Source organism: Curtobacterium flaccumfaciens (genome assembly GCF_004361695.1).
Lineage (GTDB): Bacteria > Actinomycetota > Actinomycetes > Actinomycetales > Microbacteriaceae > Curtobacterium > Curtobacterium flaccumfaciens_B.
On record NZ_SNVW01000009.1, the window covers coordinates 112,883 to 163,248 of the forward strand.

At 71.1% G+C, this 50,366-nt stretch carries 37 protein-coding genes and 1 other RNA gene (1 of these 38 cut by a window edge); 22 read left to right on the top strand and 16 right to left on the bottom strand.

Annotation, left to right across the window (positions count from 1 at the left end; all coding sequences use genetic code 11):
- The 3 genes from rnpB to map form a co-directional block, all read right to left on the bottom strand.
- Nucleotides 1–285: RNase P RNA component class A (gene rnpB / locus EDF64_RS13205), an RNA gene on the bottom strand (it extends 76 nt beyond the left edge of the window).
- Nucleotides 286–484: 199 nt separating this feature from the next.
- The gene (ppgK, locus tag EDF64_RS13210; protein ID WP_133520442.1) at nt 485–1,234 is read right to left on the bottom strand and encodes a polyphosphate--glucose phosphotransferase; all 750 of its coding nucleotides are present in this window, start codon (nt 1,232–1,234) and stop codon (nt 485–487) included.
- A 24-nt stretch (nt 1,235–1,258) separates the two neighbouring features.
- The gene (gene map / locus EDF64_RS13215; RefSeq protein WP_133520443.1) at nt 1,259–2,122 is read right to left on the bottom strand and encodes a type I methionyl aminopeptidase; all 864 of its coding nucleotides are present in this window, start codon (nt 2,120–2,122) and stop codon (nt 1,259–1,261) included.
- Nucleotides 2,123–2,316: 194 nt separating this feature from the next.
- Here map and EDF64_RS13220 point away from each other — a divergent pair, with 194 nt between their 5' ends.
- From EDF64_RS13220 to EDF64_RS13245, 6 genes are all read left to right on the top strand, one after another.
- Nucleotides 2,317–2,496 (top strand): SPOR domain-containing protein, encoded by a 180-nt coding sequence (locus EDF64_RS13220; RefSeq protein WP_133520444.1) that lies wholly within the window; start codon nt 2,317–2,319, stop codon nt 2,494–2,496.
- 49 nt (nt 2,497–2,545) lie between these two features.
- Nucleotides 2,546–3,883 (top strand): type I glutamate--ammonia ligase, encoded by a 1,338-nt coding sequence (gene glnA, locus EDF64_RS13225; protein WP_071291909.1) that lies wholly within the window; start codon nt 2,546–2,548, stop codon nt 3,881–3,883.
- Between the two features lie 22 nt (nt 3,884–3,905).
- On the top strand, nt 3,906–6,902 hold the full coding sequence (locus tag EDF64_RS13230) for a bifunctional [glutamine synthetase] adenylyltransferase/[glutamine synthetase]-adenylyl-L-tyrosine phosphorylase (protein WP_133520445.1): 2,997 nt from the start codon (nt 3,906–3,908) through the stop codon (nt 6,900–6,902).
- A gap of 561 nt (nt 6,903–7,463) precedes the next feature.
- Nucleotides 7,464–9,068, top strand: a complete 1,605-nt coding sequence (locus EDF64_RS13235) for a glycosyltransferase family 2 protein (RefSeq protein WP_133520446.1) — start codon at nt 7,464–7,466, stop codon at nt 9,066–9,068.
- The gene (locus tag EDF64_RS13240) at nt 9,061–10,587 is read left to right on the top strand and encodes a glycoside hydrolase family 26 protein (RefSeq protein WP_133520447.1); all 1,527 of its coding nucleotides are present in this window, start codon (nt 9,061–9,063) and stop codon (nt 10,585–10,587) included. The genes EDF64_RS13235 and EDF64_RS13240 overlap by 8 nt, the downstream gene beginning before the upstream one ends.
- Nucleotides 10,584–12,011, top strand: a complete 1,428-nt coding sequence (locus EDF64_RS13245; RefSeq protein ID WP_133520448.1) for a UDP-glucose dehydrogenase family protein — start codon at nt 10,584–10,586, stop codon at nt 12,009–12,011. The genes EDF64_RS13240 and EDF64_RS13245 overlap by 4 nt, the downstream gene beginning before the upstream one ends.
- A gap of 555 nt (nt 12,012–12,566) precedes the next feature.
- Here EDF64_RS13245 and glnA (EDF64_RS13250) read toward each other — a convergent pair.
- On the bottom strand, nt 12,567–13,991 hold the full coding sequence (glnA, locus tag EDF64_RS13250; protein ID WP_071291904.1) for a type I glutamate--ammonia ligase: 1,425 nt from the start codon (nt 13,989–13,991) through the stop codon (nt 12,567–12,569).
- A gap of 262 nt (nt 13,992–14,253) precedes the next feature.
- On the opposite strand from glnA (EDF64_RS13250), the gene EDF64_RS13255 reads away from it, so the two are divergent.
- The gene (locus EDF64_RS13255) at nt 14,254–14,709 is read left to right on the top strand and encodes an RDD family protein (protein ID WP_133520449.1); all 456 of its coding nucleotides are present in this window, start codon (nt 14,254–14,256) and stop codon (nt 14,707–14,709) included.
- A gap of 480 nt (nt 14,710–15,189) precedes the next feature.
- On the opposite strand, the gene EDF64_RS13260 is transcribed toward EDF64_RS13255, so the two are convergent.
- On the bottom strand, nt 15,190–15,918 hold the full coding sequence (locus EDF64_RS13260) for a DUF4191 family protein (protein WP_133520450.1): 729 nt from the start codon (nt 15,916–15,918) through the stop codon (nt 15,190–15,192).
- Nucleotides 15,919–16,045: 127 nt separating this feature from the next.
- Here EDF64_RS13260 and EDF64_RS13265 point away from each other — a divergent pair, with 127 nt between their 5' ends.
- Nucleotides 16,046–17,050: a hypothetical protein gene (locus tag EDF64_RS13265; RefSeq protein ID WP_133520451.1), complete on the top strand. Its 1,005-nt coding sequence runs from the start codon at nt 16,046–16,048 to the stop codon at nt 17,048–17,050.
- 134 nt (nt 17,051–17,184) lie between these two features.
- On the opposite strand, the gene sucB is transcribed toward EDF64_RS13265, so the two are convergent.
- From sucB to EDF64_RS13280, 3 genes are all read right to left on the bottom strand, one after another.
- Nucleotides 17,185–18,702, bottom strand: coding sequence for a 2-oxoglutarate dehydrogenase, E2 component, dihydrolipoamide succinyltransferase (gene sucB / locus EDF64_RS13270; protein WP_133520452.1), 1,518 nt, complete (start codon nt 18,700–18,702; stop codon nt 17,185–17,187).
- A 49-nt stretch (nt 18,703–18,751) separates the two neighbouring features.
- On the bottom strand, nt 18,752–20,125 hold the full coding sequence (lpdA, locus tag EDF64_RS13275; protein WP_133520453.1) for a dihydrolipoyl dehydrogenase: 1,374 nt from the start codon (nt 20,123–20,125) through the stop codon (nt 18,752–18,754).
- 153 nt (nt 20,126–20,278) lie between these two features.
- Nucleotides 20,279–21,757 (bottom strand): leucyl aminopeptidase, encoded by a 1,479-nt coding sequence (locus EDF64_RS13280; RefSeq protein WP_133520454.1) that lies wholly within the window; start codon nt 21,755–21,757, stop codon nt 20,279–20,281.
- A gap of 75 nt (nt 21,758–21,832) precedes the next feature.
- Here EDF64_RS13280 and EDF64_RS13285 point away from each other — a divergent pair, with 75 nt between their 5' ends.
- The 5 genes from EDF64_RS13285 (at nt 21,833) to EDF64_RS13305 (ending at nt 27,766) form a co-directional block, all read left to right on the top strand.
- Complete coding sequence (locus EDF64_RS13285) at nt 21,833–22,765, top strand: proteasome assembly chaperone family protein (protein WP_133520455.1); 933 nt, start codon at nt 21,833–21,835, stop codon at nt 22,763–22,765.
- Nucleotides 22,766–22,927: 162 nt separating this feature from the next.
- Nucleotides 22,928–24,253 (top strand): MFS transporter, encoded by a 1,326-nt coding sequence (locus EDF64_RS13290; protein ID WP_133520456.1) that lies wholly within the window; start codon nt 22,928–22,930, stop codon nt 24,251–24,253.
- A gap of 192 nt (nt 24,254–24,445) precedes the next feature.
- A complete protein-coding gene (locus EDF64_RS13295) occupies nt 24,446–25,732 on the top strand; it encodes an RNA polymerase sigma factor (RefSeq protein WP_133520457.1) in 1,287 nt (428 codons plus the stop codon).
- Nucleotides 25,733–25,736: 4 nt separating this feature from the next.
- Nucleotides 25,737–26,996 carry a MurT ligase domain-containing protein gene (locus EDF64_RS13300; RefSeq protein ID WP_133520458.1) on the top strand — a complete coding sequence of 420 codons (1,260 nt, stop codon included), beginning with the start codon at nt 25,737–25,739 and terminating at the stop codon, nt 26,994–26,996.
- Complete coding sequence (locus EDF64_RS13305) at nt 26,993–27,766, top strand: type 1 glutamine amidotransferase (protein WP_133520459.1); 774 nt, start codon at nt 26,993–26,995, stop codon at nt 27,764–27,766. Before EDF64_RS13300 ends, EDF64_RS13305 begins: the two co-directional genes overlap by 4 nt.
- 106 nt (nt 27,767–27,872) lie before the next feature.
- Here the strand turns inward: EDF64_RS13305 and EDF64_RS13310 are convergent, their stop codons facing one another.
- Complete coding sequence (locus tag EDF64_RS13310) at nt 27,873–28,097, bottom strand: DUF7455 domain-containing protein (RefSeq protein ID WP_071291892.1); 225 nt, start codon at nt 28,095–28,097, stop codon at nt 27,873–27,875.
- A 168-nt stretch (nt 28,098–28,265) separates the two neighbouring features.
- On the opposite strand from EDF64_RS13310, the gene EDF64_RS13315 reads away from it, so the two are divergent.
- Nucleotides 28,266–30,392 (top strand): DNA gyrase/topoisomerase IV subunit B, encoded by a 2,127-nt coding sequence (locus EDF64_RS13315; protein WP_133520460.1) that lies wholly within the window; start codon nt 28,266–28,268, stop codon nt 30,390–30,392.
- Nucleotides 30,393–30,602: 210 nt separating this feature from the next.
- Here the strand turns inward: EDF64_RS13315 and EDF64_RS13320 are convergent, their stop codons facing one another.
- The gene (locus EDF64_RS13320; protein ID WP_133520461.1) at nt 30,603–33,089 is read right to left on the bottom strand and encodes a DNA gyrase/topoisomerase IV subunit A; all 2,487 of its coding nucleotides are present in this window, start codon (nt 33,087–33,089) and stop codon (nt 30,603–30,605) included.
- A gap of 26 nt (nt 33,090–33,115) precedes the next feature.
- Between EDF64_RS13320 and EDF64_RS13325 the strand changes: the two genes are divergently transcribed.
- A complete protein-coding gene (locus EDF64_RS13325) occupies nt 33,116–34,264 on the top strand; it encodes an alkaline phosphatase family protein (protein ID WP_133520462.1) in 1,149 nt (382 codons plus the stop codon).
- A gap of 21 nt (nt 34,265–34,285) precedes the next feature.
- Here EDF64_RS13325 and sepH read toward each other — a convergent pair whose 3' ends face one another.
- Complete coding sequence (gene sepH / locus EDF64_RS13330; RefSeq protein WP_166645737.1) at nt 34,286–35,302, bottom strand: septation protein SepH; 1,017 nt, start codon at nt 35,300–35,302, stop codon at nt 34,286–34,288.
- 274 nt (nt 35,303–35,576) lie between these two features.
- On the opposite strand from sepH, the gene EDF64_RS13335 reads away from it, so the two are divergent.
- Nucleotides 35,577–35,876: a DUF4193 domain-containing protein gene (locus EDF64_RS13335; RefSeq protein WP_031263038.1), complete on the top strand. Its 300-nt coding sequence runs from the start codon at nt 35,577–35,579 to the stop codon at nt 35,874–35,876.
- Nucleotides 35,877–36,009: 133 nt separating this feature from the next.
- Here EDF64_RS13335 and EDF64_RS13340 read toward each other — a convergent pair whose 3' ends face one another.
- Nucleotides 36,010–36,441: a DUF3093 domain-containing protein gene (locus tag EDF64_RS13340; RefSeq protein ID WP_133520464.1), complete on the bottom strand. Its 432-nt coding sequence runs from the start codon at nt 36,439–36,441 to the stop codon at nt 36,010–36,012.
- Nucleotides 36,442–36,506: 65 nt separating this feature from the next.
- On the opposite strand from EDF64_RS13340, the gene dut reads away from it, so the two are divergent.
- The 5 genes from dut to dxs all read left to right on the top strand — a co-directional run bounded on the left by dut (nt 36,507) and on the right by dxs (nt 43,495).
- The gene (dut, locus tag EDF64_RS13345) at nt 36,507–36,998 is read left to right on the top strand and encodes a dUTP diphosphatase (protein WP_133520465.1); all 492 of its coding nucleotides are present in this window, start codon (nt 36,507–36,509) and stop codon (nt 36,996–36,998) included.
- Complete coding sequence (locus EDF64_RS13350; protein WP_243736386.1) at nt 36,995–37,717, top strand: DUF3710 domain-containing protein; 723 nt, start codon at nt 36,995–36,997, stop codon at nt 37,715–37,717. Before dut ends, EDF64_RS13350 begins: the two co-directional genes overlap by 4 nt.
- Before the next feature lie 13 nt (nt 37,718–37,730).
- Entirely contained in the window at nt 37,731–38,483 is a 753-nt protein-coding gene (locus EDF64_RS13355) for a DUF3159 domain-containing protein (RefSeq protein WP_133520466.1), read from the top strand.
- A 128-nt stretch (nt 38,484–38,611) separates the two neighbouring features.
- On the top strand, nt 38,612–41,428 hold the full coding sequence (acnA, locus tag EDF64_RS13360) for an aconitate hydratase AcnA (RefSeq protein ID WP_133520467.1): 2,817 nt from the start codon (nt 38,612–38,614) through the stop codon (nt 41,426–41,428).
- Between the two features lie 132 nt (nt 41,429–41,560).
- Nucleotides 41,561–43,495: a 1-deoxy-D-xylulose-5-phosphate synthase gene (gene dxs, locus EDF64_RS13365; protein ID WP_133520468.1), complete on the top strand. Its 1,935-nt coding sequence runs from the start codon at nt 41,561–41,563 to the stop codon at nt 43,493–43,495.
- 172 nt (nt 43,496–43,667) lie between these two features.
- On the opposite strand, the gene EDF64_RS13370 is transcribed toward dxs, so the two are convergent.
- The 4 genes from EDF64_RS13370 to EDF64_RS13385 form a co-directional block, all read right to left on the bottom strand.
- On the bottom strand, nt 43,668–45,812 hold the full coding sequence (locus tag EDF64_RS13370; protein ID WP_133520469.1) for a 3-hydroxyacyl-CoA dehydrogenase NAD-binding domain-containing protein: 2,145 nt from the start codon (nt 45,810–45,812) through the stop codon (nt 43,668–43,670).
- Nucleotides 45,809–47,041 carry a thiolase family protein gene (locus tag EDF64_RS13375; protein ID WP_133520470.1) on the bottom strand — a complete coding sequence of 411 codons (1,233 nt, stop codon included), beginning with the start codon at nt 47,039–47,041 and terminating at the stop codon, nt 45,809–45,811. The genes EDF64_RS13370 and EDF64_RS13375 overlap by 4 nt, the downstream gene beginning before the upstream one ends.
- 105 nt (nt 47,042–47,146) lie before the next feature.
- Nucleotides 47,147–48,391, bottom strand: a complete 1,245-nt coding sequence (locus tag EDF64_RS13380) for an HRDC domain-containing protein (RefSeq protein ID WP_133520471.1) — start codon at nt 48,389–48,391, stop codon at nt 47,147–47,149.
- Nucleotides 48,384–48,968, bottom strand: coding sequence for a DUF3000 domain-containing protein (locus EDF64_RS13385; protein ID WP_133520472.1), 585 nt, complete (start codon nt 48,966–48,968; stop codon nt 48,384–48,386). The genes EDF64_RS13380 and EDF64_RS13385 overlap by 8 nt, the downstream gene beginning before the upstream one ends.
- Nucleotides 48,969–48,991: 23 nt before the next feature.
- Here EDF64_RS13385 and EDF64_RS13390 point away from each other — a divergent pair, with 23 nt between their 5' ends.
- Nucleotides 48,992–50,215, top strand: a complete 1,224-nt coding sequence (locus EDF64_RS13390) for an alpha/beta fold hydrolase (protein WP_166645738.1) — start codon at nt 48,992–48,994, stop codon at nt 50,213–50,215.
- Nucleotides 50,216–50,366: the final 151 nt, after the last annotated feature.

The window sequence follows — 50,366 nt, forward strand, 5'->3', positions numbered from 1 at the left end:
TGCCGTCGGCCTCCAGCGGTCTACCCGAGGACTCGGCGAGCAGCCTCAGCGTCCTCTGTCTGACCTTGCTCCGGGCGAGGTTTACCGAGCGGATCCGGTCACCCGGACCCCTGGTGGTCTCTTACACCACCGTTTCACCCTTACCGACGTCGCCGCCGGCGGTCTGCTTTCTGTGGCACTGTCTCGCGGATTGCTCCGGGTGGGTGTTACCCACCGCCCTGCTCTGTGGAGCCCGGACGTTCCTCGGCACTCCCGGGGGAGTGACGCGACCGTCTCACCGACCCATTCGCGTCCCCGAGTCTAGCGGCCGCCGCCGGGCGCCGGGCGCCGGGCGCCGGCGTCGGGTGTCGAGCGCCGGGTGCGGCGCGTCGCGCCGGCCGCGGCCCGGCGGCGAGATCGCACTTCGGCGGGTTCCCTCGCCGGAGATACCCGCCGAAGTGCGATCTCACCGAACTGCACCGCCGCCGAGCGCCGCAGCCCCGCGTCAGGCGCTGCGCGCGGCCAGCGTCGCGGCGCCGATGATCCCGGCGTTGTTGCGGAGCGTCGCGGGGATGATGTCCGCCTGCAGGTCGAGGAGTGGCAGGAACTCGTCGTACTGCTTCGACACCCCGCCACCGACGACGAAGAGCTCCGGGGAGAGCAGCGCCTCGAGCGTCGAGTAGTACTGCTGCAGCCGCTTCGCCCAGTGCTTCCACGACAGGTCGTCGCGTTCCTTCGCCGCGAACGAGGCGCGGGACTCGGCGTCGTGGCCCTCGATCTCGATGTGCCCGAGCTCGGAGTTGACGATGAGCACGCCGTCGTTGATGAGCGCGCTGCCGATCCCGGTGCCCAGGGTCGTGACGATGACGAGCCCGTCCTTGCCCTTCGCAGCGCCGAACTGCTGCTCGGCGAACCCGGCGGCGTCGGCGTCGTTGACGAAGTGGATCGAGCGCCCGAGCTCCTTCTCGAACAGCGCCTCGGCCTCGAAGCCGATCCACTTCTTCGACACGTTCGCGGCCGACATGGTCTTGCCGTCGCGGACGATCGCCGGGAAGCAGACGCCGACGGGGACGTCGTCGGCCGGGGCGAGCTCGCCCACGATCTCCTTGACGACGGCGGTGATGTCGTGCGGCTTCCCGCCCTCGGGGGTGGCCTTCTTGATCCGGTCGGTCGTGAGCTCACCGGTGGTGACGTCGACGATCGCGCCCTTGATGCCCGTACCGCCGATGTCGACGCCGACTGCGAGGGAGGTCATGTGGAGCCTTTCGGTAGGGAGGTGTCAGGAGACGGTGAGGAGTTCGGCGCCGCGTTCGGTGACGACGAGCGTGTGCTCGAACTGTGCGGTCCAGGACTTGTCGCGGGTCGAGACCGTCCAGTCGTCGGACCAGATGTCGGCCTCGATGCCGCCGAGGGTGAGCATCGGCTCGATCGTGAACACCATGCCGGGCTCGATCACGTCGTCGAAGCGCGGTGCGTCGTAGTGGGGGATGATCAGCCCGGAGTGGAACGCCCGACCGACCCCGTGTCCGGTGTAGTCGCGGACCACGCCGTAGCCGAAGCGCTTCGCGTAGGCCTCGATGGCGCGGCCGATCACGTTCACCTGGCGGCCGGGGGCGACTGCGCGGATGCCGCGACGCAGGGCCTCCTCGGTGCGGGTGACGAGGTCCTCGATCTCGGGCGCCGCGTGGCCGACGACGAAGGTCCGGTTCGTGTCCCCGTGCATCCCGTCCTTGTAGGCGGTGATGTCGATGTTGACGAGGTCGCCCTCCTGCAGGACGGTGTCGTCGGGGATGCCGTGGCAGATGACCTCGTTGAGGCTGGAGCAGAGCGACTTGGGGTAGCCGCGGTAGCCGAGCGTCGAGGGGTAGGCGCCGTGGCCGACGATGAACTCGTGGCCGATCCGGTCGAGCTCGTCCGTGGTGACACCGGGGCGGATCGCTTCGCCGACCGCGTCGATCGCCTGCGAGGCGATGCGACCCGCGACGCGGATGCGCTCGATCTCCTCCGGCGTGTAGGTGTCGCCGTGGCCGAGCTCGTCGGGCTCGGCCCGGCCGACGTACTCCGGACGCTCGATGTCCTTCGGGACGGTGCGCTGCGGGGAGATCCGGCCGGCGGTCAGGTGTCCGTGTTCGTCCCGGGGCATGGCGACCACTCTATCCGGGCGCGGCGGCTGCGCGGACGCTCGCGACGGGCTGTGGTGGAGGGTGCGGACGACGGGCAGGCGGCCAGCGGCAGTGGACGCGACCGCCTGGAGGCGCGGCTCCGGTCCGCCGGGCCGGCACCGCGCCTCCAGGCGGTCGCCGCACGCACCCGCACCCACGTGGGTACGGTGGCGGCATGAGCGAAGAACGCATCGAGTCCCAGTGGTGGTTCAACGAGAAGACGCACGCCGTCGAGCAGGGCCCGCAGTCCCCGCAGCGCGACCGCATCGGCCCGTTCGACTCCCGCGAGGACGCGCAACACGCCCTGGACCGGATCAAGGCCAACAACGAGCGGTGGGACGACCAGGACCAATAGGCTGTACGGACGGCCATCGACCGGCCGGAAGCACACGGAAAGGGCGTGCATGGACAAGCAGACGGACTTCGTGCTCCGCACCATCGAGGAGCGGGGCATCAAGTTCATCCGACTCTGGTTCACGGACGTCATCGGGACGCTGAAGTCGGTGGCGATCGCCCCGGCCGAGGTCGAGGGTGCGTTCGCCGAGGGAATCGGGTTCGACGGCTCCGCGATCGAGGGACTCACCCGCTCGTACGAGGCGGACGTCCTGGCGCACCCGGACCCCTCGACGTTCCAGATCCTGCCGTGGCGCGGGGAGATCGACCCCACGGCGCGGATGTTCTGCGACATCACGACCCCGGACGGCCAGCCCGCCGTCGCCGACCCGCGCAACGTGCTCAAGCGCACGCTGGCCCGGGCGAGCGAGCGCGGGTTCACGTTCTACACGCACCCCGAGATCGAGTTCTACCTGCTGAAGAGCCGCGACTGGAAGGACGGCGGCCCGCAGCCCGTCGACCAGGCCGGCTACTTCGACAACGTCCCCGGCGGCAGCGCCCACGACTTCCGTCGGCGGTCGGTCCGCATGCTCGAGGACCTCGGCATCTCGGTGGAGTTCTCCCACCACGAGGCCGGCCCGGGCCAGAACGAGATCGACCTCCGCTACGCCGACGCACTGACGATGGCGGACAACATCATGACGTTCCGCACGGTCGTGAAGGAAGTGGCGATCGAGCAGGGCGTCTACGCGACGTTCATGCCGAAGCCGATCTCCGGCCAGCCCGGGTCCGGCATGCACACCCACGTGTCGCTGTTCGAGGGCGACCAGAACGCCTTCTACGAGGCCGGCGGCCAGTACCAGCTCTCCGAGACCGCGAAGCACTTCATCGCGGGCGTCCTGAAGCACGCGCCGGAGATCACCGCGGTCACGAACCAGTTCGTGAACTCGTACAAGCGGCTCTGGGGTGGTGACGAGGCCCCGTCGTTCGTGACGTGGGGGCACAACAACCGCTCGGCGCTCGTGCGCGTCCCGCTGTACAAGCCGAACAAGGGCCAGTCCTCGCGCATCGAGTACCGCGGCATCGACTCGGCGGCGAACCCGTACCTCGCGTACTCGCTGCTGCTCGCCGCCGGACTCAAGGGCATCGAGGAGGGCTACGAGCTCCCGCCCGAGGCCGAGGACAACGTCTGGAGCCTGACGGACTCCGAGCGCCGTGCCCTGGGCTACAGCCAGCTGCCGGCGAGCCTCGACCACGCCCTGAGCCTCATGGAGGACTCGGAGCTCGTGGCGGAGACACTCGGCGAGCAGGTCTTCAACTTCGTGCTGCTCAACAAGCGGCAGGAGTGGAAGCGCTACCGCGACCAGGTCACGCCGTTCGAGCTCGACACGAACCTCGGCGCGCTCTAGCACCACCGACGAGCACCACGGCATGACGAGCAGGACGACGACGTCGCGTTCCGAGTTGGCCCGGCTGGGCTTCGCGGAGCTGTCGGAGAGCCTGGAACGCATCGCCGACCTGGAGGCACGGTTCGGCCCCGACCTGCGGGTCCCGGTGAGCGCCGCCCCGGCTCTGTGGGAGTCCACGGCCGATCCCGACGGCGCGCTCCGCGCGCTCGAGCGGCTGCTCGAGCGCGCGCCGGACGAACTCCGCCCGGTGCTCGCCGACGAGGCCGCGGCGGAGCGCCTGGTGCGCCTGCTCGGCGCGTCGGTCGGGCTCGGCGAGTTCCTGCACCGTCGGCCGGCCGAGATCGCCCTGCTGCTCGAGCCGGTGACGGCGCCGTGGACGCAGGAGCGGTACACCGAGTCCCTGCTCGCCGCGATCGACGGTGCCACCGACGAGGACGCCCGACTCCGGCTGCGGGTCCGCTACCGCCGGCACCTGGCGCAGATCGCACTGTTCGACGTGCTGAACGTCTCGCCGACCGAGGCGTTCCCCGCCGTCGCCGCGGGGCTGGCCGACCTGGCCGGGGCAGCGCTCGAGGCCGCGGTCGACGTCGCCCGGCGCGAGGTCCCGTTCCCGGCCGCCGACGTCGCCGCGACGCCGCTCGCCGTCATCGCCATGGGCAAGGCGGGCGCCCGCGAGCTCAACTACGTGAGCGACGTCGACGTCATCTTCGTCACCGAGCCGACGCTCGACCCGGACGCGGAGCCCGATGCGGACGGCGGGTCGGCGCACGGCGTCGGCACCGACCGTGCCGTGCTCATCGCGACCCGGCTGGCGATCGCCGCGACGCACGCCATCACCGACCTCGCCGCCGAGCCCGCGCTGTGGGAGGTCGACGCGAACCTCCGACCCGAGGGCAAGGACGGCGCCCTCGTCCGGACGCTCGACTCGCACGTGGCCTACTACGAGCGCTGGGCGAAGGCGTGGGAGTTCCAGGCGCTGCTCAAGGCCCGCCCGATCGCCGGGGCGGCGGACCTGGGGGAGCGCTACGCCGCGGCGGTGGCGCCCTTCGTCTGGACGTCCGCGAAGCGCCCCGGGTTCGTCGAGTCGGTGCAGCGGATGCGCGAGCGCGTCACCGAGCACATCCCGGACGCCGAGGTCGACCGGCAGCTGAAGCTCGGCCCCGGCGGCCTGCGGGACGTCGAGTTCACGGTGCAGCTGCTGCAGCTCGTGCACGGGCGGGACGACGAGTCGGTGCGGGTGCGGTCCACGCTCGAGGCGATGGACGCCCTCGCCGACGCCGGGTACGTCGGGCGACCCGAGGCCGCGCGCTTCGGTCCGGACTACGCCCTGCTGCGCGTGCTCGAGCACCGCATCCAGCTCCGTCGACTGCAGCGCACGCACCTCATGCCCTCGGACGAGGACGAACTCCGCGTGCTCGCGCGGTCGAGCGGGCTCGCGAAGTCCGCGTCGGCGCTCGAGACGCGCTGGCGTGCGGTGAAGCTCGAGGTCCGCGGCCTGCACGAGCGGCTGTTCTACCGTCCGCTGCTGTCCGCGGTGGCCGCGAGCGACGGCGAGATCGTCCTGACGAGCGACCAGGCCGTCGACCGCCTCGGCGCCATCGGCTTCGTCGACCCGGCCGGCGCGCTCAGCCACATCCGGGCGCTGACACAGGGCACGAGTCGTCGCGCGGCGATCCAGCGGAACCTGCTGCCCGTCCTCCTGCGCTGGATGGCCGAGGGACCGGCGCCGGACCGAGCACTCCTGGCGTTCCGCCGCCTGAGCGACACCCTGGGGGAGTCGAGCTGGTTCCTCCGGATGCTCCGCGACTCGTCCGGAGCGGCGCACTCGCTCACGACGGTCCTCTCCGAGTCGGCGTTCCTGTCCGGGCTGCTCGAGCGCTTCCCCGAGGCCGTCGCGTGGCTCGACGAACCCGAGACGCTCCTGCGTCCCCGTCCGATCGAGTCGCTGCTCGCCGAGGTCACCGCCGTCACGGCGCGCCACGGCGACGACGTCGACGGTGCGGCTGCACTCGTCCGGTCCGCGCGGCGTCGCGAGATCCTGCGCCTCGGCATGGCCGCGGTCCTCGGCAACCTCGACGTCGACGCCCTCGGGCCCGCCCTGAGCGACGTGACCGAGGCGACGCTCACCGGTGCCTTCGCCCTGGCACGCCGTGACGCCCCGGCCGGCCTGGAGTTCGGCGTCGTCGCGATGGGACGCTACGGCGGACGGGAACTCGGCTTCGGCTCCGACGCCGACGTCCTCTACGTGTACCGGGCACCGGCGGACCTGCCGTCCGAGCAGGCCTCCCGGTCGGCGCAGACGATCGTGCGGGAGCTCGCCCGGCTGACCGACGACGCGATCCACCCGCTCGACCTCGACATCGACCTGCGACCCGAGGGGAAGAACGGCCCCGTGGTCCGCACCCTCGAGTCGTACGGGGCGTACTACGCGCGGTGGTCCCTGACGTGGGAGGCCCAGGCGCTCCTCCGGGCCCGCGGCGCCGTGGGGGACGAGCAGTTGCTCCGCGACTTCGAGCACCTCGCCGACCGCACCCGGTACCCGGAGCGGATCGACGACCTGCAGGTGCGCGAGGTCCGGCGCATCAAGGCCCGGGTCGAGTCGGAGCGACTGCCGCGCGGCGCCGATCCGGCACGGCACCTCAAGCTCGGTCGCGGGTCCCTCAGCGACGTCGAGTGGTTCGTGCAGCTCCTGCAGCTCCAGCACGCGCTGACGATCCCGGGGCTCCGGACCACCTCGACGCTCGAGGCGCTCGACGCCGCGACCGGGGCCGGGCTGGTCGGCGCCGAGGACGCCGAGCGGCTGGGGGCAGCGTGGCGGTTCGCCTCGCGGACGCGGAGCGCGCTCGTGCTCTGGTCGGGCAAGACGACCGACGTGCTGCCCGTCGACCGCGTCCAGCTCGAGGGGATCGCGCGGTTGATGGAGTACCCGCCGGGGTCGGCGTCGCAGCTCGAGGACGACTACCTCGGGGTCACCCGGCGCGCGCGGCAGGTGTTCGAGCGCGAGTTCTACGGCGCCTGACCGACGCGCACACGCGCGACTGTTCGGGGCGCATGCGCGCGCCGAACCGGTGCGCCAACCTGTGCGTGACACGCCCGGGGTGACGTGTTTCGCACCGGGTTCCCACGTCCGCGCAGGTGAATTCCGCGTGACGGACACCGTCCCCCGTTCGGCGACCGGTGTACCCCGGCCGGTGCCGCACGCGTCGTCGTGACCGGACCGTGACCGACCGCATCCACGACGCTCGACGCGGTGATCGCCCCGCGCCCCGCCGCGCCCGGCGATCACCCCGTGAACTGGACTTTTCTGCCCGCGTGCACCGCGCCTCCAGGCCGACACCGGCCCGTCGTCGACCGGACGGAGCGGTCCACCAGGTCCGCCGGAGTGCTGTCAGCAGCAGTGCGGACAAGCGCGACGCGACGAGAGGGGGACCGCGCTGTACCCCGTAACGTGCCCGTAACGCCCCCGCACGGGGGCCAAGTTGCGCGGGGCATCACGTTTCTGTCTCAATGGCACCACCCGAACCGGCCCTGATTCCCCGATGAAGCGGAATCTCCACCTCGAACGTTGAAGCAGGGATCAGTGTTCACCTTCATTCTGCAGATCAGGCAGATGGTCGAAGGGCACCCCGAGTTCTACCTGTTCGCCGTGTACTCCGCGGTGATCTGGTTGCTCTGGTTGCTCAAGGTCGTCATCTCCGCCCGCTACCGCCCCTTCACCGGCACCTTCGTCGGTACCACCAGTGTCGTCGTCCCCGTCGTGGACGAACCGCTCGACCTGTTCCGCGACGTGATCGGCCGCATGGTCGAGCAGCGTCCCGGCGAGATCATCGTCGTCATCAACGGCGCCCGCAACGAGGCGCTGGAGGAGGTCTGCGACGAGTTCGCCCCGCTCGTCCGCTGGACCCACACGCCCATCCCGGGCAAGCGCAACGCCGTCAAGGTCGGCACCGAGATGTCCACGGGTGACATCACGGTGCTGGTCGACTCGGACACCGTCTGGACCCCCGGCGCGCTCGAGGAGCTCCTCAAGCCGTTCGCCGACGCCTCCGTCGGCGGGGTCACGACGCGTCAGCGCATCCTCGAGCCCGAGCGCAGCTGGATCACCCGCTGGGCGGACTGGCTGGAGAACTCCCGCGCGCTGTACTCGATGCCCGCGCAGAGCGTGCTCGGTCAGATCGGCTGCCTGCCCGGGCGCACGATCGCCTTCCGCCGCGACATCCTCATGCGCGTCATGGACCGCTTCATGCACGAGAAGTTCATGGGTGTGTTCCTCGAGGTCTCCGACGACCGGACGCTCACGAACCTCACGCTCAAGGAGGGGTACCGCACCGTCTACCAGTACACCTCGCTGGTCTACACGGACGCCCCGCTCCAGGTGAAGAAGCTGTTCAAGCAGCAGCTCCGCTGGGCCCGCGGCTCGCAGTACAACACGCTCCGGATGCTGCCGTGGATGCTCGGCCACGCGCCGATCCTCGCGCTGTTCTTCCTCACCGACATCATCCTGCCGTTCATGCTCTTCGGCGTGATCGCGGGCTGGATCTACCGCGCCTTCACCGGCCAGGGGGAGAACCTCTACCAGGGGATCCTGCAGCAGTACGGCTTCTCGACCGGCTTCATCTACGTGGCCGCGCTCATGGTGGTCTCGTCGGTGCTCAGCATGGCGATCCGGCAGATGCGGCACCTCGCCGAGAAGCCGAGCGACTTCTTCCGGCTGCCGATGTTCATCATCGTGTCGACGTTCTTCCTCATGCCGATCCGGCTCATCGGCTTCTTCCGCCTGGCGCACGCGTCCGGGTGGGGGACCCGTGCCGGTGCCTACGCCGGCGGGCCGATGGAGACCGAGCCCGACCAGGCCGACGCCGTGCAGCCGTCCGCCTTCGGCACGCAGACGCCGGTGAGCCCGATCGACGCGGCACCCCGTGCCGGGATCGACGTGGCGCCCCACGCTGGCGATGGTGACCAGCGTGCCGCCGACCGCGCGTTCGACGAGCTCTTCGGCCCGGACGCCACCACCAACTCGACCGCGACGGTCCTCGCCACGCGCCGGTCCGCCGCGCAGGCCTCCGTCGCTCCGGCACCCGCGAAGCAGGCCCCCGCCCGCGCCCGCCGGTACAACCCGTACGCCGCGATCCCGTACTGCATCGGCATCGCGATCTTCGTCCTGGAGGCCTTCCTCATTGTCTGACCTCATCCGCTCCTCCGGTGCCTGGTGGGCCCAGTCCAGCAGGCACGCCCGACTCACCGCGATCGGCACCACCGCGATCGTCCTCGTCCTCGGGCTCATCACCTGGAACGTCTGGGTCTCGCCGGCCGGCTCCGTGTCGACCGCGGTCCACCAGGCCCTCGGCGTCACCCCGCCGAAGAAGAAGGTCTCGGCGGCCGAGCTCCAGGCGAAGCTCACCGCCGCCCAGAAGGAGATCTGGGCCCTGGAGGGCAAGCTCGACTCCTCGACGGCGCAGGCCGGTTCGCGTGGCGACCAGATCGCGCAGCTCAAGGCGCAGCTCGCGTCGCTCCAGTCCCAGCTCGGTTCCGCCAAGAGCGGGTCGGGAGGCGCGTCCTCCTCCGGCGGGTCGGGTACCCGTGTCGACGCGGCCGGTTCCGGCGGCAACGGTTCCGGTGACACCGGCGGCGGCAACGGCAACGGTGGCGGCTCCGGCGGTCCCGCGACGAACCCGAACACCGGGCCGTCGAAGGACCCCGACGGCCCCGACCCGATCACGACGCCGACGAAGCAGCAGGTCCTCGCCCAGCAGTCCCGCTGGTACGGCCTCTACACGGCGCAGGCGCCCTTCAACTGGTCCGAGTACGACCAGGTCTCGAAGGAGGTCGGGAAGGCCACGAACATGGTCGGCTTCTTCCAGGGCTTCGACCAGGACTTCAACCAGAACGCCGTCCAGCGTGCCTGGGCCAACGGTCGCCTGCCGATGATGACGTGGGAGTCCGCCCCGGCGAAGACCGGCAACGACGAGCCGTACGTCGCGGGCTACACGAACCAGGACATCATCTCGGGCAAGTTCGACGCCTACCTGACGAAGTACGCCCAGGCGCTCAAGTCGAACGGGATGCCGCTCGTGATCCGTCTCGACCACGAGATGAACGGCCAGTGGTACAACTGGTCCGAGGGCACGAAGCAGCAGAACGCGAACAAGTCCTACGTGGCGATGTGGCAGCACGTCTGGAACGTCTTCCAGGCCAACGGCGCGAACCAGTACGCCATCTGGGACTGGTCCCCGTCGCGCATCGACAAGCTCGGCAACGCGAAGTACCAGACGCTCGACTACATGGCCAACTACTACCCGGGTGCGAAGTACGTCGACTGGGTCGGCATGAGCGGCTACTACCGCGACGCAACCGAGGCCCCGACGTTCCAGAACACCTTCGGTGCGACCCTCGCCCAGATCCGGCAGATCGCGCCGGGCAAGGGGATCGTCCTCAACGAGATCGGTGCCACCGAGACCGGGGGCAGTGTCTCGAACCCGCAGAAGTCGCAGTGGATCAACTCGCTGTTCGACGCCCTCGCGGACCCGGCCAACGCCGACATCATCGGCTTCTCGTACTTCAGCGAGACGGCGACGACCATCGTCGACGGCACCCGCACCACCAACGACTGGCGCCTCGACTCCCGTGCGGACAGCCTCCAGGCCTTCGCCGACGGCATCAAGCGCACCGACATCGACTACGACCTGCAGGAGGTCAAGCAATGACCGAGTCCAAGAAGTCGACCGCATCGGCCGACACGCGTCCCGCTCCCGTCATCAGCGTCATCGGCACCGGCTACCTCGGTGCCACCCACGCGGCCGCCATGGCCGAGATGGGCTTCGAGACCATCGGCGTGGACGTCGACCCGGCGAAGCTCGCGGCACTGTCCGCCGGCGAGGTGCCGTTCTACGAGCCCGGACTGCCCGAGCTCATCACGAAGCACGTGGCGAGCGGCAAGCTCCGCTTCACCTCGGACATCGCGTCGGCCGTGGCCGCGGCGGACGTGCACTTCGTCTGCGTCGGCACGCCGCAGAAGGCCGGCTCGCACGCGGCGAACCTCGCGTACGTCGAGAGTGCCACCCGCGGCGTCGCCGAGAACCTCACCCACCCGGGCCTGATCGTCGGCAAGTCGACCGTCCCGGTCGGCACCGCGGCACGGCTCCGCGGCATCGTCCGCGAGTTCTCCCCCGCCGGCATCACCGCCGAGCTCATCTGGAACCCCGAGTTCCTCCGCGAGGGCAAGGCCGTCGACGACACCCTGCACCCGGACCGCCTGGTCTGGGGCGGTGCGTCCGACGCCGCCGACGCCGTGATCCGCGAGGTCTACGCCGCGCCCATCGCCGAGGGCACCCCGGTCATCACGACCGACCTCGCCACCGCCGAGCTCGTGAAGGTCAGCGCCAACGCCTTCCTCGCGACCAAGATCTCGTTCATCAACGCGATCTCGGAGATGTGCGCCATCACCGGCGCCGACGTGTCGACGCTGGCGGACGCCCTCGGGCACGACGCCCGCATCGGCCGGAAGTTCCTCAACGCCGGCCTCGGGTTCGGCGGCGGCTGCCTGCCGAAGGACATCCGGGCGCTCATGCACCGCGCGAACGAGCTCGGCGCCGGCCGCGTGGTCGGGCTCATGCAGCAGGTCGACGAGATCAACATGGGGCAGCGCGAGCGGGTCATCGACATGACGATCGACGCGCTCGACGGTTCCGTGCTGAACCGCCGCGTGGCCGTGGTCGGAGCGGCGTTCAAGCCCCTCACCGACGACGTCCGCGACTCGCCGGCGCTCAACGTCGCCGCTGCGCTGCACCTCCGCGGCGCCCAGGTCACCCTGTGGGACCCGGAGGCGATGGAGACCGCGCGCCGCTCCTTCCCGACGCTCACCTACGCGTCGTCGCTGGAGAACGCGATCGAGGGCGCCGACGTCGTGCTCGTGCTCACCGAGTGGGACGAGATCGTCGAAGCCGACCCGGCCGCACTCGCCGCCGTCGTCGGTCGTCGGGTCGTCATCGACGCCCGCAACTGCCTCCCGGTCACCGACTGGGTCAAGTCGGGTTGGACCGTCCGTTCCCTGGGACGGCCCACTCCGGTCACGGGTGCACCCGTGAGCGTCGCCGCGGGGACGAACGACGCGGTGGCCACCGCGCGGTAGTCACCGTCCGCGATGCGGGGTCCGTGCCGGGGGCGGTGCGGGCCCCGCTCTCGTGCGCCCGGCGCGCTCCCGCCGCGTGCCGTCCCGCGCGCCGGGTGTCGAATCGCGCGTCGGGTGCCGTCCCGCGCGCCGGGTGCCGAATCGCGCGTAGGAAGCAGATCCGCTCGTAGGAGGCAGGAAGTTCCTGCTCCCCACGAGCGATTGCGCTTTCCACTGCGGGTGCGATGGGAAGGAACGTGCGAGGCGACCGCCTGGAGGCGCGGCGCGGGTCCGCCGGAGCGGCACCGCGCCTCCAGGCAGTCGCGTCCGCACCCCCTGCTCACGAGAGCGACAGATCCCTGCGGAACGTTCGCGGCGATCTGTCGCTTCTGCGACAGGAGCCGCGCGGCCCGGCCGCCAGGTGTCGCTTCCGCGACACGGACGAAGGGCCCCGCACCTGACGGTGCGGGGCCCTTCGTGGTGTCGGCGAGACTCAGCCGCCCGTGCGTCCGGGGCGAGTCCGGTGCTGCCTAGACGCCCGTGCGCGCGGCGCGAGTGCCTGGGCGGCGGTGCTGACTAGACGCCGAAGTACAGCTCGTACTCGAACGGGTGCGGGCGCTGGGCCAGCGGGAGGATCTCGTTCTCGCGCTTGTAGTCGATCCAGGTCTGGATGAGGTCCTCGGTGAACACGTTGCCCTTCGTGAGGAACTCGTGGTCCGCCTCGAGCGCGTCGAGGGCCTCGTCGAGCGAGCCGGGGACCTGGGGGATGCCCTTGGCCTCCTCCGGGGGGAGCTCGTAGAGGTCCTTGTCGACCGGCTCGTGCGGCTCGATGCGGTTCTGGATGCCGTCGAGGCCGGCCATGAGCTGCGCGGCGAAGGCGAGGTACGGGTTGCCCGAGGCGTCCGGCGCGCGGAACTCGATGCGCTTGGCCTTCGGGTTCGTGCCCGTGATCGGGATGCGGATCGCAGCCGAACGGTTGCCGGCCGAGTAGACCAGGTTGACCGGGGCCTCGAAGCCCTTCACCAGACGGTGGTACGAGTTGATCGACGGGTTCGTGAAGGCGAGCAGCGCCGAGGCGTGCTTGAGGATGCCACCGATGTACCAACGGGCGAGGTCCGAGAGACCGCCGTAGCCGTTCTCGTCGTAGAAGAGCGGCTTGCCGTCCGACCAGAGCGACTGGTGGGTGTGCATGCCCGAGCCGTTGTCGCCGAAGAGCGGCTTCGGCATGAACGTGGCGACCTTGCCCCACTGGTCGGCCGTGTTCTTGACGATGTACTTGAACTTGAGGATGTCGTCCGCGGCGTGGACCATCGTGTCGAACTTGTAGTTGATCTCCTGCTGGCCGCCGGTGCCCACCTCGTGGTGCGAGCGCTCGAGCTCGAAGCCCGCCTCGATCAGCTTGAGGGTGATGTCGTCGCGGAGGTCAGCGGTCTTGTCGACCGGGGACACCGGGAAGTAGCCGCCCTTGTACGGGGTCTTGTTGGCGAGGTTGCCGCCCTCTTCCTCGCGGCCGGTGTTCCAGGCGCCCTCTTCGGAGTCGACCGAGTAGAACGACTGGTTCTGCGTGACCGAGTAGCGGACGTCGTCGAAGATGTAGAACTCGGCCTCGGGGGCGAAGAACGCGGTGTCCGCGATGCCCGTCGACGCGAGGTACTTCTCCGCCTTCTTGGCGACCTGGCGCGGGTCGCGGCCGTAGATCTCGCCGTTCCGCGGGTTGTAGATGTCGAAGATCATGATCAGCGTGCGCTCGGCGCGGAACTGGTCGATGTACGCCGTGGTCACGTCAGGGATGAGCTGCATGTCGGACTCGTGGATCGACGCGAAGCCGCGGATCGAGGAGCCGTCGAAGAGCTGACCGACCGAGAAGAAGTCCTCGTCGACCGTGGATGCCGGGATGTTGAAGTGCTGCTGCACGCCGGGCAGGTCGGTGAATCGGATGTCGAGGAACTTGACGTCCGTGTCCTTGATGAAGGCCAGGACCTCGGAGGAATCGCTGAACATGTGTGTCGATCTCCTGGGGGTTGGGGATGTGGAGGTGCCCCGCGGGTGCACCCTCCGACGAGGCTATTGACACCGGGTTTCCCGGACGTGACTGCTTTGTTTCGTGCGTGTTACGTCGGGCGCGGCCGAACTCGGCGGGGGCGGTGGCTGGCGCCGGGGTGGGCGGCGTCGCCGGTCTCGGGCAGGGCCGTCGCGGGTCTCGGGCGGGGGCCGTCGCGGGTCTCGGGCGGGGGTCGTCGCCGGTCTCGCCTACGCTTGCAGCATGGCCCGCAGTACCGCTCCGTCCCCCGCGTCCTCCGAGCACCCGGACGGCTGGCCCGGCAAGGACCTCGGGCTCCCGGAAGAGGGTCCCCGGTCGGTCGGACGCATCGGCCGACGGATCGTCGCGCTGCTGATCGACGGCGCACTGGCCGACCTCGTCGCGTTCGTCACGGGGGTGTGGTCGCCGGTGAACGGTTCGGGTGACATCGCGCACTCGTGGATCCAGATCGCGATCTTCGCCGGCCTGCAGATCCTGTTCATCTGCCTGCTCTCGGGGTCGTTCGGGCACATCTGCGTCGGACTGCGGGTCGTGCCGATGCGTGGCGGGTACGTCGGTGTGTGGAGCCCGGTGGTCCGCACGCTCCTGCTCTGCCTGATCGTGCCGGCACTCATCATCGACCGGGACAGCCGCGGCGCGCACGACCGCATCGCCGGGACGGTGCTCGTCCGCCGCTGACGGGTTCGGGGGGCCCTGAGGTGCCCCTCCGCCGAGCAGCGGGGGCGCCGGGGGCGTCGTGCGACAACGCTGATGTCGTACGACGGCGACCGTGTCGCAATCCCGCGCGCGCAACCGTTGCGGGCGCGCTGTTGCGGGCGCGCTGTTGCGACGACGCCGATGTCGTACGACGGCGACCGTGTCGCGATCCCGCGTGTGCAACCGTTGCGGGCGCGCCGTTGCGACGACGTTGATGTCGCACGACGGCGACAGTGTCGCAATCCCGCGTGTGCAGCCGTTGCGGGCGCGCCGTTGCGACAACGCCGATGTCGTACGACGACGACAGTGTCGCGTCGGGTCGCAACACCACAGGCCGCCAGCTGGCCGCGCCGCCCGCGCCGCCCGCGCCGCCCTGCCCTCCGCCACCCCGCCCCAGCACAGCAGAACGCCCCCGACCTGGCACGGTCGGGGGCGTTCAGCGTGCTGCGTCGCGGCGCTGGATCAGCGCGGACGCCCGGCACGCGCCCGCATCGGGTCCATGCCCTTCGGGATCGACGCGGCGGGGCTCTGCGTCAGCGAGTCGAGGCGGTTCGCGACCGCGAGGACCTCGTTGCGGTTGAGCGCCTTCTTGAACTTGTTCATGGCACGGGGGAGCTTGTGCAGGGTCACCGCGTCGGAGTCCTTGTCGTCCTTGCCGGAGGCGACGTGGACCACGTGCACCGGCACGTTCGGGACGATGCGCTGGACCTTGCGGCGCTCCTCGTCGACCTGGCGGTTCAGGTTGCCCCGCTGACCCTCGGTGATGAGGACGACGCCGGGCGTGCCGACCGCGCGGTACACGGCAGCCTGCGACCGACCGTGCACGGCGACGGGCATCTCGCTCGAGCGCCACTGGCGACGGAGCGAGTTCGACAGCACCGCGCCGACGGCACCAGGCTGGCCCTCGATCTGCGAGTACGCAGCGCGCTCCGCGAGGCGCCCGAGGATGATCAGGAACAGCAGCACACCGAGCAGCACGCCGGCGACGATCCAGAGGATCATCGCGAGCCAGTTCTGACCCGGCAGGAGCAGAGCGAGCAGGATGCCGAGGGCCACGGGGACCACGAACGCCACCGCGAACCACCAGACGGAGCTGGGGTCCGCCCGACGGGTCATGGTGAAGACCTGGTACATCTGCTTGAGACGACCCGGCTCCTTCGCCGTCGTACCTTGTGAAGTGCTGCGTGCCATGCCCCCAGGATACGGCCTGCGCCGAGATGTCCGAACCCGCCCCGGTCCGGCTGTGGGCGAACAGGGTTCTCCACAGTTCGGTGCACCCGCCAGGAGGCGCGACCCACCCCGCGACAGGCTCTCCGGCATGCAGATGGTCACCGAACGGATCCACTGGTGCGCGTCCGACGACGAACGGTCGCTCCTCGCATGGGCGGCCGACCGCGCGTGCGCGGTGAGCCGCCACCTCGCACCGGTCGCAGCGGTCGGTCGGCTCCCGGACGGGCGACTCGTGGTGGAGGTCACCCGGCCGACGGGCACACCGCTGGCATCGGCCCTCGACACGCTCGGCACGCCGACGACCGGGGTCGCCGTGACCCTGACGGTGCCGCTCCTCGAGCTCGCCTCGGCCGACCGGTCCGGCGCCGTGTGCCTCGGTACCGCCGGCCTCGACGACGTCCTGGTGGACGACGCGGGCGCGGTGCTGCTCTGCGACCGCCCGCCCGGTGCCGCAGCGGTCACGCCAGGCACTGCGACGCCAGGCACTGCGACGCGAGGCACTGCGACGCGAGGCATTGCGGCGCGAGGCACTGCGACGCGAGGCACTGCGACGCGAGGCATTGCGGCGCGAGGCATTGCGGCGCGAGGCACTGCGACGCCCGGCACCGCGGCGCCAGGCAGCGCGACGCCCGGCACCGCGACGCCCGGCACGGCATCGAGCGGCATCGCGACCCCGAACACCGCGCACGACCCGGGGCACCGCCGCTCGGACCAGGACGGCGCCCGGATCCTGCTCCTGGCGGCCCGGGTGGTCTGGGAGCGCACGGACGATCGGGACCCGGCCCGTCCCACGGTCGACGCAGCCCTCGCCGAAGCGCTCGACGGGGACGTCGACGCCGTCCGTGCAGCTCTCGCCCGCGTCCGTGCAGTGGCGGCACCGCGACCGGTCCGGTGGGAGCCCGTGCAGCTCGACCTGCTCGTCGGCGTGCCGGCCCGGTCGACACCGCAGGTCTGGACACTGCTCGGCACCGTGCAGGAGATCGTCGAGCACGGCATCCCGCTCGGCAGCGGTCGGCGTCTCCCGCTCCGCAGGGCACTGGTCGGCGCGGTCATCGCGTCGGGACTCACGGCAGCCGCCGTCTTCGCCCTCTGACGACCCCGAGGGCCCGACGACCAGGACGACATGACCACCACGACGACCTGACGACCACGACGACCCGACCACGACGACGCAGAACGGCCCCGGTCCGCAGGGGACCGGGGCCGTTCAGGAGACCGAACGAACGATCAGTACCCGAGGTTCGGGCCGAAGTTGCCCTCCTCGAGGCGGTTCTTCACCGCGACGAGGTACCGCGACGCGTCGGCGCCGTCGATGATCCGGTGGTCGTACGACAGCGCGAGGTAGACGAACGAACGGATCGCGATCGCTTCCTGTCCGTCGACCTTCACGACCGCCGGACGCTTCGTCACGATGCCCGTGCCGAGGATCGCCGACTGCGGCAGGAACACCACGGGGGTGTCGAACAGCGCGCCACGCGAACCGGTGTTGGTCAGCGTGAACGTGCCACCCGCGAGCTCGTCCGGCTTCAGCTGGTTGTTGCGGGTGCGCTCGGCGAGGTCCGCGATGGACTGCGCGAACTGCGCGAGGTCGAGCGACGCCGCGTCCTTGATCACCGGGGTGAGCAGGCCGCGCTCGGTGTCCACCGCGATGGAGACGTTCTCGGTCTCCGGGTAGACGATCTCTTCGCCCTCCACGGTCGAGTTGATCTTCGGGTGGGCCTTGAGCGCCTCGGACGCCGCCAGGGCGAAGAACGGCATGAAGGAGAGCTTCGAGCCGGTCTTCTCGAGGAACTCCGCCTTGTGCGCGTCGCGGAACTGCGCGACCTTCGTCACGTCGACCTCGACGACGCTGGTGAGCTGTGCGGTCGAGGTCATCGACTGCACGGCACGCTCGGCGACGACCTTGCGGAGGCGGGTCATCTTCTCGCGGGTGCCACGCAGCGGCGAGACCTCGGCGACGAAGGGACCGGCCGGTGCAGCTGCGGCGGAACCACCGGCGGCCGGGGCCGAGGTGGCTGCTGCGGCGGCCGCGAGGACGTCCTCCTTACGGATGCGTCCGCCGACACCGGAGCCGGTGACGGTCGACAGGTCGACACCCTGCTCGTTGGCGAGCTTGCGCACGAGCGGGGTGACGTAGCCGGAGGCCGAGGCGTCCTGCGAGGGGTTCGGCACGGAAGCAGCTGCGCTGGGCGCCGACGAACCCGAGGCGGCGGGCGCGGGAGCGGCGGCCGGAGCCGGCACGGGTGCCGGGGGAGCAGCAGCGGGCGGCGGCACCGGAGCAGCCTGGGGGACCGGTGCGGCGGCGGGCGGCGCGGCCGGGGCCTGCGGGGCAGCGGGCTGCGTCTGGCCGGCGGGAGCCGGCTCGGGCTCGGTGGGCTCCGGAGCGGGGGTCTCGGACTCCTGCTCGGTGCTCGGCTCGGCCTCGGGTGCCTCGGCGTCGGCAGCGGCCTCGTTCGAGGACTCATCGGACGCCTGGTCCGAACCGCCGTCGGACGAACCGGAACCGGAGCCGTCGCCGATCTTCACGAGCGGGGTGCCGACCTCGACGGTCTCGTCCTCGGGCACGAGGATCTCCTCCACGACGCCGGCGACGGGCGACGGGATCTCGGTGTCGACCTTGTCGGTCGAGACCTCGAGCAGCGGCTCGTCGACCTCGACCCGGTCACCGACGTTCTTCAGCCATCGGGTCACCGTGCCCTCGGTGACGCTCTCGCCGAGCGCCGGGAGGTTGACGGATTCGCTCATCGGGTGGACTCCTCTTCGCAGGGGTGGTTCGTGGTGGTGGTCATGGTGTTCACAGGGCGTGCAGCGGCTTGCCCGCGAGGTGCATGAACGCCTCGCCGAGTGCCTCGTTCTGCGTCGGGTGCGCGTGGATGAGCGGCGCGATGTCCTCCGGGTAGGCCTCCCAGTTGACGGCGAGCTGGGCTTCGCCGATGAGCTCGCCGACGCGCGCGCCGATCATGCTCACGCCGACGACCGGGCCGTCGACCACGCGGACGACCTTGACCGAGCCGGCGGTGCCGATGATGTGGCTCTTGCCGTTGCCGGCGAGGTTGTACTCGTACGAGTCCACCTTGTCGGCGCCGTACTGCTCTTCGGCCTTGGCCTGCGAGAGACCGACCGAGGCGACCTCGGGGTCGGAGTACGTGATCTTCGGGATGTTCTTGTCCTCGATGATCACCGGGTTCAGGCCAGCGATCTCCTCGGCGACGAAGATGCCCTGCTGGAAGCCGCGGTGCGCGAGCTGCAGGCCGGGGACGATGTCGCCGACGGCGTAGACGTTGGGGATGTTCGTGGCGAGGCGCTCGTTCGTGGTGACGAACCCGCGGTCCATCGCGACGCCGACCTCGTCGTAGCCGACGTTCTGCGTGACGGGACCGCGCCCGACCGCGACGAGCAGGACGTCGCCGTCGAAGGTCTTGCCGTCCTCGAGCGTCACGACGACGCCGTTCTCGTGCTGCTCGACGCCCTGGAACCGGACCCCGAGCGAGAACTCGATGCCGCGCTTGCGGAACGCGCGCTCGAGCTGCTTCGACATCGACTCGTCCTCGGCGGGCACGAGGTGGGGCAGGCCCTCGACGATCGTGACCTCGGCACCGAAGGACTTCCAGACGCTGGCGAACTCGACGCCGATGACGCCACCACCGAGGATGACGACCTTGTTCGGCACGTAGTCCATGCGGAGGGCGGTCTCGGAGGTGATCACGCGACCACCGATCTCGAGCCCCGGCAGGGACTTCGAGTACGAACCCGTCGCGAGGACGATGTTCTTGCCGGTGACGGTCTGCTCGCCGACCTGCACGGTGTTCTGCGAGGTGAGGCGACCCCAGCCCTCGACGACGGTGATGCCGCGGGCCTTGATGAGCCCCTGCAGGCCCTTGTACTTGGAGTTGATGACGCCCTGCTGGTACTCGATGACCTTCGGGACCTCGACGCCGGCGAACTCGGCGATCACGCCGTACTTCTCGGCGTCGCGGGTGCCGTCCGCGATCTCGGCCGCGTGCAGGAGGGCCTTCGTGGGGATGCAGCCCCGGTGCAGGCACGTCCCCCCGAGCTTGTCTCCCTCGATGAGCGCGACGCTCATCCCGAGCTCGGCGGCCCGGAGCGCAGCAGCGTAGCCACCACTGCCGCCACCGAGGACCACGACGTCGTAAGTCTGTTCCGTCACCTGGTGCAACTCCCTCGTGCGTGTCGGGGCCGATCGGGCCCCACTGGACACCGCAGCGGCGGCGTCCGACGGTCGGACCGCATGGTTCCGGTCCCGTCCCGCTGGTTCCGGTGGGGGCACGTCAGGCGCGCTGCCCCACCGGTACCAAACCTACTACTTGGCCTGGAGCTCTTCTGCGAGCGAGATGAGCGTGCGGACCATGACGCCGGTGGCGCCCTTGCCGAGCCAGCCGTAGCCGCCGCCCTTGTTCTCGGACGGACCGGCGATGTCGAGGTGGGCCCACGGGATCCCCTCGCCGACGAAGCGCTCGAGGAACTTGCCGGCGAGCAGCATGCCGCCGGCCGGGTTGCCCACGGTCGCGTTCACCATGTCGGCGATCTCGCTGGCGAGTCGGGCGTCGAGCTCCTCGGGGAGCGGCATCGGCCAGATCGGCTCGGCGACGGACTCGGCGACGGCGCGGACCTGCGCGACGAGGTCGTCGCTGCCCATGAGCCCGGTCGTGCGGTCGCCGAGCGCGACGACCTGCGCCCCGGTGAGCGTGGCGACGTCGACGATGGCGTCGGGCTGCTCCAGGGACGCGGCAGCCATCCCGTCGCCGAGCACCAGGCGGCCCTCGGCGTCGGTGTTCGTGACCTCGACGGTCTTGCCGTTCTTGAGGGTCAGGACGTCACCGGGGCGGGTGGCCGAGCCGGACGGCATGTTCTCGGCGAGGCAGAGCCACGCCGTGACCTTCGTGTCGAGTCCGAGCCGGGCGGCGGCGACGGTGGCGGCGAGGACGGTGGCCGCGCCGGTCATGTCGGTCTTCATGCCGAGCATCGACGCGGCGGGCTTCAGCGAGAGGCCGCCCGAGTCGAACGTGATGCCCTTGCCGACGAGGGCGAGGTGCTTCTGCGCGCCGGCGGGGGCGTACCGCACGACGACCAGGCGGGGCGGGCGGACCGAACCGCGGCCGACGCCGGCGATGCCGCCGAAGCCCTGCTCCTCGAGCGCGACCTCGTCGAGGACCTCGACGGTGAGCGGGAGCCCCTCGGCCTGCGCGAGGGCGACGGACGCGACGTCGGCCGGACCGAGGTCGCCGGCGGCGGTGTTCACGAGGTCGCGCACGAGCGACGCGGCGTCGGCCACGATCGCCGGTCGGACCGTGGCGTCGGCCACGGCGGACGGCGCGAGGACGGTCACGCGCTGGTCGCCGCGGACCGGTCCGGTCGAGCCGGAACCCTTGTGCCGTGCGAAGGCGTAGGCGCCGAGGGCGGCTCCTTCGAGCGCTGCCTCGACGAGTGCGTCGGTGTCGGTCGGCAGCGCCAGGACGATCGACGAGACGTGGGGCAGCTGGCGGACGGCGCTGCCGGCGGCCGAGCGGATCGCGGCGGCGTCGGTGCCCGAGCCGAGCCCGACGAGCGCGATGCCCGCTGCCTCGACGCCGACGGCGGGGATGCGCACCAGCTGGTCCTTGGCGCCCGTCGCACCGATCGCCGCGAGGTCGAGGTCGTCGAGCGCGGAGAACGGCGTCGTCGCGGGTCGCGCGATGGTCGCGGGGCCGCCGTCGGTGCCGGGTCGGACACCGACCACGAGGACGTCGGCGGAGATCGAGGACGGAGCGGAGGAGTCGGTGGAGAGCGTCGGTCGGACCATGCGACAACCCTATCCAGCAGGTGTTCGCTGTCGGCGTGGTCGACGCGCACGGGGGATCACGACGCCCCGCCTAGCATGGGGACGGTGAACCACCCCGAGGAGCTCTACACCTTCGCCGAGGACGCGCCGACCGTGCCCGCGGGGCTGCACCTGATCGCCGGCCTCACCGGCTTCGCGGACGCCGGCTCGGCGGTCGCGCAGGTGACGTCGGCCGTGCTCGAGGACCTCGAGACCGAACTCGTCGCCGAGTTCGACCCGGACGTGCTGCTCGACTGGCGGGCCCGTCGCCCCGTGATCACGTTCGAGCACGACCACATCGCCGCCGTCGAACCGCCTCGGCTCGCGCTGCACCTGGTCCGCGACGAGCTCGGGCAGCCCTTCCTCTTCCTGTCGGGCTACGAGCCGGACTTCCAGTGGAACCGCTTCGTCCGCGCCGTCACCGACCTGGCCGCCTCCCTCACCGTCGCCGACACGACGTGGGTCCAGTCGATCCCGATGCCGGTCCCGCACACCCGGCCGATCAGCCTGACCGTCTCCGGCACCCGCGCCGACCTCGTCGAGCAGATGAGCGTCTGGAAGCCGGAGACCCAGGCGCCGGCGAACGTCCTGCACCTGGTCGAGCACCGCCTGTCCGAGCTCGGGAAGCAGGTCACCGGCCTGGTCCTGCTGGTCCCGCACTACCTGTCGGACACCGAGTTCCCGGACGCGGCCGTCGCCGCGTTCTCCGGCATCTCGTCGGCGACGGGCCTGATCTTCCCGTCGGACGCCCTCCGCGAGGAAGGGCGCGAGTTCCGCACCCGCGTCGACGAGCAGGTGGCCGGCAACGAGGAACTGCAGCGGCTGGTCGGGGTGCTCGAAGAGCGCCACGACACCTACATGGAGGGCAACCCCATCGCCTCGCCCCTCACGGGCGTGGACGGGCAGGTCCCGACGGCCGACGCGATCGCGGCGGAGCTCGAGCGGTTCCTGGCGGACCGTCGTCCGGACACGGACCCGACCACGGACTGACCGCGGCCGACGGGGCGGACGCGCACCGCGCCTCCAGTCCGGTCGCAGCCGGTGCGCCGGCTTGACGGTGCGACAGCCTGGAGGCGCGACCCACCCGACAGCGTCCGTCGCGTTCTCCACAGGCCGGCCCGGTGGCGGGGCCGTCCCCGGTAGCCTTGACGGGTGAATTCCCGCCGCGCCTTCCTCGTCTGGGGAATCGCGGTGCTCGCGTACGTGCTGGCGGTGGTCCAGCGCTCGTCGCTCGGTGTCTCCGGGGTGGACGCGCAGGACCGCTTCGCGGTCTCGGCGGCCGTGTTGTCGACGCTCGCGGTCGTGCAGATCGCCGTCTACGCCGGCCTGCAGATCCCGGTGGGCATCGCGCTCGACCGCGTCGGGCCGCGGCGGCTGGTGCTGCTCGGCGCCGCGCTGCTGGTCGTCGGCCAGGCCGTCGTCGCGGTGTCGCCCACGATCGGTCCGGCGATCGCGGGGCGGGTCCTCGTCGGTGCCGGCGACGCGATGACCTTCATCTCGGTGATCCGGCTCGTGCCGATGTGGTTCAGCGGGCGGATCCTGCCGCAGATCTCGCAGTGGACGGGCAACCTCGGCCAGGTCGGACAGATCCTGTCGGCGTTCCCGTTCGCGGTGCTGCTGCACACGGCGGGCTGGACGCCGGCGTTCGGCGTGGCGGCCGCAGCGAGTGCCGTCGGGCTCGTGCTCGCGGCGGTATTCGTGCACAACGGGCCGGTGCCGGTGCGGACGGACACGATCCCGCTGCCGTTGCCCCACTCGTGGCGCGGCGCGTTCCACACCTTCGGTCACGCGCTCCGCCGGCCGGGCACGCAGCTCGGGTTCTGGTCGCACTACGTGACGCAGTCCTCCGGCACGGTGTTCTCCCTGCTGTGGGGCGTGCCGATGCTCCGCGGGCTGGGGTACTCCTCGTCCGAGGCCGCCGGGTTCCTCACCGTCATCGTCGTCACCGGCTTCGTGGTCGGGCCGCTCCTCGGGGTGCTCTGCGCCCGCTTCCCGCTCCGCCGGTCGAACCTGGTGCTCGGCATCGTGCTCGCCCTCGGCGTGGTGTGGACCGCCGTCCTGCTCTGGCCCGACCACCCGCCGACGTGGCTGCTCGTGGTGCTCGTCGTCGTGATGGGCATCGGCGGACCGGGCTCCCTCATCGGGTTCGACTTCGCCCGGTCCTTCAACCCGGTCGGCTCGCTCGGGTCCGCGAACGGCGTCGTGAACGTCGGCGGGTTCCTGGCCGCCTTCGTGATGATGTTCCTCATCGGCACGATCCTGGACATCGCGGCACGGGCGACCGGGCAGACCGTGTTCGCGTGGGCGAACTTCCGGCTGGCCCTCACCGTGCAGTACGTCGTGGTGGGGATCGGCGTCGTGATGCTGCTGCACGCCCGCCGCCGGACACGTCGCGAGCTCCACGCGCAGGACGGAATACGGGTGGGGCCGCTCTGGGTTGCACTGGTTGCACGCCTGCGGAAGCGGAGCGTGCAATAATGAGGTCGGACCCGTTCGGGCCTCCTGTGTCTCGGAGCACTCCAGTGCGCCGCAGAAGCCGGGGGACTTGACATGGGTCCTAGTGCTGCCCGGAACGGTAGGACCTGACGACACGGGAGACCGCGGCGCAGGCCCTGGGTGGCGAGGGAGGCCACGACCCCACGAACGTGGCACGACGAGAGAGGTGATCGCATGGCTGCCCGGAGCACGACGATCGATCCCACGAAGGACACCGCGCCCACGAACGACACCGCGCCCGAGGACACCACGGCAGACGCCGCGGCGACCGACGGGACGGACGCGCCGAAGAAGCGCGCCCCCAAGAGCACCGCCAAGAAGGCCGCCCCGAAGAAGGCCGCCCCGAAGGCGAAGAAGAAGGCCGACGACGACCTCGACGAGGAGACCCCGGCTGCCGAGGCCGACGTCGAGGCCACCGACGACACCGACGGCGAGACCGACGAGAAGGACGCCGTCAAGCCGGACGCCGCAGCCGCGGTCGCCGCGGGTGCGCTCGTCATCTCGCAGTCCGACGACGACGAGGCACCGGTCTACTCGACCACGATCACGGGTGCGACCGCCGACCCGGTGAAGGACTACCTCAAGCAGATCGGCAAGGTCGCCCTCCTCAACGCCGAACAAGAGGTCGAGCTCGCGATGCGCATCGAGGCCGGCCTGTTCGCCGAGGACAAGCTCCAGCACTCGACCGGCCTGTCGAAGCCCCAGGAGCGCGAGCTCCGCTGGGTCGCCCGTGACGGTCAGCGTGCGAAGTCGCACCTGCTCGGCGCGAACCTCCGTCTGGTCGTCTCGCTCGCGAAGCGCTACACCGGTCGCGGCATGCAGTTCCTGGACCTCATCCAGGAGGGCAACCTCGGCCTGATCCGTGCGGTCGAGAAGTTCGACTACACCAAGGGCTTCAAGTTCTCGACGTACGCGACGTGGTGGATCCGTCAGGCCATCACCCGCGCCATGGCCGACCAGGCCCGCACCATCCGCATCCCGGTGCACATGGTCGAGGTCATCAACAAGCTCGCCCGCGTGCAGCGCCAGATGCTGCAGGACCTCGGTCGCGAGCCCACTCCGGAAGAGCTCGCCCGCGAGCTCGACATGACCCCGGAGAAGGTCGTCGAGGTGCAGAAGTACGGTCGCGAGCCGATCTCGCTCCACACCCCGCTGGGTGAGGACGGCGACTCGGAGTTCGGCGACCTGATCGAGGACACCGAAGCGGTCGTGCCGGCCGACGCGGTCGGGTTCACGATGCTGCAGAAGCAGCTCGAGAGCCTGCTCGACTCCCTGTCCGAGCGTGAGGCGGGCGTGATCCGCATGCGCTTCGGCCTCGGCGACGGCCAGCCGAAGACCCTCGACCAGATCGGTGACACGTTCGGCGTGACGCGTGAGCGCATCCGTCAGATCGAGTCCAAGACGATGGCGAAGCTCCGCCACCCGTCGCGGTCGCAGTCGCTGCGCGACTACCTCGAGTAGGCCGATGCGGTTCTTCATCCCGATCCTGATCGGGCGGATCCTCCGTGCCCTCGCTCGTGCGAGGGGCGGCGGGTCCGCCTACCCCGGGTACATCGTCCTGAAGCTCGTGCCGGACTTCCTGCAGCACGTGACGAAGCAGTTCCCGAACGGCGTCGTCTTCGTCCTCGGCTCGAACGGCAAGTCGACGACGACCCACATGATCTCGGACATCGTCCGGGCGCACGGACTCCGGGTCTTCACCAACCCGTCCGGCGCGAACCTGCCGCAGGGCATCGCGTCCGCGCTGCTGTCCGAGGTGTCGCTGACCGGCCGGCTCAAGGCCGACATCGGCATCCTCGAGGTCGACGAGGCCTTCGCGGTCGAGCTCGCCGGCATCCTGTCGCCGTCCACGGTGACGATGCTCAACGTGCAGGTCGACCAGCTCTACCGCTTCTTCGAGACCGAGCGGGTCGCGACGATGATGCTCGACACGGCGGCCCTGTCGACGGCGAACGTCATCACGAACCACGACGACCAGTTCCTCGACGCCTACGCCGGCACGCCCGGCCAGCGCGTGCTCCGCTTCGGCGCGAGCGACGAGGTCGTGGCCGCGGCTCCGAACGGCCTGCAGAACGCCGACTCGTTCGACGCCGGCGAGCGGACGCAGACGGCGGCGGACGCCGAGGTGGTCGCCCACACCGGTGACGGCGCGACGATCCGCTTCGACGGCGCCGAGATCCCCGTGCGCCTGCCCGCGCGCGGCCTGCACTACGCGGTCGACGCCGCGGCAGCCACGGCGACGGCCAGCGCGGCGCTCGGCACGCAGTTCCGCGCCGAGGCCGTCACGACGGCGTTCGGCACGATGAAGCCGGCGTACGGCCGTGGTGAGCGGCTGCCCATCGCGGGGGAGTCCGCCGAGTTCACGATGTTCAAGAACGCCGCGAGCCTCCAGCTCAACCTCGACGCGCTGCCGGACCACCCCGAACAGGTGCTCATGGCGATCGACGAGGGCACGCCGGACATCTCGTGGATCTACGACATCGACTTCTCGAAGCTCGACCACGTCGACGTCGTCTCCGGCGACAAGGCCTGGCAGATCGCGATCGCACTCGAGCACGCCGGTGTCCGCATCGGCAAGGTCGAGCCCGACGTCGAGGCCGCGATCAAGCACATGGAGCACCTCGGCGCCACGACCAGCGGCACGAAGAACTTCATCGTCAACTACGAGATCATGATGATCGCCCGGAAGGCCCTCGGCCACCCGGACATGGAGAAGACCGCATGACGGCCGATCGGCTGACCATCCTGCACGTCTACCCCCGCCAGATGGGCGTCTCGGGCGACCGCGGCAACGTCGCGGCCCTGGTGCGCCGGGCTGCTGCGGCGGACATCGACACCGAGGTGCTCGAGTACGCGCCGGGCGACGCACTGCCCACCGCGGCCGACGTCGTGGTGATCGGCAACGGCCCGCTCAGTGCGATGCGCTCCCTCGGCGACGACATCGCGCGGATCGGTGCGCCGCTCCGCGAGTTCGCGACCTCCGGTGTGCCGGTCGTCGCGGTCGGCGGCGGGTTCGACCTCGCCACGAACGAGGTCGTGCCGACCGACGGCTCCGTCGTGACCGGGTTCGGGGTCTTCGACGCGCGTGCCGTCCGCGGTGCCGAGCGCCGGGTCAACTACTTCGTGCTCGACACGCGGTACCCGCTCCTGCCGGGCGCTCCCACGCGCCTGGCCGGCTTCGAGGACCACGCCACGACGATCGAGCTCGGCGCCGGCGTGCAGCCGTTCGCCGACGTCGTGTCCGGCGGCGGCAACCAGGCCGGTGCCCCGGTCGAGGGCGCGATCGCCGGGAACTCCTTCGGCACGCACACGCAGGGCCCGATCCTGCCGCTGAACCCGCAGCTGACCGACGGTGTCCTCGCCGCCGCGACGGCGCGGCTCGGTCGCGAGTACGCACCGGACGCGGAGCGGACCGCCACGATCGACCGGTACGCGCGCGAAGCGCGGGCGACGGTCGACCGCTACGTCGACAAGGCGTTCAAGCGGATCGCCTGACCGACGGATCGCCGGACCGACGCTCGCTGCGGACGTCGAACGCGAGACAGAAAAGACGGGAGGCGCGGTGCCAGCTGGCACCGCGCCTCCCGTCTGCTGTTGGTCGCTACTTCGACTCGTAGAGTCGGCTGCTCTCGTCGTGCCACTCGATGGCGGTCGCCGCGAGCTTGTCCTTGAACTCCGCGCCGTGGTGGGCGCAGAAGAACAGTTCGCCGCTGGCCATGGTGGCTCGGATGTAGGCCTGCGCACCGCAGCTGTCGCAACGGTCGGCGGCGGTCAGCTGGTGGTTGCTGACTTCGTCGATGGAGGGGTCCTGCACGGTCTGGGTCATTGCTGTGCTCCTCACGGATCGCAGGTGGTGCCGGGTGGTTCGACCATTTCAACACGTGATGCCTGAGAACGACGCATTGTGGTGCCCCCATTTCGCTCAGCGCGGATCGACTGTCCCCAGTCCGAGTGTCCGGCGGGTGGTGTCGGTGCCGATCGCTAGCATCGGAAGGTGAGCTCCGACTACTCCGCACGCCATCTCTCCGTCCTCGAAGGGCTCGAGGCGGTCCGGAAGCGCCCGGGCATGTACATCGGCTCGACGGACTCCCGGGGCCTCATGCACTGCCTGTGGGAGATCATCGACAACTCCGTCGACGAAGCCCTCGCCGGGCACGGTGACGAGATCGGTGTCGTCCTGCACGAGGACGGCTCGGTCGAGGTCCGTGACACCGCCCGCGGCATCCCCGTCGACGTCGAACCGAAGACCGGTCTGACCGGGGTCGAGGTCGTGTTCACGAAGCTCCACGCCGGCGGCAAGTTCGGCTCCGGCTCCTACGCCGCGTCCGGTGGCCTGCACGGGGTCGGTGCCTCCGTCGTGAACGCGCTGTCGGAGCGCCTCGACGTCGAGGTCGACCGCGGTGGCAAGACCTACGCGATGTCGTTCCACCGGGGCGAGCCGGGCACGTTCGACGACGCGAAGGGCATCGGCCCCGACGCACCGTTCTCGCCGTTCACCTCCGGCAGTGAGCTCCGCGTGGTCGGCAAGGTCAAGAAGGGCGTCACCGGCTCCCGGATCCGCTACTGGGCGGACCGGCAGATCTTCACCGCCGACGCGAAGTTCAGCACGAGCGATCTGGTGAGCCGGGCACGGCAGACCGCGTTCCTCGTGCCGGGGCTCGGCATCACCATCACCGACGCGCGGGCGTCCTCGATCGAAGCTGCGGCCGCTCGGGCCGAGGCCACCGGTACCGCGGTCGCCGCCGGGCCCGTGGTGGAGCGCTTCCGGTACGAGGGCGGCATCGGCGAGTTCGTCGAGCACCTCGCCGTCGACACCGCCGTCACCGACGTCTGGCGGGTCCAGGGCACCGGTACCTTCACCGAGACCGTGCCGATGCTCGACGACAAGGGGCACATGGTGTCCACGTCGGTCGACCGCGAGTGCGAGGTCGACCTCGCGCTCCGCTGGGGCAGCGGCTACGAGACGGTGTTCCGCAGCTTCGTGAACATCATCGCCACGCCGAAGGGCGGCACGCACCAGGCCGGCTTCGAGTCCGGCGTGGTCAAGGCCGTGCGCACCCAGGTCGAGGCGAACGCCCGCAAGCTCAAGGTCGGGCAGGACAAGCTCGAGAAGGACGACGTGCTCGCCGGCATGACCGCCGTGCTGACCGTCCGACTGCCCGAGCCGCAGTTCGAGGGGCAGACGAAAGAGGTGCTGGGCACGCCCGCGGTCCGGAAGATCGTCGACCAGGTCGTGTCGAAGCGCCTCACCGAGATCCTCACCTCGACGCAGCGCACCGAGAAGGCACAGGCCGCGACCCTGCTCGAGAAGGTCGTCGCCGAGATGAAGACCCGCATCTCGGCCCGCGCGCACAAGGAGACCCAGCGCCGGAAGAACGCGCTCGAGAACTCGTCGCTGCCGACGAAGCTCGCCGACTGCCGCTCGCAGGACACCGAGGGCACCGAGCTCTTCATCGTCGAGGGTGACTCGGCGCTCGGCACCGCCAAGCTCGCCCGCAACAGCGAGTACCAGGCGCTGCTGCCGATCCGCGGCAAGATCCTCAACGTGCAGAAGGCGTCCGTCTCGGACATGCTCTCGAACGCCGAGTGCGCCTCGATCATCCAGGTGATCGGCGCCGGTTCCGGCCGGACGTTCGAGATCGACCAGGCCCGCTACGGCAAGGTCATCATCATGTCCGACGCGGACGTCGACGGCGCGCACATCCGGACCCTGCTGCTGACGCTCTTCTTCCGGTACATGCGGCCGATGATCGAAGAGGGCCGGGTGTTCGCCGCGGTCCCGCCGCTGCACCGGGTCGTCGTGATCAACCGCGGCAAGCCGAACGACACGCTGTACACGTACTCCGAGCAGGAGCTGCAGGCGGTGCTGAAGAAGCTCGAGAAGTCGGGCAAGAAGTACCAGGAGCCGATCCAGCGGTACAAGGGCCTCGGCGAGATGGATGCCGACCAGCTGGCGGAGACCACGATGGACCGCGCGCACCGCACACTGCGGCGGGTGCGGATCACCGATGCCGAGAGTGCGGCGAAGGTGTTCGAGCTGCTGATGGGCAACGACGTGGCCCCGCGCAAGGAGTTCATCCTGGCGGGCGAGGGCCTCGACCGCGACCGCATCGACGTGTAGCGCGCGCGGCTCGTGGCGCGGCGCGGTCGCGCGCGGGGGTGCTCCACGGTCCCGCGCCGCCCGCCGCCCGCCGCCCGCCGCGGCCGCGCGCGGGTCGTTTCGCGCTGAGCGACACCTCACGGACCGAGAAGCCCGTGAGGTGTCGCTCACCGCGAAAGGGCGGCCCCGGCGGCCCCAGCGGCGGTCCCAGCGGCGGCGCGGCGCGGCGCGCTACGCCTCGCCGGCGGTGCCGTCGAGCGCCGCCGCGCTCCCGCCGATCGTGCCGATCACGGCGTCGAGCGGCGCGCCCGACCCGTCACGCTTCGACAGCCAGTCCGGCAGGGTCCGGGCAGCGCCGTCCGTGCCGACCGCGTGCGGCGGAGCGATGCCCGCCCACGCCACGGTGATGCCGTCCTCGCCCTTGAGGAACGCGTGCGCCCGGACCCCCTGGGTCGCACGGCCCTTCGCCGGGAACTCGGACAGCGCCGAGACCTTCGCGCGGCCGGTGTCCGTGCCGGGCAGTGCCGACGAGGACGTGGACACGGTCGCGACCACGGCGTCGTCGGAGCGGGCGACGGACCCGAACCAGACCACCGAGGCACCCGAGGCCAGCGCGACCCCGGCCACGCCACCTGCGGGGAGCCCCTGCGGGCGGACGCCGGACGCTGGGAACCGGAGCAGCTGCGCGTTCGAGGTGATGAACACGAGGTCGTCGGACTCCGGCGCCTGGGTCGCTCCGATCACGGAGTCGCCGGGCTTCAGCCCGATCGCGACCATCTCGTCCTTGTCCGGCCAGGCACCCGCGGTGACCCGCTTGACGATGCCCTGCGCGCTCCCGATCGCGAGGGAGTCCGGAGCAGAGGGCGACAGGTCGACGAGCGCCACGACCACCTCGTTCTTGGTGATGCCGAGGTACTCGGTCACCCGCACGCCGGCGTCGAGCCGGACGGACGCCGGCGGGACCGCGGGCACGTCGACCGGCGAGAACCGCAGCACGCGGCCGGTCGAGGTGAGCGCGCCGACCTGCCCGCGGACCGTCGAGACGACCGAGGAGCGAACGGCGTCGTGCTTCGACCGCTTCGGCACCCGCACGATGCCGAGGTCCGAGGTGGGGATGTCCACCCGCACCAGCCGGCCGGTGGTGGAGAGCAGCACGCGGCACGGTGCGTCGGCGATCTGCAGCGACTCGGGGTCGACCGCCGCCTTCTTGCCACCGCGGACCGGGGCGTCGGCCTCGGTCAGCAGGGTCCGACGTGGGGTCGCGAAGCGGTCCGACACCTCGGTGAGCTCGAGCGCGACCTGGGCACGCAGCCGCTCGTCCGACGCGAGCAGTTCCTCGAGCGCGGCGATGTCGGTGAGCAGCTGGTCCCGCTCGCCCTCGAGCTCGAGGCGTGAGAACTTCGTCAGGCGACGGAGTCGCAGTTCGAGGATGTACTCGGCCTGCACCTCGGACAGATCGAAGACGTCCTGCAGCCGGGAGCGCGCGGCCTCGGAGTCGTCGGAGGACCGGATGACCTCGATGACCTCGTCGATGTCGAGGATCGCGACGAGGAGGCCCTCGACGAGGTGCAGCCGTTCCCGCTTGCGCGCGAGGCGGTACTGCGACCGGCGCGTGACGACCGACAGCCGGTGCTGCACGTAGACGTCGAGGAGCTCACGGAGCCCGAGCGTGCGCGGCGACCCGTTCACCAGGGCGACGTTGTTGATGCCGAAGCCGTCCTCGAGCGGGGTGTGCTTGTAGAGCTGCTCGAGCACCGCGGTGGGGTTGAAGCCGGACTTGATGCCGATCACGAGTCGGAGCCCGTGGTTGCGGTCGGTCAGGTCGTTCACGTCGGAGATGCCGACGAGCTTCTTCGCCTGGACGCCGTCCTTGATCTTCTCGATCACGCGCTCCGGGCCGACCAGGTACGGCAGCTCGGTGACGACGAGTCCGGCCTTGCGCGGCGTGAGGTTCTCGACGGAGACCTTCGCCCGGGTGCGGAACGAGCCGCGGCCGCTGGCGTAGGCGTCGCGCACGCCGGACAGCCCGACGATCGTGCCGCCGGAGGGCAGGTCCGGCCCGGGGACGTACTCCATGAGCTCTTCGAGGGTGGCCTGCGGGTTCATGAGCAGGTGCTTCGCGGCCTCGACCACCTCGCCGAGGTTGTGCGGCGCCATGTTGGTCGCCATGCCGACGGCGATGCCGGACGCGCCGTTGACCAGCAGGTTCGGGAACGCCGCGGGCAGCACGCCGGGCTGCATGATCTGGTTGTCGTAGTTCGGGACGAAGTCGACGACGTCCTCGCCCAGGCCCTCGGTCATCGCCATCGACGGCTCGGCCAGGCGTGCCTCGGTGTAGCGCGCGGCCGCGGGGCCGTCGTCGAGCGAGCCGAAGTTGCCGTGCCCGTCGACGAGCGGGACGCGCATCGTGAACGGCTGCGCCATCCGGACCAGGGCGTCGTAGATCGCGCCGTCGCCGTGCGGGTGCAGCTTGCCCATCACCTCGCCGGTGACGCGCGCGCTCTTGACGTGCCCGCGATCGGGCCGCAGGCCCATCTCCGACATCTGGTAGAGGATGCGCCGCTGCACCGGCTTGAGGCCGTCACGTGCGTCGGGGAGCGCCCGCGAGTAGATGACGGAGTACGCGTACTCGAGGAAGGAGCCCTGCATCTCCTCGGAGACGTCGACGTCCTCGATGCGTTCACCGTCGGGCAGGCCGACTGCTTCCGTGCGTGCCATGGCACCTTTCTGGGAGACTGGGGGAGATGGGAACAAGCGTACCGACGGCCCCCGACGCCACCGCGAACCTCGCCGACGTCTTCCCGAGTTGCCTCGTGGCGCTCGGGGCTGCGGACGACGCCTGGTTGCGCACCACCGGACTGGAGGCACGGATCACCCTCCGACCCGCCCGTTCCGCGATCGTCGTGCTGGTCGACGGCCTGGGGGCCGGCGCACTGGCGGCCCGCGCGGGTCACGCACGCTGGCTCGCCGCGGGGAAGAAGAAGCTGCGGAGCGGGTTCCCCACCACGACGGCGGCCGCGCTGAGCACCCTGACGACCGGCCGCTCGCCCGGCACGCACGGTGTGGTCGGGTACAGCGGCTGGAACCCGGGCACCGGTGCGGTGATGAACCTGCTGAGCGGGTGGGACGCCGAGGTCCCCGCGGGCTGGCTGCTCGCGCCGACGCTCTTCACCGCGGCGCAGGCGCTCGACGTCGACCCGGTCGTCGTCGGCCCGGCCCGCTACCGCTCGTCGGGCATGACCGCGAACGTGCTCGGCGGCGCGCGGTACGTGGCGGCGGACTCGATCCCGCAGCGCATCGACGCCGCCCTCGTCGAGACCGCGACGGGCCGGTCGCTGGTGTACCTCTACGTCCCCGAGCTCGACTCGATCGGACACAAGAACGGCTGGCAGTCGGACCGGTGGACGGCCGCCCTGGAACTCCTCGACGGGGAGCTCGCGCGGCTCGACCGGGGTGTCGCCGACGACGTGGGCGTCGTCGTGACCGCCGACCACGGGGTCCTGGACGTGCCGGACCACGCGAACATCGCGATGGACCCGCTGCTGCTGACCGACGTGGTCGGGGTGGCCGGGGATCCGCGCTGCCGGCAGCTCACCGTCGCGCCGGGCACCGACGTGCGCTCGCTCGTCGGCGCGTTCCGGGCCCGCTACGGCAAGAAGGCGACCGTGGCCAGCCGTGACGAGGCGATCGCCGCGGGGTGGTTCGGCCCGGTCTCGGACGAGGTCGTCGACCGCATCGGCGACGTCATCGTCGTGGCGCGGGGGTCGTGGGCGTTCAACGACGACCGCGGGCTGCGCGACGGTGAGGAGCCGAAGCGGATGATCGGCCAGCACGGTGCGATGACCGACGACGAGATCCTCGTGCCGCTCCGGCTCGCGGGAGCGTTCGCGTAGGAACGCCCCCGCGCGCGGCGATCAGGCTGGGTCGTCGTCCGGACGCGTGCCGAAGACGATCTCGTCCCAGCTCGGCATCGAGCGGCGGTTGCGCTTCTTGCGCTCCTGACGACCACCCTCGGACTCCGGGGCAGATACCGGACGGGCGTCCTGCTGCTGGACGCCAGCGGGCTCGTCCTCGAAGCCCTGCAGCGGGATGTCGACGACGCTGATCGAGGTGCCGCGGGGCTCCTCCTGCTGCTCACCGAACGCGGCGGACTCCCGCTCACCGCGGCGACGCCGAAGGGCCTCGAGCAGGTCGGCGGTCTCGTTGCCCGGGGCACGCTCCTCGACGGCGGCGACGCCGATGCGGGGGAGCGGCGCACGGAGCGGGCGCTCCTGCACGTCGGGGTTGGTGACGTCCTCGTCCGGCTCGTCGACGCGGAACGCGCCCGAGTCGAACCGCGTGCCGTCGGTGTCCTGGTGGTCCGGCTCCACGGCGCGGAGGCGGGGCGCGATGCCCTCGTCGTCGCTGTGCGAGAGCCGGTGCGCGTCGCCGTTGTCCGGCGTCAGCGTCGACGTCTTGGGGTCGAAGAGCCACTGGGCGTCGTGCTCGACCTCGGCGGCGGTGTAGTGCACGCGCACCTGCCAGCCGTGCTCGGCGTGCTTCCACGAGGCCCAGGAGACCGCCGTGGCCTCGCCGGCCTCGAGCTTCGCGGTGATCGCCGCACCGAAGGCGTCCGGGGCCTGGTCGTCGACCGGGGTGACCGGCACCCGGTGTGCGGCGTCGAGGATGAACGCACGCTCGGCGAGCACGGGGCCCTCGAAGCGGCGGACGTACTCGACGTCGACGTCGAGCGCGGCAGCGACCTCGGCGGCGTCGGCACCACCGCGGATGCGGGCTTGCACGTCCTTCGGGGACACACGCTTCTGCGGACCGGCCTCGGGGTTCGCCTGCCGGACCTGGCCCGGCAGCGACGAGGTCACGGGCAACCGGAACTCGGTCCCGCCGTCGGTCGCGAGGAGGAGTGCCCCGGACTCCACTCCGATGACTCTCACGTCTTGCATGGTTCCGCCTTCCGAGCGTCGCGTACGGTCGAGCGTCGTACCCCAGGAGTATGCAGCCGTCCCGGGCCGATCCCGGGGAGGCGCACGGGCGTGCCGCGGACTCCCGTCGGGCCGATTCCCGACCCCGGGAATAGCGGCGACGGGTGTCGGGTTGCAGCGCCAGAACGACCCGCCGGAGTTCTCGGTTTGCGCTCTGGCGGGACGTGGTGCAAACTGTCGCCGCCGATCACCGGCGACGACCTCTCGATACGAGAAATGGATGGGCATGGCCACCGATTACGACGCCCCCCGGAAGACCGACGACAACTCTGACTCGGAGTCGATCGAGGCCCTCAAGGAGCGCGTTCCCGACAAGATGTCGGGGGTCGTCGACGATGATTCCGACAACCCCGGCAGCTTCGAGCTCGCCGGACAGGACCTCAGCGACGTCGACCTCGACGTCGTCGTGCTCCCGCCCCAGGTCGACGAGTTCACCTGTGTCGAGTGCTTCCTGGTGAAGCACCGCTCGCAGCTCGACCACGAGTCGAAGCTCGGACCGGTCTGCGCGGAGTGCGCGGCGCTCTAGGACCGCACGGAGTCGAACGGCCCGTCACCCTCCTGGGTGACGGGCCGTTCGCATGCCGGACGGCCGTGCCCCGGCGGTCGGAGGCGCGGGGCGGAGCCGCACCGCGCCTCCAGGCAGAGACGGGGGTGGGGACTCAGGAACGCAACGCGGCGACGACGGCCGACGGGTTGCGGACGCTGACCAGCCAGTACGGGGTCGGGTCCGCCGGGTCCTCGACCTCGACCTTGACGACCCCGCGCACGTAGCCGCGGAAGAGGGTCCAGGCGCGGGCGTCGAGCTTCGGACCGCGCTGCGTCGTGGCCTCGGCGCCCTCGTAGGCGGAGACCTCGCCGACGAGCGCCCGGGGGAGGTGCGCCCGGCCGGCGCGGAACTCGGTGTCGGTGACCTCGATCGTCGGGGCGAGCGCCCAGAGCAGCACGACCACGCCGAGGTACATCCCGATCGCGACGAGCACCCCCGTCAGCACGCTGATCGGCAGGAACACGAGGAGGCTGGCGGGGATGACGAGCGCGGTCGCCAGGTAGAGGACGGGCGGAGCCCACAGTCGTTCGCGGTACAGGGTCACGGGTCCATTCGACCACGACTCGGGCCAGGTCACGGAACGGTCACGGTCTGCACTACCCTCGACACGTGACCGAACCAGTCGACGTGCTCTGGACCGGGGAGAACGCTCCCGGCTACGCCCACCCCGGTGACGCCGGAGCCGACCTCGTCTCCACCGAGGCGTTCGTGCTCCGTCCCGGCGAGCGGCGTCTCGTGGGCACCGGCCTCCGCATCGCGCTCCCCGAGGGCCACGCGGCCTTCGTCGTCCCGCGCAGCGGCCTCGCCGCCAAGCACGGCATCACGATCGTGAACTCGCCCGGCACCGTCGACGCGGGCTACCGGGGCGAGATCAAGGTCGCGCTGCTCAACACGGACCAGACCGAGTCGCACGAGGTGCACGTCGGGGACCGCATCGCCCAGATGATCGTCATGCCGGTCCCGCGCGTGTCGTTCACCCGCGTCGACGAGCTGCCCGACAGCGTCCGCGGCCAGGGCGGGTTCGGCTCGTCGGGCTACGGTGACCGGAGCGGTGCCGCCAGCGGCACCGCCGACAATGCTCAGGAAGGAACGCGCGCATGAAGTTCGGCCGACGCAAGCGTGACGAGGTCGAGGTGGCGGAAGCCGTCGTCGACGATGTCGAGGTCGCCGAGACGACCCCCGAGGTGGACATCGCGACCGATGCCGACGCCGACCTCGACGAGGTGGACGCCGTCGCGCCGACGGACAAGTCCGCCCCCGAGGACCGCGCCGACCACGGCCCGCACGACGAGACCGAGGCGAACCTGGTCCGTCCGTACGTCGACCTCGGCGGCGTGAAGGTCCTGCCGCGCGAGGGACTGCACCTCCGGCTCGAGGTCGAGGAGGGCTCGCAGCGCGTCGTCGCCGTCGGGCTCGACTACGACGAGTCCACCCTGCAGGTCCAGCCGTTCGCGGCCCCCCGCTCCACCGGCCTCTGGCACGAGATCCGCGCGCAGATCGCCGAGCAGATCGAGCGTCAGGGCGGTGTCGTGACCGAGGTCGACGGTCCGTTCGGCCCCGAGCTCCGCGCGCAGGTGCCCGTCGTCACGGACGGCTCCGGCATCACCGACGGCGCCCGCCCGGCCCGCTTCATCGGCGTCGACGGCCCGCGCTGGTTCCTGCGCGGCGTGATCGCCGGCAAGGCCGCCGAGCAGCCCGACGACGCCGCCGACATCGAGGACCTGTTCCGCAGCGTCGTCGTGGTCCGCGGGACCACGCCGATGCCGCCGCGCGACCTCATCCCGCTGCACATGCCGAAGTCGACGCAGACCGCGATCTGAGCCTGGAGGCACGGTGCCGGACAACGACGACACCACCCGTCCCGAAGCGGACGCGCCCGACGCGCTGCCGTCGTTCAACGAGCAGTTCCGCGCGGCGGTGCAGAACACCGGACTGGGCAAGGTCGCCCCCGGAGAGGCCCCGTCCGGGCACGCGCTCGTCGCGGCGATCGGCGGTGTCCGCGGCCTCGCCGAGTCGGTGCTCCCCGGTCTGGCGTTCCTGGTCGTCTACGCGATCACGAAGGAGCTCGTGCCGAGCGTCCTCATCCCGGTGGTGATCGGCGCCGTGTTCGTGGTGCTCCGACTCCTGCAGCGGCAGTCCCTCGTGATGTCCCTCGCCGGCATCCTCGGCGTGGCGATCTCGGCCGGCCTCGCGCTCATCACCGGGCGTGCGGAGAGCAACTTCATCCCCGGCATCATCATCAACATCGTCTGGCTCGTCGGGCTCCTGGTGACCCTGGCGATCCGGCAGCCGTTGATCGGTCTCATCGTCGGGTTCCTGCTCCCGCCGAACGAGGACGGCAGCCACCAGGACTGGCGGGCCGACCCGGCGAAGCGTCGGGTGCTCACCGTGGCGACCTGGCTGTGGGTCGGCCTCTTCGCGATCCGCCTCGTCATCGAGATCCCGCTGTACCTGACGGCGCAGGTCGAACTGCTCGCCGGCATCAAGCTCATCACCGGCGTCCCGCTCTACGCGGCGCTGCTCTGGGTGACGTGGCTGCTGGTCCGCACGGTGTTCCGACGCGAGGGCAACGCCGCCGCGGTGTAGAGTTGTCTCGACATCGAGACAATTCTCCCCGGGCCGTCGCCGGTCGCGGGGATTAGGTTTGCCTTGCTGGTGGGTCGCTCCGCGGCCGACCAGGATGGGGGCACACCGATCAGTAGGGAGGCGGCACAGTGGCTGCAGTCAACAGCTTCGGCTCGAAGGACACACTCTCGGTTGGGGGTGTCGACTACGCGATCCACCGGATCGACACGGTGCCCGGGTACGAGAAGCTCCCGTACAGCCTGAAGGTGCTGCTCGAGAACCTCCTCCGCACCGAGGACGGCAAGAACGTCACCGAGGAGCAGATCCGCGCGCTCGGCTCGTGGCGTCCCGACGCCGAGCCGGACACCGAGATCCAGTTCTCCCCCGCGCGCGTCGTGATGCAGGACTTCACCGGCGTGCCGTGCATCGTCGACCTCGCCACCATGCGCGAGGCGATGGCCGAGATCGGTGGCGACCCGAACAAGATCAACCCGCTGTCGCCGGCCGAGATGGTCATCGACCACTCCGTCATCGCCGACCTCTTCGGTCGCGAGGACGCCCTGCAGCGCAACACCGACCTCGAGTACGAGCGGAACGGGGAGCGCTACCAGTTCCTCCGCTGGGGCCAGACCGCGTTCGAGGACTTCAAGGTCGTCCCGCCGGGCACCGGCATCGTGCACCAGGTCAACATCGAGTACCTGGCGAAGGTCACCTACACGCGTGACTTCGACGGCGAGACCTACGCCTACCCGGACACCCTCGTCGGCACCGACTCGCACACCACGATGGTGAACGGCCTCGGCGTGCTCGGCTGGGGCGTCGGCGGCATCGAGGCCGAGGCAGCGATGCTCGGCCAGCCGGTGTCGATGCTCATCCCGAAGGTCGTCGGCTTCAAGCTGTCCGGGTCCATCCCGGCCGGCGTCACCGCGACCGACGTGGTGCTCACCATCACGCAGGAGCTCCGCAAGCACGGGGTCGTCGGCAAGTTCGTCGAGTTCTACGGCGAGGGCGTCGGCGAGGTCCCGCTCGCGAACCGGGCCACCATCGGCAACATGTCGCCGGAGTTCGGCTCCACGGCGGCGATGTTCCCGGTCGACGACGTCACGCTCGACTACCTGCGCCTGACCGGCCGCGACGACGCCCAGATCGCGCTGGTCGAGGCGTACGCCAAGACCCAGGGGCTCTGGCACGACCCGTCGGTCGAGCCGAACTACTCCGAGTACATGGAGCTCGACCTCTCCACGGTCGTCCCGTCGATCTCCGGCCCGAAGCGTCCGCAGGACCGCATCGAGCTCTCGAAGGCGAAGACGCAGTTCGAGGTCGACCTGAGCAACTACACGTCGCCGAGCGAGCAGACCGACCTGGACGACGCGGTCGAGGACACCTTCCCCGCGTCCGACCCGATCGCCGCGGGTTCGACGAACGAGGACACCACGACACACGAGCACGTCTACGTGTCGAGCGCCCCGTCGACCGCCTCGCAGCCGACCAGGGTCGCGATGGACGGGGCCGACCCGTTCACGATCGACCACGGCGCCGTCGCGATCGCCGCGATCACCTCGTGCACCAACACGTCGAACCCCTCGGTCATGATGGCCGCCGGCATCCTCGCCCGGAACGCCGCGCAGAAGGGCCTCAAGGCGAAGCCGTGGGTCAAGACCACGCTCGCGCCGGGGTCGAAGGTCGTCACCGACTACTACGAGAAGGCCGGTCTCACCACCTACCTCGAGGACCTCGGCTTCTACACGGTCGGCTACGGCTGCACCACCTGCATCGGCAACTCGGGCCCGCTGCCCGAGGAGATCTCGCAGGCCGTGCAGGACAACGACCTCGCCGTGACCGCGGTGCTCTCGGGCAACCGCAACTTCGAGGGGCGCATCAACCCCGACGTGAAGATGAACTACCTGGCGTCTCCGCCCCTGGTCATCGCGTACGCCCTCGCCGGGTCGATGCACTTCGACTTCGACAAGGACTCGCTCGGCACCGACCAGGACGGCAACGACGTCTTCCTGCAGGACATCTGGCCCGACGCGGTCGAGGTCCAGCAGGTCATCGACGCGTCCATCGACACCGAGATGTTCACCCACGAGTACGGCTCCGTGTTCGAGGGTGACGACCGCTGGAAGAACCTGCCGACCCCGACGGGCGACACCTTCGAGTGGGACCAGGAGTCGACCTACGTCCGGAAGCCCCCGTACTTCGAGGGCATGACGATGCAGCCCGACGCGGTCTCGGACATCTCCGGCGCCCGCGTCCTCGCGAAGCTCGGCGACTCGGTCACGACCGACCACATCTCGCCGGCCGGTTCGATCAAGGCGGACAGCCCGGCGGGCCAGTACCTCGACGAGCACGGCGTCGACCGCAAGGACTTCAACTCCTACGGCTCGCGTCGCGGCAACCACGAGGTCATGATCCGCGGCACGTTCGCGAACATCCGCCTCCGCAACCAGCTCCTCGACGGCGTGGAGGGCGGTTACACCCGTGACTTCACGACGCCGGACGGTGCGCAGTCGTTCATCTACGACGCCTCGCAGCACTACCAGGAGCAGGGCATCCCGCTCGTCATCTTCGGCGGCAAGGAGTACGGCTCCGGCTCGTCCCGCGACTGGGCGGCGAAGGGCACGAACCTGCTCGGCGTGAAGGCCGTCATCACCGAGAGCTTCGAGCGCATCCACCGGTCGAACCTGATCGGCATGGGCGTGGTCCCGCTGCAGTTCCCCGTCGGCGAGTCGGTCGAGTCCCTCGGGCTCGACGGCACCGAGGTCGTCTCGATCTCGGGCCTGACGGAGCTGAACGAGGGCCGCACCCCGAAGACGGTGCACGTCACCGCCGAGCCGAGCGAGCACTCGCCCGCGGGCAAGCAGACGATCGAGTTCGACGCGGTCGTCCGCATCGACACCCCCGGCGAGGCGGACTACTACCGCAACGGCGGCATCCTGCAGTACGTGCTGCGTTCGCTCGTCTGAACGCGGTGAGCACGGGTCGCTGACGCGACCACACGACGGACTGGAGGCCCGTGGCGACACTGCCACGGGCCTCCAGTCCGTCTGCCGGTCACGCGGATATGGTGGGGGATCAGCCCCACGAAAGGAGCGCCCGTGAGTCTGCTCGCCAGCATCACGTCGCCGCGCGACCTGAAGCGTCTGTCGGACGCGCAGATGACCGACCTCGCCGCGGAGATCCGGCGCTTCCTCGTCGCCGAGGTCGCGAAGACCGGTGGGCACCTCGGCCCGAACCTCGGTGTGGTCGAGCTGACCCTGGCGATGCACCGCGTGTTCGACTCGCCGCACGACGCCTTCGTGTTCGACACGGGGCACCAGTCGTACGTGCACAAGCTCGTGACCGGCCGGCAGGACTTCTCGCGGCTGCGCGAGCGCGGCGGGCTCGCCGGGTACCCGCAGAGGCGCGAGTCCGAGCACGACATCGTCGAGTCCTCGCACGCGTCGTCCTCGCTGTCGTGGGCGGACGGCATCTCGCGCGCGTTCGTGCAGACCGGCCAGGCAGACCGCACGGTCGTCGCGGTGGTCGGTGACGGTGCGCTCACGGGCGGGATGACGTGGGAGGCCCTCAACAACATCTCGGACGGCAACGACCGGCGGCTCGTGATCGTCGTGAACGACAACGGGCGGTCCTACGCGCCGACGATCGGCGGGATGGCACGGTTCCTCAGCTCGGTGCGGACGCGCCGGGAGTACCGCGCGCTGTACGAGACCTCGCGGGCGGTCGCGAGCCGGTTCGGTGCCCCGGGGCGGGCGATCTACCGCGGGATGCGCGGCGGCCTGCACGGCTTCCTGTCGCGGTTCACCAACAACGAGGCGCTCTACTCGAACCTCGACATCAAGTACATCGGTCCGGTGAACGGCCACGACCAGCGGGCGATGGAGGCAGCGCTCCGGCAGGCCAAGGAGTACGGCGCGCCGACGATCGTGCACGCCATCACCGAGAAGGGGCACGGCTTCGAGCCGGCGCTCCGCGACCAGGCGGACCAGTTCCACGCCGTCGGGCACATCGACCCCGAGACCGGCGAGTCGCTCGACGTCTCGTCGGGCCCGTCGTGGACCTCGGTGTTCGCCTCGACCCTCGCCGACGTCGGCTCCGACGACCCGCGGATCGTCGCGATCACCGCGGCGATGCTCCGGCCGACGGGGCTGCACCTGTTCCAGGAGCGCCACCCGTCGCGGGTGATCGACGTCGGGATCGCGGAGCAGCACGCCGTGACCACCGCCGCGGGGCTCGCGTTCGGTGGCCTGCACCCCGTGGTGGCGCTCTACGCGACCTTCCTCAACCGGGCGTTCGACCAGGTGCTCATGGACGTCGCCCTGCACCGGGCCGGCGTGACGTTCGTCCTCGACCGTGCGGGCATCACCGGACCCGACGGCCCGTCGCACCACGGCATGTGGGACCTCGCGCTGCTGCAGGTCGTGCCGGGCATCCGCATCGCCGCGCCCCGTGACGCCCCGACGCTCCGCGAGGAGTTCCGCGAGGCCGTGGCGGTCGACGACGCCCCGACCGTCCTGCGCTGGTCGAAGGGCCAGGTCGGCCCGGACATCCCCGCGCTGCGTCGGCTGTCCGACGGCGTCGACGTGCTGCACGCGCCGGAGTCCGGCGCGGAGGAGGACGTCCTCCTCGTGGCCGTCGGCTCGATGGTGCCCGTCGCACTCGAGGCAGCCACACTGCTCGAGGCGCAGGGGATCGGCGTCACCGTCGTCGACCCGCGCTGGGTGGTGCCGATCCCGGCGTCGCTCATCGACCTGTCCCGCGACCACCGGCTCGTCATCACGATCGAGGACGGCGTGCGGGTCGGTGGCGTCGGCACGCGGCTCCGGCAGGACCTCCGGGCCGCGGGCGTCGACACCGGGGTGAACGAGCTCGGGCTGCCGGACGCCTTCATCGACCACGCGTCACGCTCCCAGATCCTCGCCGACGCGGGGCTCACCGCGCAGGCGATCGCGCGCGACGTCATCGACCAGGTCGTCGGCACGAAGCTGCCGCAGGCGAAGCCGGCGCGGTCGCGCTCGTCGGTCGACGGCTGAGCCGCGCCGGCGCCGCGCCGCGGCGGCGCCGATGGCGCCGGCGCGCGCCGGGGCGCCGCCGCGGCGCCACCGCACAACGAAAGTCACCCCGAACCGCGGCGATCCGCGGTTCGGGGTGACTTTGGTTGTGCAGCGGGCCCCGACCCGGCCGCGGCAGCCGCGGCCGGCGCCGCTAGCGAGCGGCGGGGCCGACGACCAGCGGGTCGTGGAAGGACCCGCCGAAGACGCGCTCCGAGGCTCCGGAGCGGTCGAGGTACGGGCTGATGCCGCCGGCCTGGAACGGGTAGCCCGCGCCGAGGATGAGGCCGAGGTCGATCTCCTCCACGTGCTGGACCACGCCGTCCTCGAGCATGCGGTGCAGCTCGTCGGCGAGGGCGTCCTCGAAGCGCCGCTGCATCTCGGCAGCGTCGACCGGTGCAGCCGCTTTCTTCGACGGCGCGACGAGCTTCACGGCGGCGGGCTCGTACCCGGTCGCGTTGCCCTTCTTGTCGCGGGTCAGGATGTGCCCGTACTCGGCGATCTTCTTCAGCCCGTCGCCGGGGTAGAAGCGCTCCGGCCACGCGGCGTGGTGCGAGTCGAGCACGTGCGCGCCGACCGGCAGCCCGACGAGCTCGAGGAGCTCGAACGGGGACATCGGCAGGCCGAGCGGCGCAGCACCCTGTGCGACGACGTCGAACGAGGTGCCCTCCTCGACGCCGCGCATCGCCTCGCCGAGCACGCGGGCGAGCACCCGGTTCACGACGAAGCCGGGCTGGTCGGCCGTGATGATCGCGGTCTTCTTCAGGGTCTTCGCCACCGCCAGCGCCGTGGCGAGGGTCTCGTCCGAGGTCTGGGCGGTCCGGACGACCTCGAGCAGCGGCATCACGGCCACGGGGTTGAAGAAGTGGAACCCGACCAGGCGTGACGGGTCGGACAGCACGGAACCCATCTCGGACACCGACAGCGACGAGGTGTTCGTGGCGAGGATGGCGTCCGGAGCGATGACCTGCTCGATCTTCCGGAAGACCTCCTGCTTGACGGACATCTCCTCGAAGACGGCCTCGATCACCCAGTCGGCGTCGGCGAAGGCGTCGTAGGACACCGACCCGGTCACGAGTGCCTTGATGCGGTTCGCGTCATCGGGGGAGACGCGGCCCTTGTCGAGCAGCTTGTCGACCTCACCGGAGATCCGCGACACACCCGCGTCGACGCGGCTCTGGTCGACGTCGGTGATGACGACGGGCACACCGAGCCGTCGGGCGAAGAGCAGCGCGAACTGGGACGCCATGAGCCCGGCGCCGAGGACGCCGACCTTCGTGATCTTCTTCGCCTCGACGCCCTCGGGTGCACCGACGGGCCGCTTCGCGCGCTTCTGCACGAGGTCGAACGCGTACATCGACGCGGCGAACTGGTCGCCCGAGATGAGGTCGGCGAGGGCGTCGTCCTCGTCGGCGAACCGCTCGTCCAGCGACCCACCTCGAGCGGCGGCGACGAGGTCGAGCGCCCGGAACGGGGACTTCGGGACGGTGCCGATCTTCGACGCCACCTGGCCGCGGGCGACCTTGACGACGGTGCCCCACGCGGCCTTCTCGATCATGCCGGGCTCGTTCTTCCGGACGACCTTGGTCCGGCCGGACACCACGCCGTCGACCCACGCCACCGCGGAGGGCAGGAAGGTCACCGACGGGATGAGGGCGTCACCGATGCCGAGCTCGACCGCGGCCGGCCCGTCCAGCAGGCGGTTGTTCTTGAGCGGGTTCTCGACGATGACGCGGAGCGCCTTCTCGGGGCCGATCAGGCGGGGGAGCAGCGTCGCGCCGCCCCAGCCGGGGATGATGCCGAGGAACACCTCGGGCAGGCCGATGCCCTGCGCCGCCGACGAGAACACGCGGTAGGTGCAGTGCAGGCCGATCTCGAGCCCGCCGCCGAGCGCGATGCCGTTGATGAACGCGAACGACGGGACGCCGAGGTCGGAGAGCTTCCGGAGGGTCGCGTGGCCGAGGGCGGCGAGGTCGTGCGCGACCTCACGCGACGGCACCGACGCCGCCTGCGACAGATCGGCACCGGCCGCGAAGCAGTACTCCTTGCCGGTGATCGCGACGGCCTGGATCGTGCGGGCGGACGCCTCGGTCCGGAGCGTGTCGAGCACCCCGGACAGTTCGTACAGCGTGCGCGGCCCCAGCGTCGAGGGACGCTTGTAGTCCTTGCCGTTGTCGAGCGTGATGAGCGCGAGCGTGCCACCAGAGGGGAGCGCGACGTGCTTGACGTACGAGTGGGTGACGACCTCGTCCTCGCTGAGCGCGAGGAGCCGGTCGTTGTCGGTGATGGTCACGATCACGAGGCCTTTCGTGCGGCGGAACGGCTGAACGACGGGTTCTCCCAGATGACGGTGCCGCCCTGGCCGAGGCCGATGCACATCGTGGTGATGCCGTACCGGACGTCGGGGCGCTCGGCGAACTGCGCCGCGAGCTGGGTCATCAGGCGGACGCCGCTCGAGGCGAGCGGGTGGCCGACCGCGATGGCGCCGCCCCAGCCGTTCACGTTCGGGGAGTCCTGCGCGATGCCGTAGTTGTCGAGGAAGGCGAGCACCTGGACGGCGAACGCCTCGTTGATCTCGAACAGGCCGATGTCGTCGATCGACAGCCCGGCCTTCGCGAGTGCCTTGTCGGTGGCGGGGACGGGACCGATGCCCATCACCTCGGGGTCGACGCCCGCGAACGCGAACGAGACCATGCGCATCTTGGTCGGCAGGCCGTGTTCCTTGGCGGCGTCGGACGACGCGAGCAGGCTCATGGTGGCGCCGTCGTTCAGGCCCGCCGCGTTGCCGGCGGTGACCCGTCCGTGCGGACGGAACGGCGTCTTCAGGGCGGCCAGCGCCTCGAGCGTGGTCCCGGGGCGCGGCGGCTCGTCACTGGACACGATGTCCCAGCCGTCGCCGTTGTTGACCTCGACCGGCACCAGGTCCGGCTGCAGCTTGCCCGCGGCCCACGCGGCGGCGTAGCGCTGCTGGGACTGGACGGCGTAGGCGTCCGTGCGGTCCTTCGTGATCGCGGGGAAGCGGTCGTGCAGCCGCTCAGCGGTCGAGCCCATCACGAGCGCGTCGCTCGCCACCATGCGCTCCGCGACGAACCGCGGGTTCACGTCGGCGCCGAACCCCATCGGGTGGCGTCCCATGTGTTCGACCCCGCCGGCGATGGCGACGTCGGCCGCACCGAACGCGATGGCTCCGGCGAGCGTCGTGACGCTCGTCATGGCGCCGGCGCACATCCGGTCGATCGCGTACCCGGGGACGGTCTTCGGGAGGCCCGCGAGCATCCCCACGGTCCGGCCGAGCGTGAGCCCCTGGTCGCCCTGCTGCGTGGTCGCCGCGACCGCGACGTCGTCGACGGCCGCGCCGTCCAACGAGGCGTTCCGGTCGAGGAGCCCGCGCATGGCGTGCACCGCGAGGTCGTCGGCGCGGGTCTTCCAGAACACCCCCTTCTCCCCGGCTCGTCCGAACGGTGTCCGAACGCCGTCCACGAAGACGACTTCTGCTGCCTTTGGCAATCTGGGCCTCCAGATCCTCATCGATCACGCCGGGGCACGTTCCGCCCCGACCGGCCGGGTCGTACCCGGCATGCAGGTCGACGCTATGCCCCGAGGCTGGGCGGACGCATGCCGGTTGGGGCGTTCCTACGACTCCGTGTTGCTCTCGGCAGCAGGCTCCTGTGCAGCAGCGACAAAGGCGTGCGCGATGATCGACGCGGTCTCCTCCACCTGCCACGGGCGGGCGTCGTGCGCGGCGAGCACCGCACCGACGGTCTCGGTCGCGATCGGCGTCGGCGGCTCCCACGAGACGGTGCGGAGCGTGTCCGGCGTGAGGAGGTTCTCGACGGGCAGGTCGAGCTCCTCGGCACGGGCGACGACGGCGGCACGCGCGGCCTTGTACCGGCGGTCGGCGGCGGGGTTCCGGTCGGCCCAGGCGCGGGGCGGCGGCAGCGTGGCCTCGCCGGTGCCGCGGAGCTTCGGCAGGTCCTCGGTGGTCCGACCCTCGTCGACGGCGGCCCACCACCGGTCGAGCTCGGAGCGGCTGGCGCGGCCGGTGAAGGCCTTCACCCCGCTCAGTTCCCCCTTCGACTCGGGGTTCGCGGCCGCGGCGGCGACGATCGCGGAGTCGGGGATCGTCCGGCCGGGGGCGATGTCGGCCTCGCGGGCGAAGGCGTCGCGGGCGAGCCACAGCGACCGGGCGATGGCGAGGGCACGGGCGCCGCGGAGGGCGTGCATGCCGGACAGGCGGCGCCAGGGCTCGGCACGCGGGGGCTTCGGGGCGCGCTGCAGGACGGCGGCGAACTCCTCGGCCGCGATGCGGGTCTTGCCGGCGACCTCGAGCTGCTCGGCGAGCGCGTCACGGAGGTCCGGGAGCAGCTCGACGTCGAGGGACGCGTACACGAGCCACGCCTGCGGCAGCGGACGGGTCGACCAGTCGGCGGCGGAGTGCGCCTTCGCGAGCGTGATGCCGAGCAGCTGCTCGACGACCGCCCCGAGTCCGACGCGCGGGAACCCGGCGATGCGGGCACCGAGCTCGGTGTCGAAGATGCGCGTCGGCACGAGACCGACCTCCTGCAGGCACGGCAGGTCCTGCGAGGCGGCGTGGAACAGCCACTCCTCGTCGACGATGGCGTCCTGCAGCTCGGAGAAGTCGCCGATCGGGATCGGGTCGAACAGGAACGCACCGGCGCCGCGGCGGAACACCTGGATGAGGTAGGCACGCTGCGAGTAGCGGTACCCGCTGGCGCGTTCGGCGTCGACCGCGACGGGGCCGTGCCCGGCAGCGATCGCCGCGACCGCGTCGAGGTACTCCGAACGCGACTCGATCACGTGGACGGCGTCGTGTCCGGCCTCGAACGGGGACGCAGCCGGAGCGGCGGGGTCAGTCACGTGCGGTCCTCCTCGGGGCCAACAGGGTCACGCCGTCCGACGCGGGCGGCAGACCGGCGAGCATCGCCACGATCTCCTCCCACGCCTCGACGTGTGCGGTGAGGTCGTCGCCGCGCGGGGTCCACGACGCGCGCAGCTCGAGCTGCGCGCCGTCGCCCTGTGCGGAGAGGTCGCCGTAGCCGCGGGAGATGATCTTGGTCGCCGTGCCGGAGGCGTGGTCGTACTCGGCGCCGTGTGCCGCGAGGGCGTCCACGAGCCAGCTCCACGTCACGTCGGCGACGAACTCGTCGACGCCGATCTCCGGTTCCAGCGGCGCCTGCGCGAAGGTCACGATGCGGTACGCGCCGCCCCAGCCCTCCGGTTCGTCGGGGTCGTGGAGCGCGATGAAGCGCCCCGTCCCGAGGTCGGAGTCGATGCCGTGCACGGCGCCCGACACGTCCGCCGCGAGGGCGATCGAGAACGGGGCGATGCGTGACGGCGAGGGGATCTCGGTGATCGTCGTCTCGGCGCGGGTGCCGCCCGACGCCACGAACGCACGGAGCCGCGCGAAGGCGTCGGGCTCTCGGGTTTCGGACACGAATGCAGACTAGGCTCCGGACCATGTCCCGATCCGCGCGACCCGCCGAGGACGTCGTCCAGGGGACCGCACGATCGGCCGGGTTGATCGCCCTCGGGGCCGGTGTCGCGGCGGCCGCGGTCGGCACCGCGGTCATCGGCGGCTTCGTCGCGGCGGTGGCCCGAGCGGTCGTCACGCCGGACCGGAAGCGCACCGAACGGGTCCCGATCCACGCGGTCGACCCGGTCCGGATGACCGTCACCGTCGAGCGCACCGCCGACACCGAACTGCAGGGCCGCTACAGCCTCTGGTTCGGCGGCGGCACCGGCCACATGCGCGTCGGCGAGGTCCTCGGCACGACCGACACCACCGTCACCCGGCGGATCATCGCGATCGACGCCGGCGACCCGACCGCCGCACGCCGAGGGCGCTGGGGCGGCTGGTTCTACCTGACCCCCGGCGAGCTCGACGTCCCCGTCGAGGACGTCGACGTGCCCACCCCGAACGGTCCGGCTCCGGCCTGGGTCGTCCGCGCCGACGACCCGGACGCACCCTGGGCCGTCCTGGTGCACGGCCGCGGGGTCACCCGTGCCGAGACGATCCGTGCGGTACCGGTCTTCCGGGCGGCGGGGTACTCCGTGGTGCTGGCGAGCTGGCGGAACGACGGCGTCGCCCCGCGCAGCGTCGACGGGCGCTACGGCCTCGGCAGCACCGAGTGGGAGGACATCGACGCCGTCCTGCGCTGGCTCGCCGGCCGGGGTGCGTCGAGCGTTGTGCTGATGGGCTGGTCGATGGGCGGCGCCGTGGTGCTGCAGACCCTCGTCCGCTCCCGCTTCGCGCACCTGGTCGACGGTGTGGTGCTCGAGTCGCCCGTCGTCGACTGGCACGCGGTCCTCAAGTCGCAGAGCCAGCTCCTGCGCCTGCCCCGTCCGGTGCGCAAGGTCGCCCAGCGGCTGCTCCGCACGCCGGTCCTGCACCGGGCGACCGGCCTGCACCGGCCCGTCGACCTGCGGGAACTCGACATGGTCGCGCGCGCGGACGAACTGTCGGTGCCGATCCTGCTGCTGCACAGCGACGACGACGGGTTCGTCCCGTCCTCCGCGTCGCACCGGTTGGCCGAGGCCCGGCCGGACCTCGTCCGGCTCGAGGTCCAGACGACCGCGCGGCACACGAAGCTCTGGAACTACGACGCCGACTGGTTCGACGCGCGCATCCTCGCGTGGCTCACCGAGGTGGTCCAGCGGGACGACGCGACCAGCGCGCGGTAGACGCGACGGTCGACGGCCTGGAGGCGCGGGGGCCGCGGGGCCCCCCCCCCCCCGCCGGCGGGGGGGGGGGGGGGGGGACGGGGGCCCCCCCGCCGGCGGCGGGCCGCCCGGGGGAGGGGGGGGCCCCCCCCCGCGCCCCCCCCCCCCCCCA

What these genes read in the sequence shown, in the direction of transcription:
- glnA (WP_071291909.1), top strand. Translation starts at nt 2,546, where the DNA reads ATGGACAAGCAGACGGACTTCGTGCTCCGCACCATCGAGGAGCGGGGC.
- map (WP_133520443.1), bottom strand. Translation starts at nt 2,122, where the DNA reads ATGCCCCGGGACGAACACGGACACCTGACCGCCGGCCGGATCTCCCCG.
- EDF64_RS13245 (WP_133520448.1), top strand. Translation starts at nt 10,584, where the DNA reads ATGACCGAGTCCAAGAAGTCGACCGCATCGGCCGACACGCGTCCCGCT.
- EDF64_RS13280 (WP_133520454.1), bottom strand. Translation starts at nt 21,757, where the DNA reads ATGGTCCGACCGACGCTCTCCACCGACTCCTCCGCTCCGTCCTCGATC.
- EDF64_RS13260 (WP_133520450.1), bottom strand. Translation starts at nt 15,918, where the DNA reads ATGGCACGCAGCACTTCACAAGGTACGACGGCGAAGGAGCCGGGTCGT.
- EDF64_RS13320 (WP_133520461.1), bottom strand. Translation starts at nt 33,089, where the DNA reads ATGGCACGCACGGAAGCAGTCGGCCTGCCCGACGGTGAACGCATCGAG.
- EDF64_RS13265 (WP_133520451.1), top strand. Translation starts at nt 16,046, where the DNA reads ATGCAGATGGTCACCGAACGGATCCACTGGTGCGCGTCCGACGACGAA.
- ppgK (WP_133520442.1), bottom strand. Translation starts at nt 1,234, where the DNA reads ATGACCTCCCTCGCAGTCGGCGTCGACATCGGCGGTACGGGCATCAAG.
- EDF64_RS13310 (WP_071291892.1), bottom strand. Translation starts at nt 28,097, where the DNA reads ATGACCCAGACCGTGCAGGACCCCTCCATCGACGAAGTCAGCAACCAC.
- EDF64_RS13325 (WP_133520462.1), top strand. Translation starts at nt 33,116, where the DNA reads ATGGGAACAAGCGTACCGACGGCCCCCGACGCCACCGCGAACCTCGCC.
- EDF64_RS13285 (WP_133520455.1), top strand. Translation starts at nt 21,833, where the DNA reads ATGGGGACGGTGAACCACCCCGAGGAGCTCTACACCTTCGCCGAGGAC.
- EDF64_RS13305 (WP_133520459.1), top strand. Translation starts at nt 26,993, where the DNA reads ATGACGGCCGATCGGCTGACCATCCTGCACGTCTACCCCCGCCAGATG.
- EDF64_RS13255 (WP_133520449.1), top strand. Translation starts at nt 14,254, where the DNA reads ATGGCCCGCAGTACCGCTCCGTCCCCCGCGTCCTCCGAGCACCCGGAC.
- EDF64_RS13375 (WP_133520470.1), bottom strand. Translation starts at nt 47,041, where the DNA reads ATGAGGATCTGGAGGCCCAGATTGCCAAAGGCAGCAGAAGTCGTCTTC.
- EDF64_RS13230 (WP_133520445.1), top strand. Translation starts at nt 3,906, where the DNA reads ATGACGAGCAGGACGACGACGTCGCGTTCCGAGTTGGCCCGGCTGGGC.
- EDF64_RS13390 (WP_166645738.1), top strand. Translation starts at nt 48,992, where the DNA reads ATGTCCCGATCCGCGCGACCCGCCGAGGACGTCGTCCAGGGGACCGCA.
- glnA (WP_071291904.1), bottom strand. Translation starts at nt 13,991, where the DNA reads ATGTTCAGCGATTCCTCCGAGGTCCTGGCCTTCATCAAGGACACGGAC.
- EDF64_RS13295 (WP_133520457.1), top strand. Translation starts at nt 24,446, where the DNA reads ATGGCTGCCCGGAGCACGACGATCGATCCCACGAAGGACACCGCGCCC.
- EDF64_RS13300 (WP_133520458.1), top strand. Translation starts at nt 25,737, where the DNA reads ATGCGGTTCTTCATCCCGATCCTGATCGGGCGGATCCTCCGTGCCCTC.
- EDF64_RS13335 (WP_031263038.1), top strand. Translation starts at nt 35,577, where the DNA reads ATGGCCACCGATTACGACGCCCCCCGGAAGACCGACGACAACTCTGAC.
- sucB (WP_133520452.1), bottom strand. Translation starts at nt 18,702, where the DNA reads ATGAGCGAATCCGTCAACCTCCCGGCGCTCGGCGAGAGCGTCACCGAG.
- EDF64_RS13220 (WP_133520444.1), top strand. Translation starts at nt 2,317, where the DNA reads ATGAGCGAAGAACGCATCGAGTCCCAGTGGTGGTTCAACGAGAAGACG.
- EDF64_RS13350 (WP_243736386.1), top strand. Translation starts at nt 36,995, where the DNA reads ATGAAGTTCGGCCGACGCAAGCGTGACGAGGTCGAGGTGGCGGAAGCC.